This is a genomic window from Parabacteroides gordonii MS-1 = DSM 23371 (assembly GCF_000969825.1).
GTDB lineage: Bacteria > Bacteroidota > Bacteroidia > Bacteroidales > Tannerellaceae > Parabacteroides > Parabacteroides gordonii.
This window is the reverse complement of the sequence record NZ_KQ033919.1, coordinates 2,150,430-2,208,100: the sequence shown is the minus strand read 5'-3', so window position 1 is coordinate 2,208,100 and position 57,671 is coordinate 2,150,430. Positions and strand designations below refer to the sequence as shown.

General features: G+C 44.2%; 35 protein-coding genes (2 of these 35 cut by a window edge). 15 read left to right on the top strand and 20 right to left on the bottom strand.

Annotation, left to right across the window (positions count from 1 at the left end; genetic code table 11):
- The 6 genes from HMPREF1536_RS08680 to HMPREF1536_RS08655 all read left to right on the top strand — a co-directional run.
- On the top strand, positions 1-2,971 hold the 3' portion of the coding sequence (locus HMPREF1536_RS08680) for a TonB-dependent receptor (RefSeq protein ID WP_028730093.1). The gene continues 377 nt to the left of window position 1, outside the view; 2,971 of the gene's 3,348 nt are visible here — the last part of the coding sequence; the start codon falls outside the window, past its left edge; it ends in the stop codon at positions 2,969-2,971.
- 14 nt (positions 2,972-2,985) lie between these two features.
- Positions 2,986-4,608, top strand: coding sequence for a RagB/SusD family nutrient uptake outer membrane protein (locus HMPREF1536_RS08675; protein ID WP_044193553.1), 1,623 nt, complete (start codon positions 2,986-2,988; stop codon positions 4,606-4,608).
- A 33-nt stretch (positions 4,609-4,641) separates the two neighbouring features.
- Positions 4,642-5,769, top strand: coding sequence for a SusE domain-containing protein (locus HMPREF1536_RS08670; RefSeq protein WP_028730095.1), 1,128 nt, complete (start codon positions 4,642-4,644; stop codon positions 5,767-5,769).
- 12 nt (positions 5,770-5,781) lie between these two features.
- A complete protein-coding gene (locus HMPREF1536_RS08665) occupies positions 5,782-6,921 on the top strand; it encodes a SusE domain-containing protein (protein ID WP_028730096.1) in 1,140 nt (379 codons plus the stop codon).
- Positions 6,922-7,020: 99 nt separating this feature from the next.
- Positions 7,021-8,136, top strand: coding sequence for a glycoside hydrolase family 76 protein (locus HMPREF1536_RS08660; protein WP_028730097.1), 1,116 nt, complete (start codon positions 7,021-7,023; stop codon positions 8,134-8,136).
- Position 8,137: 1 nt separating this feature from the next.
- Positions 8,138-10,285, top strand: coding sequence for a GH92 family glycosyl hydrolase (locus HMPREF1536_RS08655; protein WP_028730098.1), 2,148 nt, complete (start codon positions 8,138-8,140; stop codon positions 10,283-10,285).
- A gap of 153 nt (positions 10,286-10,438) precedes the next feature.
- Here HMPREF1536_RS08655 and HMPREF1536_RS08650 read toward each other — a convergent pair whose 3' ends face one another.
- The 3 genes from HMPREF1536_RS08650 to HMPREF1536_RS08640 are packed head-to-tail and all read right to left on the bottom strand — an operon-like array spanning position 10,439 to position 13,073.
- Positions 10,439-11,128, bottom strand: a complete 690-nt coding sequence (locus HMPREF1536_RS08650) for an ATP-binding cassette domain-containing protein (RefSeq protein WP_028730099.1) — start codon at positions 11,126-11,128, stop codon at positions 10,439-10,441.
- Positions 11,112-12,062: a hypothetical protein gene (locus HMPREF1536_RS08645; protein ID WP_028730100.1), complete on the bottom strand. Its 951-nt coding sequence runs from the start codon at positions 12,060-12,062 to the stop codon at positions 11,112-11,114. Before HMPREF1536_RS08645 ends, HMPREF1536_RS08650 begins: the two co-directional genes overlap by 17 nt.
- A 54-nt stretch (positions 12,063-12,116) precedes the next feature.
- Positions 12,117-13,073 carry an outer membrane beta-barrel protein gene (locus HMPREF1536_RS08640; RefSeq protein ID WP_028730101.1) on the bottom strand — a complete coding sequence of 319 codons (957 nt, stop codon included), beginning with the start codon at positions 13,071-13,073 and terminating at the stop codon, positions 12,117-12,119.
- Positions 13,074-13,443: 370 nt separating this feature from the next.
- Between HMPREF1536_RS08640 and ruvB the strand changes: the two genes are divergently transcribed.
- Both ruvB and HMPREF1536_RS08630 read left to right on the top strand, forming a co-directional pair.
- On the top strand, positions 13,444-14,469 hold the full coding sequence (ruvB, locus tag HMPREF1536_RS08635) for a Holliday junction branch migration DNA helicase RuvB (protein WP_028730102.1): 1,026 nt from the start codon (positions 13,444-13,446) through the stop codon (positions 14,467-14,469).
- A gap of 7 nt (positions 14,470-14,476) precedes the next feature.
- Positions 14,477-15,982, top strand: a complete 1,506-nt coding sequence (locus HMPREF1536_RS08630) for a lipopolysaccharide biosynthesis protein (RefSeq protein WP_028730103.1) — start codon at positions 14,477-14,479, stop codon at positions 15,980-15,982.
- 2 nt (positions 15,983-15,984) lie between these two features.
- Here HMPREF1536_RS08630 and HMPREF1536_RS08625 read toward each other — a convergent pair whose 3' ends face one another.
- Complete coding sequence (locus tag HMPREF1536_RS08625; protein WP_028730104.1) at positions 15,985-18,054, bottom strand: sensor histidine kinase; 2,070 nt, start codon at positions 18,052-18,054, stop codon at positions 15,985-15,987.
- A 111-nt stretch (positions 18,055-18,165) separates the two neighbouring features.
- The gene (locus HMPREF1536_RS08620) at positions 18,166-19,977 is read right to left on the bottom strand and encodes a reverse transcriptase/maturase family protein (protein ID WP_046151773.1); all 1,812 of its coding nucleotides are present in this window, start codon (positions 19,975-19,977) and stop codon (positions 18,166-18,168) included.
- A 772-nt stretch (positions 19,978-20,749) separates the two neighbouring features.
- Here HMPREF1536_RS08620 and HMPREF1536_RS08615 point away from each other — a divergent pair.
- Positions 20,750-22,108 carry a TIGR00341 family protein gene (locus HMPREF1536_RS08615; protein WP_028728940.1) on the top strand — a complete coding sequence of 453 codons (1,359 nt, stop codon included), beginning with the start codon at positions 20,750-20,752 and terminating at the stop codon, positions 22,106-22,108.
- An 18-nt stretch (positions 22,109-22,126) separates the two neighbouring features.
- Positions 22,127-24,259: a dipeptidyl-peptidase Dpp7 gene (locus HMPREF1536_RS08610; protein ID WP_369800847.1), complete on the top strand. Its 2,133-nt coding sequence runs from the start codon at positions 22,127-22,129 to the stop codon at positions 24,257-24,259.
- 107 nt (positions 24,260-24,366) lie between these two features.
- On the opposite strand, the gene HMPREF1536_RS08605 is transcribed toward HMPREF1536_RS08610, so the two are convergent.
- From HMPREF1536_RS08605 to HMPREF1536_RS08530, 15 genes are all read right to left on the bottom strand, one after another.
- Positions 24,367-25,230 (bottom strand): Rpn family recombination-promoting nuclease/putative transposase, encoded by an 864-nt coding sequence (locus tag HMPREF1536_RS08605; RefSeq protein WP_028728942.1) that lies wholly within the window; start codon positions 25,228-25,230, stop codon positions 24,367-24,369.
- A gap of 644 nt (positions 25,231-25,874) precedes the next feature.
- Positions 25,875-28,718 carry a beta-galactosidase GalA gene (gene galA, locus HMPREF1536_RS08600; RefSeq protein WP_028728943.1) on the bottom strand — a complete coding sequence of 948 codons (2,844 nt, stop codon included), beginning with the start codon at positions 28,716-28,718 and terminating at the stop codon, positions 25,875-25,877.
- A gap of 17 nt (positions 28,719-28,735) precedes the next feature.
- Positions 28,736-29,683, bottom strand: a complete 948-nt coding sequence (locus tag HMPREF1536_RS08595; protein ID WP_028728944.1) for an alkaline phosphatase family protein — start codon at positions 29,681-29,683, stop codon at positions 28,736-28,738.
- A 111-nt stretch (positions 29,684-29,794) separates the two neighbouring features.
- A complete protein-coding gene (locus HMPREF1536_RS08590) occupies positions 29,795-32,212 on the bottom strand; it encodes a glycoside hydrolase family 95 protein (protein ID WP_028728945.1) in 2,418 nt (805 codons plus the stop codon).
- Positions 32,213-32,561: 349 nt separating this feature from the next.
- Positions 32,562-34,238, bottom strand: a complete 1,677-nt coding sequence (locus HMPREF1536_RS08580; protein ID WP_046151784.1) for an arylsulfatase — start codon at positions 34,236-34,238, stop codon at positions 32,562-32,564.
- A gap of 2 nt (positions 34,239-34,240) precedes the next feature.
- Complete coding sequence (locus tag HMPREF1536_RS08575) at positions 34,241-35,851, bottom strand: RagB/SusD family nutrient uptake outer membrane protein (RefSeq protein WP_028726628.1); 1,611 nt, start codon at positions 35,849-35,851, stop codon at positions 34,241-34,243.
- A 29-nt stretch (positions 35,852-35,880) separates the two neighbouring features.
- The gene (locus tag HMPREF1536_RS08570) at positions 35,881-39,234 is read right to left on the bottom strand and encodes a SusC/RagA family TonB-linked outer membrane protein (protein ID WP_157395705.1); all 3,354 of its coding nucleotides are present in this window, start codon (positions 39,232-39,234) and stop codon (positions 35,881-35,883) included.
- Between the two features lie 243 nt (positions 39,235-39,477).
- A complete protein-coding gene (locus HMPREF1536_RS08565; RefSeq protein WP_028726626.1) occupies positions 39,478-40,443 on the bottom strand; it encodes a FecR family protein in 966 nt (321 codons plus the stop codon).
- A gap of 145 nt (positions 40,444-40,588) precedes the next feature.
- Entirely contained in the window at positions 40,589-41,362 is a 774-nt protein-coding gene (locus HMPREF1536_RS08560; RefSeq protein WP_028726625.1) for a LytR/AlgR family response regulator transcription factor, read from the bottom strand.
- Complete coding sequence (locus HMPREF1536_RS08555) at positions 41,355-42,380, bottom strand: sensor histidine kinase (RefSeq protein ID WP_028726624.1); 1,026 nt, start codon at positions 42,378-42,380, stop codon at positions 41,355-41,357. The genes HMPREF1536_RS08560 and HMPREF1536_RS08555 overlap by 8 nt, the downstream gene beginning before the upstream one ends.
- Positions 42,381-42,422: 42 nt before the next feature.
- Positions 42,423-43,715 (bottom strand): TolC family protein, encoded by a 1,293-nt coding sequence (locus tag HMPREF1536_RS08550; RefSeq protein WP_028726623.1) that lies wholly within the window; start codon positions 43,713-43,715, stop codon positions 42,423-42,425.
- Positions 43,712-46,750, bottom strand: coding sequence for an efflux RND transporter permease subunit (locus HMPREF1536_RS08545; RefSeq protein WP_028726622.1), 3,039 nt, complete (start codon positions 46,748-46,750; stop codon positions 43,712-43,714). The genes HMPREF1536_RS08550 and HMPREF1536_RS08545 overlap by 4 nt, the downstream gene beginning before the upstream one ends.
- Positions 46,751-46,755: 5 nt before the next feature.
- Positions 46,756-47,805 carry an efflux RND transporter periplasmic adaptor subunit gene (locus HMPREF1536_RS08540; protein WP_028726621.1) on the bottom strand — a complete coding sequence of 350 codons (1,050 nt, stop codon included), beginning with the start codon at positions 47,803-47,805 and terminating at the stop codon, positions 46,756-46,758.
- Positions 47,806-47,944: 139 nt separating this feature from the next.
- The gene (locus tag HMPREF1536_RS08535; protein WP_028726620.1) at positions 47,945-48,508 is read right to left on the bottom strand and encodes an RNA polymerase sigma-70 factor; all 564 of its coding nucleotides are present in this window, start codon (positions 48,506-48,508) and stop codon (positions 47,945-47,947) included.
- Positions 48,505-49,113, bottom strand: coding sequence for an HU family DNA-binding protein (locus tag HMPREF1536_RS08530; RefSeq protein WP_028726619.1), 609 nt, complete (start codon positions 49,111-49,113; stop codon positions 48,505-48,507). Before HMPREF1536_RS08530 ends, HMPREF1536_RS08535 begins: the two co-directional genes overlap by 4 nt.
- A 295-nt stretch (positions 49,114-49,408) precedes the next feature.
- On the opposite strand from HMPREF1536_RS08530, the gene HMPREF1536_RS08525 reads away from it, so the two are divergent.
- From HMPREF1536_RS08525 to HMPREF1536_RS08505, 5 genes are all read left to right on the top strand, one after another.
- On the top strand, positions 49,409-49,960 hold the full coding sequence (locus tag HMPREF1536_RS08525; RefSeq protein ID WP_087880956.1) for an RNA polymerase sigma-70 factor: 552 nt from the start codon (positions 49,409-49,411) through the stop codon (positions 49,958-49,960).
- A 68-nt stretch (positions 49,961-50,028) separates the two neighbouring features.
- Positions 50,029-50,964, top strand: coding sequence for a FecR family protein (locus HMPREF1536_RS08520; protein WP_028726617.1), 936 nt, complete (start codon positions 50,029-50,031; stop codon positions 50,962-50,964).
- A gap of 210 nt (positions 50,965-51,174) precedes the next feature.
- Positions 51,175-54,675, top strand: coding sequence for a TonB-dependent receptor (locus tag HMPREF1536_RS08515; protein ID WP_081693263.1), 3,501 nt, complete (start codon positions 51,175-51,177; stop codon positions 54,673-54,675).
- A gap of 11 nt (positions 54,676-54,686) precedes the next feature.
- On the top strand, positions 54,687-56,507 hold the full coding sequence (locus tag HMPREF1536_RS08510; protein ID WP_028726615.1) for a RagB/SusD family nutrient uptake outer membrane protein: 1,821 nt from the start codon (positions 54,687-54,689) through the stop codon (positions 56,505-56,507).
- A gap of 73 nt (positions 56,508-56,580) precedes the next feature.
- Positions 56,581-57,671, top strand: partial view of a sulfatase family protein gene (locus tag HMPREF1536_RS08505; RefSeq protein WP_052349783.1) — the 5' portion only. The gene runs 358 nt beyond the window's last position; only the first 1,091 of its 1,449 coding nucleotides appear in the window; the start codon lies at positions 56,581-56,583; the stop codon falls past the right edge of the window.

The window sequence follows — 57,671 nt, the reverse complement described above, 5'->3', positions numbered from 1 at the left end:
TGTTATCGGTGCTAATGTAGTTGTTTCGGGAACTACAAGCGGAACCGTTACCGACTTTGACGGAAACTTCTCCTTGCAAGTTCCTGAAAACGGAATGCTGGAAATCTCTTATATCGGTTTCTTGACACAGCAAATCTCTTTAAAAGGAAAGAACGATTTCCGTATTACCCTGAAAGAAGATAGCCAGAAACTGGATGAAGTGGTGGTTGTCGGTTATGGAACCCGTTCACGTAAAAGTATCACCGGTTCGGTAGACCAGGTGAACAGCGAGATTTTCGAGAATCGTCCTGTAACCAATGCAACTCAGGCATTGCAGGGAGCTTCAGCCAACCTGGTTATCCAGAGCAAGAACATGAATCCGAATGACAACAGTATGAATATCAACATCCGTGGTGTCAGTACGATGGGTAACAACGATCCGCTGATCGTTATCGACGGTTTGATCTCCAGCTCTTCTACACTGAATAATCTGAACCCGAACGATATTGAGAATGTCTCTATCCTGAAAGATGCCGGTAGTGCAGCTATCTACGGTTCACGTTCAGCGAATGGTGTTATCCTTGTTACAACCAAGAAAGGATCTAAGGGAGGTAAACCTCAAGTTACATTTAACGGACAGGTCGGTATGCAGGACCCGCGTATTTTGTTCTCTCCGGTTGAAGGTTGGCAGAATGCCATGTTGAGAAACCAGGCAAATGTGAATGTAGGAAATGCCCCTCAATTTACCCCGACCGCTATTCGCGACTTATATGATCACCGCGACGAAGAAGAATGGCTGTACGATCAGATCATCCAGACAGGTCTTCAGCAGAACTACAACATTAATGTGTCGGGCGGTAGCGAGAATACAACTTATATGGTATCGGCCAGCTACTTTAATCAGGAAAGTAACTTTAAGGGTAATTTCGGCATGGAACGTTATAACTTCCGTACGAACTTAAGCACGGAATACGGACGCTTCAAACTGACTTCACTGATGGCCTACAACCGCCGTAAGGACCGTACCGTTGCCGGTGGTACAGGTAATGCGATTATCAACTCTTCCCGCGTACCTTCTTACTACTATTATAAATTCATGGAAGGCGACAAATATCTGGTAAACGATATTGTAGGTGATGACAACCCGCTGGCATTGCTGCAGGATGGAGGTTATGAAAAGAAAGACGAGGATAATTTCATCGGTAGTATGAATCTCGACTTCAAGATCATGGAAGGGTTAAAAGCCACTGGTTTGATCGGTTTGGATCTTACGCAACATCATCGTTATCGCCGTGATAAGAAAGTACCTTTATATTCTTCTGCCGATCTGACAAATCCGGTATTGTATATGCATTCTAATACAATGACGGAAGACTATAATGAAAAACGATATACACTCAGTTCCCAGTTCCTGTTGAATTATGACCGTACATTTAAAGAAGCTCACCATGTAACAGCCTTGTTCGGTGCTTCTAACGAATCGTATACAAAGCAAGCCAGTCGTATTGCCTGGGAATATACAGACGAAGATCTGGGTTTACCGACAACAGACAACTCCGTGCAGAATAAAGAAAATAAGAACTCGAATAATGATACAGACCAGACAAGTATCACATCCGTATTCGGCCGTGTAGGTTATAGCTATATGGATAAATACTACGGAGATGTCTCTTTCCGTTATGACGGTTCTTCCAAGTTCGCTAAAGATCAGCGTTGGGGTTTCTTCCCCTCATTCTCTGCCGGATGGCGTTTGTCGGAAGAAGCTTTTATGGATACTTATAAGAGCAATATCGGCGATTTGAAACTGCGTGCTTCTTATGGTGTATTGGGTAATCAGAATGTAGATAATTATTCCTACCAGACGGTTTATTTGATAGAGAACAACCAGTTCGTATTCAATAACACCTCTATTGCCGGTACGAAGATTACGGATGGAAACTCTTTGTTAACCTGGGAAAAGTCTGCCAACTTCAATATCGGTGTGGATGCTACTTTCCTGAATGGTAATTTGTATGTATCTGCCGATTATTTCAATAAAAAAACAACCAATATCCTGTTGACTCCCGAAGTATCCACCATTTATGGAGGAACTACTGCTAAGGAAAATGCGGGCGAAATGAAAAACCAAGGTTGGGAGTTGACAGTCAACTATAAGCTAAATCATGGTGATTTTCACCATAATTTTAACTTCAATATTTCAGACTCTAAGAATAAGGTCACTGATTTTGGCGGTCAGGAACGTATCGACGGACTTGATGAGTTATACAAGCTGATCCGTGAAGGCGAATCGTTGGGATCTTATTATGGCTATAAAACCGACGGTTTGTTCCAGAGCTATGAAGAAATTGCTAACAGTGCACTGCCTGTAGGTAGTGCCGTTCAACCGGGAGATGTGAAATATGTCGATCAGAATGGTGATAAGGTTATTAATGAGAAAGACCGTGTCGTACTGGGAAATGCATTTCCTCGTTACACATTCGGTTTTACTTACAGTTTAGCCTGGAAAGGATTTGACTTGAACCTGATGTTGCAGGGTGTTGGAAAACGTTCTCAGTTCCTCCGTGGAGAGTTAATGGAACCATTCCATAGTAACTATTCATATTGTATCTATGAACATCAATTGGACTTCTGGACACCGACTAATCCGGACGCCCGTTGGCCGCGCCTGACAGCTCCAGGCTCTGCATCTGCTACTAACAATTGGAGCCTGGCCGGTGATAATCATATATTAAATGCGGCTTATCTGCGTGTAAAGAATATTCAGGTCGGATATACTTTGCCCAAATCATTGACTCAGAAATTCGGAGTTCAGAAACTACGTGTCAGTGTGAATACGGAAAACCCGCTGACTTTCTGTAAAAACTCATTTATCGATCCGGAATCGTCTGAATTTGGTAGTGATATGGGAGGTATTAGTGGTATCGGCGGTAATAGTGGCCGTAACTATCCGACGCTTACTTATTATGGGTTCGGTTTAGATATAGAATTTTAATACATCTGTTTATTATGAAAATGAATTTCTTAAAATATAGTACAGGTATTGCTTGTTTGGTACTCGCAACCTTTACATCATGCAATGATCTGGATTTGGCTCCGACCAATAAATTTACAGACTTGAACTATTGGACTTCTGAAGCAAAAGCCTCTGCTGTACTGAGCAAGGCTTATGGACAAATGATGTCGTCTGAGTATTTCTTCAAAGATGAAAAGCTATCCGACAACTTATATGAAGGTCGTGGCAGCTCAGATGAAAAATTGATTACTTCGGGCCAGGCTAATGCTGCATTAGGTCGTTTTTCAGAAGATTGGAAAAAATGTTATGAAGGAATTAAAACCTGCCATACTTTCCTTGAAAATGTAGATCGCGTTCCGAATATGGATGAGACATTGAAGAACAGGATGAAATCGGAAGCCCGCTTTATCCGTGCTTACCTTTTCTTCCGTTTGACCAACCATTACGGTGATGTTCCTTTGTTCGATTATGGATTGTCAATTGAAGAGGCAAATACAATAGCCCGTTCACCGAGAAGTGAAGTGCTCGATTTTGTTCGTACGGAACTGAACGATATTGTAAAGATGTTGCCAACCAAACAGCAATATACGGCAGCTGATAATGGCCGTATAACCCAGGGAGCTGCCATGACATTACTGGCTCGTTCCTATTTGTATGAAAGCGACTGGGAGAATGTCTCTTCTGTTTGTGAGAAAATTATCAATGGAGAATACGGCGAATATACCTTGTTCCCCAGCTACGAGGGATTGTTCCTGCCGGAAAATGAATACAACAGTGAAGTGATCCTGGATATGGGATATTTGCTGAACCTGAGAACATGGGCTGAAATGTACGACGCAATCCCGCTTTCCGTAGGCGGACGTATCAATGCATTTGCACCTACCCAGGAACTGGTGGACGATTACCTGATGAAGAATGGTAAAGCGATCAATGAAGCCGGTTCAGGCTATAAGGAAGATGATCCTTATATAAACAGAGACCCTCGCTTTAAAGCTACGATCGTTTATCATGGATATCAGTGGACAGATGGTAAAGGCGTAACCTCTACTATCTACATTAAACCGGGTTCTTCTGCGGATGCCGGTGTCGCTAACCTGGATGAATATGCAGGCCCCGGGCAGAACTCGACAGGTACCGGATACTATATCCGCAAATATTTCGATCCGACTGCTCCGGAAGGACTTGCAGCAGGACTGAATATTATGCTGATGCGTTATGCAGATGTTTTATTGATGTATGCTGAGGCTAAAACAGAGTTAGGCCAGATGAACGAAGCTGTCTGGAACAAGACGATCAAACCTCTTCGTGAACGTGCCGGATTTACCGATGCATCCGCCCTGAATTATCCTGCTTCTGGTAATATGCAGTCGATCGTTCGCCGTGAACGTCGTTGCGAACTTGCCATCGAAGGCTTGCGGATATATGATATCCGTCGTTGGAAAACCATCGAAACCGTATTGAATGGTCGTCCTCACGGAGCTAAATTCGCAGCCGATAACACACAATATATTGAGTTGGATGCCCGTAAGTTCAGTAAAGACAGGGATTACTTGTTCGCTATTCCGCAGTCACAACGGGATATTAACAAGAACCTGACTCAGAATCCGGGATATTAATCAAATTATAAATCTAATTACTCAGAAAAAGATATGAAAGCAATATCTATAACATATGCGATGCTCTTTTCTTTCATCCTGACTTTTACTGCCTGTAGCAGTGACGGCGAAGTGAGAGATCTGGGCGTGACCGCAGTAAAAACATTATACGAACCGGATAACGGTAAGTCAGTCGTTCTGCAACCATCAGCATCCGCTTCTTTATATTTCGAATGGGAACCCTCTTTAGCCGAAGACGGCGGAGTAGTGTTGTATGAAGTAGTCTTCGATAAGGTAGACGGCGATTTCTCGGACCCTGTTTATATTTCTACGGCAGACAATAATGGTGGTAGTAATCATGCAACAATTACACATAAACAATTAAACCAGATCGCCGCTTTGGCCGGTATCGAGTCTGCTGCCCAGGGAACATTGAAGTGGACGGTATATGCCTCTAAAGGTATCGATCCCGTAAGGGCAGAAGAGGAACGTACGCTGACTCTTACCCGCCTGGCAGGATTCGCCGAAGTGCCGAGCCAGTTGTATATCACTGGTGAAGCTACGGAAGTGGGAGCCGATCTGGACAAAGCGATGGTTATGAAGAAGGTTGCCGACGGTGAATTCGAAGTATTCATTAAACTTACAGAAGGCAAATCATTCAAGTTCGTTAGTGCCAATACAGGAACTCCGACCGAATATTCATTGAACGGTGAGAAATTGGTTGAAGGCGGTAGCATTACAGCGGCTAAGACAGGTATCTATAAATATTACATCGATTTCAATGCCGGTTCGTTTACCTCTAAAGAAGTAACCAAAGTAAAATGGTTCCTGAACTGGTCGCAGAAAGAGATCGAACTCGATTACCAGGGACTTGGAGTCTGGGCATTGAACGGTTACACGGTTACTGGTTTGACGGACAGTGATAATACAGACGACCGGTATAAGTTCAGAATGGAAAGCTCCGATGGAGAAACCGAATGGAGAGCTGCCATCAATAACGACAGCAAGCCGACCGGAAACGATGAGTATTATTATATGATGGAAAAGGCGAATGTAGAACAGTGGACGAACAATGAAGTCTGGAAAACTCCGGCTACCGATGGTTGGAGCGATAAAACATATGATATTACATTCTCTTTGAATACGCAAGGTGAATATACTCATAATTTAGTAATCAAATAAAAAGGAAGAATTATGAAAGCGATATTAAAAAAACTGATGCTTGTCAGCTCTGTTGCGCTGGTATTCATGGGATGTAATGATAATATGGGAGACACTGACGGTCGTCTGGCAAGTGTGAATACATTGCTCGAACCTGCGGACGGCAAATCGGTTGTACTGGAAGCTTCCGCATCGGCAAGTGTCTATTTTGAATGGAAAGCAGCCAGTGTGGAAGAAGCCGGTACGGCTCTTTATCAGATTGCTTTTGATAAAGCGGACGGTGACTTTTCAAAACCTGTTTATGTGGTGTCTGCTAATAACAACGGGTACAACAATTTTGCAACCGTTACACATAAACTGTTGAACCAGATTGCCGGTAAAGTAGGTATTAAACCTGCCGATACAGGTACTTTCAAATGGACTGTATTTTCTACCAAAGGAATGCAAAGCATGAAATCGAGTGTGGAAAACAAGATCACAGTTACCCGCCTGGCTGGATTTGAAGATGTTCCTATCGATGTATATGTAACCGGTGAAGCTTCCGAAGGCGGTGCAGACCTGGCAAAAGCACATAAAATGAAAGCAGTAGCAGGTGGCGAATTTGAGGTCTATACGAAGCTGGCAGCCGGTAAATCATTCAATTTTACTGACGGCAAATCAGGGACGACAAGAGTGTTCTATACAGCCGATGGTGTCATTAAGGAAAATGGAACGACAACAGTTCCTAAGGATGGTATCTACCGGATTACATTAGATTTTAACACCGGTGCTTGTACTTATACATTGGTAAATAAGATCGGTTTCTATTTCTGTCCGAATGATGAAATCCTGTTTGAACTGCCTTACGTCGGTTATGGTGTATTCCAGACAAAGGCAACCGTGAACTTCAAGGAAGAAAGCTGGGGTAAAGACGAACGTTATAAGTTCAGAATGTTTATCCAGGAAAATAATGGTGCCGATGCAGAGAAAGAAGTCGACTGGGGAACATTGAACCAGACCGACTCACGTCCGACGGCATCCAGCCCAGAAACGTATTACTACCTGCAAATGTTTAATGAGACTTCTCAGTGGGAAAATAAGTGGAAGCTGATGGGAGACTTTGATGGGGTTCCGGCAACTTATACTATTTATCTGACAGCTGATCAGCCTTATACACATACGATAGTTAAATAATCCAGAGTGAAAGACAAGAAGAACCGGAAATTTCTGGTACAATAAAAGAGGTTTACCTCATTTCCGGTTCTTCTTTTTTACTTGAGTAAAGATAATAACATGAAGAATATTCTCCTTTTCTTATTTCTCCCCCTTTTATTGGGTGCATGTGGTGGTGACGACAATAATCCGGTGAGCCCGGATGAAGGTGAAGGTATCGACTGGTATGCCGCTGCTGATAGCAGTACCACAGCATTGGTCAACTCTTTCTGGAATACCGGAGGACAGTATTTTAATTATGACAGTAACGGGAATGAGACCTTCCATTACTGGCCTCAGGCCCACGCATTGGATGTGTTGGTAGATGCCAGCCTGCGTACCGGAGATACGAAGTACAAGACTTATTTCGATCAATGGTTTGAAGGTGTAAAGGTAAAGAACGGCAACACTTTCAGGAATGACTTTTATGATGACATGGAGTGGAATGCACTGGCTATCCTTCGTGCCTATCAGGTCACTAAAGACCAGAAGTACAAAGAAGCGGCCTTGCAGATCTGGGAGTATATCAAAGTCGGCTGGAACATGAATGCCGGTGGAGGTATTACTTGGGTAAAAGGGCAGGAGTACAGTAAAAATGCCTGTTCGAACGGCCCGGCCTGTATCTTGGCAGCCCGTCTGTTTCAGGAATTCGGAAACGAAGCCGATAAAGAATGGGCTCTTAAGATATATAACTGGGAGAAAAGTACCTTGTTCAACAGCAAAAACGGGATGGTGTATGATAATATAAACAGTAATACCGGAGAGATACAGAAAGATTGGATATTTACTTACAACGAAGGTACATTCATCGGTTCGGCAGTAGAATTGTATAAGATGTTGGGGGAAAAAAGCTATCTGAACGATGCCGTTTTAGCGGCTGATTATACAATCAGCACGTTAGTGAATAATTCTATCCTCAAAGACGAAGGATCAGGGGATGGAGGATTATTTAAAGGGATTTTTATTCGTTATTTTGTAGAACTGATCCAACAGGATCGTTTGGATGTTGGGGCTAAACGACGTTATACGCAATTTCTGAACGTAAATGCAGAAGCGCTTTGGATGCGGGGGACAAATAAATCGAATGTTTTATTCGGAACCAATTGGGGGACGGCCCCGGGAGCGTCTACCGGGTTGACCGAGCAGTTAAGCGGTTGTATGCTGATCGAAGCAGCAGCACTATTAAATAATAAATAACATGAAAAACTATTTTTTAGCGGGTTTCCTGTCATTAGCCTTTATGGTAAATTGCCAGCCCGATAAACGACTGACAAATTATGTGAATCCTTTCCTGGGGACGGCAACCCTTTGGGAAACGAAAGATTTAGGGTACGAACGTCACCTGAAAACGAGAACCTGGGGAGCGGAAGTTTTTCCCGGTTCTTCCGTCCCGAATGCGATGGTTCAGTTAAGCCCCGTAACCCAGTTCCGTAGCGGGGCCGGTTACCAGTATGAAGATACCGTTATCTATGGCTTCTCACATACCAACAAGGGGCATTGGAACCTGTTGCATCTTCCGATTCTGCCAGTGACGGGCGATGTCTCTTCCGACGATTATGCTTCAAAATACAGTCATACCAACGAATCGGCCCGCCCCGGATATTATCAGGTATTTTTGGAGAGATACGGAGTCAATGCAGAGCTGACCTCTACGCTTCGTTGCGCTTATCATAAATACACTTTCCGTCCGGAAGACGATAAGAAAGTATTGGTCGATATTACACGTACGAACAACGGAGTGAGAGACTGGAACATTCAGAAAGTGGACGATTATACCTTCTCTGGTAATCAGGATGCGGAAGGAAATATCCGTTTCTATGCCGTTTCTAACTATAAGATCGATAATATCGAACAGGTGAAGAACGGTGAATACGAGGTTTCGGTCGTCAACTTTGCCGATAGCAAAGGAAACAAGCCCCTGGAACTAAAGATCGGTTTCTCTTTCGTAAGCGTCGATAATGCAAAGATGAACCTGGAAAAGGAGATGATGGATAAAAGCTTTGCACAGGTTAGCGGAGAGGCTGATAAGACCTGGGAAAAGCTGTTGTCTAATATAGAAGTGACAGGCGGTACGGAACGTGAGAAGGGTATTTTTTATTCCTGCCTTTATCGTTCTTTCCTCTGGCCGGTGTTGCGTAGCGATGTGAACGGGGAATATACGGATGTGAAGGGCGATGTGGTAAATAATGGTTTCTGTTATTATACTGACCCGTCTTTCTGGGACGATTACCGCAATAAGTTGATCTTACTGGGAATGATCTCTCCGGATGTAACGGTAGACGTGATCAAATCGATTACCGATAAAGGGGAAAAGCGTGGTGGCTATATGCCGACCTTCTTTCATGGCGATCATGCCTCTGTTTTTGTTGCGGGTAATTATCTACGCGGTTTGAAAGACTTCGATCTGAACCGTGCCTATAAATTGTTGGTGAACAATGCGACTGTTCCGGGAAAAGGCGGCAGGCCGTATCTGGACGAATATATCGCACAAGGCTGGATTGCAGAAAAAGATACCACCAATGTCCCTACCTGGGATGAATACAAAGCGGCAGTAACAAAAACCGTTGAATATGCCTACGACGACTATGCAACCGCCCTGTTAGCAAAAGAACTAGGTGATGACAGTACATATAAGACTTTGATGGATCGTACCGATAACTATAAGAACCTGTTTGATCCGAGTACCGGTTTCTGGCGTGGAAAGATAGCCGATGGCAGTTGGATCAAAGATTTCGATCCGTATTATCCTTATTATGCCTATATGTATCGTGAAGCGAATGCTTGGCAGTCTTTGTTCTTCGCTCCCCATGATCCGGAAGGTATGATTGCCCTTTATCCCAGCAAAAAGGCCGTTGAACAGAAACTCGACTCGCTCTTTACCGAGCCTTGGAGAAACTATGAGGCCCACAATTTGACCGGTTTCATCGGTAATTATTGTCAGGGTAACCAGCCCGGACATAGTATTCCTTATACTTATTACTTTATCGATAAGCAGGAAAAGGCACAATGTATGCTGGATAGTATCATGAATCATTATTATGATATGGGTAAGGACAAACTGGCTTATTCGGGAATGGATGACGCCGGTGAGATGTCTTCCTGGTATGTCTTCAACGCAATCGGTTTATACACCTATTCGCCCGCAGATCCGGAATATATCATCACCGTACCTTTGTTTGACCAGGTGAAATTCACCTTGGGGGATCATTCCCAGTTCACGATCGTTAAAAACGGCAAAGGTCGTAAGATAACGAATATTACCTATGGCGGTCAGAAGATCAGCGGTTGGTTTATTTCTCACGATCTCTTGAAGCAGGGAAAACAATTGACTATCAGCACAGAATAATTTCTGCTATCCCTTTCCAAAAAAGCTGCCGACCTTTTCCCAAAAAGTCCGGCAGTTTTTTTGATTAAGAAGGTATGAAATATCATCGGTAGTGAAAGCTTTTCTTCATATTCCTTCAGAGTGATATGGACAAATCTTTGTATCGATCCTATATCAAATAAGTTCTTTTATCTGTTCGGAAGTCTGTTTTTCTATGGTAGAGAAGAGTAACTCTTTAAGCATTCCGAATTGCTCTTTGGAGTAACTCTGTTCTATCATTCCGTTATTGATATGGTGGATATAGTCGCAGCCGGAAGTCAATGTTTCGAAAACATGCGAAGTAACCAGTACTGTTTTCCCTTTCTCCCGGAGTTGTTGCAGGATAAGCGTGAGTATATGTGCACTTTCCAGATCTAATCCGTTGAAAGGCTCATCCAGGATCAGAATAGGCTTATCCGGTTTGAGAACACCTAATAGAGCCAGTTTCTTTTTCATTCCCGTTGAATAGTTTTCCGTGATATCATTCAGCGGGATATTGAACAGTTTCTGCCAGTTATCTACTTGAAAGCCGTTTTCCCCTGCAGGGAAAAGATCCAGGTATTCGTGGCCCGTCATATAAGGATAGAAATAGTTTTCGGCTTCCAGATAGGCAATATCACGTCTGTGCAAAGGATTGTCATTATACAGGATAGAACCTTCTACCGGACGGATAAATCCGTAAAGCGTATTCAGCAAGGTTGTTTTACCTGCACCGTTCAAACCGACAATACCGTGTATTTTACCCGATTCCATCGATAGGGTGATCCCTTTCAGTATCAGTGATTGCTTTTTATATTCTACTTGTAAGTTACGGATTGTAAGCATATAAATAAGTTTTTAAATTCCGGCAGGCCGCCAGATAATTTCTGATCAGGAAAAACAGGATAACGGGCAAAAGTACCGGCAGGAATATACTCAGCATGGCTATTGCAATAGGAATCTGCCCTGCTGTAATCTTGCTGTTTGGCCAGTAATAGGCATATTTCGTTGTTATGAATAACAGGATATTCAATGAGATTGCTACCAGAAAGGTGAGTATAAGCCACCAGTGTTCAGGATATATCAACACATATACCAGACAGACAGGTGATATTGCACACAAAAATAGTTTCAGATTCAATGCCAGTTTCCGGTGCAGAAAGCTTCTTGCGGGCCTCTCCATATAAAAGAGTATCTGTTGGGATTCCGAATAGCGGAACATTTCGGAGAAGAAAACCGTGAAAAACCAGAGTGAAGCTAATGAAGCAAAAGGCAATAACAAGCCGATCCAGGCACTGATATAAAGAACCATCAGCAAACCACCGTATTGTCGTATTCCCGAACGTATTTCAAAGGCTTCTGCAGGTATCCATCGGGGAGGAGCTACACCCTGTTTTGTACGGTGAAAAGGCTGTTTTAGGAAACTTATTCCCAGGCATCCGAACAGAATACCGAGAGCAATATACCAGTAAGCATGTAGTAGTATAATAATGAGGGCAGGGAAGGAGAGCAGGAGATAATCCATATAAAAGACCTTCCATGCCTTTTCTTCCGCAAGGAAAATAAAATGATAATCTTTCCGGTTCAGTTGCAGCAAAGATAAAAGAGCCAGTAACACGGTTCCGGCAATTAAACACGCTTTCAACTCTTTTGTGAGTTCGTGCAAAGCAATCCCGGCTATCAGTAAAATACCTGTCAGTATGATCAGATAGATAACAGGTATCTCACGGATAAACTTTCCGAACTGACGGAGCCGGAAACGAAGGAATGAACTGTTCATATACAGGTGTTTAATATGTCCGAAACAAATGTAGGGAATTTTTATTTATTACTTTTAAAAGTAAAAACGAATTCCTGCATCGATGGTAAAGCGGAAAATACCGGATCGTTCGTCATCTGAAGTATTGTAGTTCGTATCCTGTTTAGGCAGGGAACCTCCGACGTATCCTATATTGGCACCAATACCGATATGATTACTCAACAGATATTCCGCTCCAAACAAAAAGTTGTATCCGAGGCCGGATAATGAGGCGCTTTCTCCTTTATATGACTCCCGGTAGCCGAAGTAACCCAGTCCGACGCTTTCACGCAATTGCCATTTCTCACTAACCTTCTGTTTAAGTACGAACTGAGGAGCAATGTACGTAAGGCCTACATTGATCGTATTGCTCGATATATCGTATGATGATTTGTAGCCGGAATATAACAAGCCACAGCCGAAACCGCTTTTTGACACCCATTCATACCCGATCTGCCAGTCTAAACCGCTTTTAGGATTTCCGGAAGCTCCCGATGGTAAATAGAATTTACTTGTTATCCCGGCATATCCGATATTGGCATAGATGGTATTTGTTGTGGGACGCATTCTTCTTTCTTTCTCTGTTCGTATCTCCTTCGCTTCGATAAATGAGTTTGGTTGGTAACTATTGATTACCGTATCGCTTATATTGAGCATCATTCCTGCTATCTGATGACAACTGCTTCCCCAGATAGACGGTTCTTTATGGTCGGTAAGTGCCAGCGCATTTCCGCCATTTTTGGATGTTTCTTTCTTGGCCAGTGCCAGTACCTGGTCATAATTACATTTTGTAGAGGCACCATTATCTACTACGGATACTTTTCCGATTACCTCTGCCGTATTCGGTACTGTATCATTTACTTCATATAAGAGTACGTTTTCAGGAGGTGTCGTCACCGGATAAACTTTAACGATATCCGTTATAACTTTGGGTGCACAACTGGTTAAAACAAAAAGGGTAAACACGGATAACAGGTTTCTAATAGCTTTCATTTTCTTATAAGATTATTGTTTTCTAATATAAGTCTTTATTGTTTCTGTAAACGTTAAGTTCATTTTTTTGTTGTATCCAACGGATATTATCCCTATATTTCGGCTATGAAACCATACCTTTCATTATCAATGCTTATCCTATACATATCTATCAAACAAACGGAATATTTTAGTGGCCGATAATTATCAGCCGTATGGTTTATAATCATCAGCCATACGGTTGACAATTGTCGGCCAATCGGTTGAGGGTTATCAACCGTTGATTAGTCGCCGTAGTAATTCAAATTAGTACGTAGGGTAAATGCAAATACATAGGCAGGAAATTTGTATTCGATATATTTATTATCTTTGCCAGTCAATGAGCAAGAATATGGAAGACGATTTTGATATAAGGGATAGCCGTATGCCTGAAAGTGAGCGTGAGTATGAGAATGCACTTCGCCCGCTTTCATTTCATGATTTCAGCGGACAGGCCAAAGTGGTTGAGAATCTGAAGATATTTGTGATGGCGGCCCGTATGCGTAAAGAAGCATTGGATCATGTGTTGCTGCATGGCCCTCCCGGGTTAGGTAAAACTACTTTGTCGAATATTATAGCTAATGAACTGGGAGTCGGCTTTAAAGTTACTTCCGGGCCGGTGCTGGACAAACCCGGTGATTTGGCGGGGGTGCTGACTTCGCTGGAAAAGGATGATGTTCTTTTCATCGATGAGATTCATCGGTTGAGCCCGATTGTCGAGGAATATCTTTATTCGGCAATGGAGGATTACCGGATCGATATTATGATCGATAAAGGGCCGAGTGCCCGTTCCATCCAGATAGACCTGGCTCCTTTTACACTGGTTGGTGCAACGACCCGTAGCGGTTTGTTGACCAGCCCATTGCGTGCCCGCTTCGGGATCAATATGCACCTGGAATATTATGAGATGGAGACGTTGACGAAGATTGTGCTTCGTAGTGCCGATATCCTCAATGTGAAATGCGAGTTGAGTGCAGCCAAAGAGATTGCTTCCCGCAGCCGTGGAACGCCTCGTATTGCCAATGCATTACTTCGCCGCGTACGTGATTTTGCACAGGTGAAAGGTTCGGGCGAAATAGACAAGGCAATTTCTTGTTATGCTTTGGAAGCATTAAATATTGACCGTTATGGTCTGGATCAAATTGATAATAAATTACTGACAACAATAATTGATAAATTCAACGGTGGCCCGGTCGGCCTGACAACGATTGCGACAGCCTTAGGCGAAGATCCCGGTACACTGGAAGAAGTATACGAACCTTTCCTGATCAAAGAAGGGTTTATCAAACGAACACCACGGGGACGTGAGGTCACCGACCTTGCCTATACACATCTCGGACGGAAAAGGGGCGAAGAACAAGGATTTTTATTTGACTGAAAAAGTTATGGCTGGAGGAATGAAACGACTCGCAGGAGAGACTGCGATTTATGGCGTTAGTAGTATTGTCGGAAAGTTCCTGAACTGGATGCTGGTGCCGATGTATACGCGGGTGCTGGCAACAGAAAGTGATTTCGGGATCGTAACGAATCTATATGCCTGGACGGCACTACTGATGGTCATACTTACTTATGGGATGGAAACGGGTTTTTTCCGTTTTATGAACAAGAAAGAGATCACTCTTCCCATGCGGGTCTATGCAACGACATTGTTCAGCATTGCTTCAACCTCTATCCTGTTTTTAGTTATTGTTTTTAATGCACTGAACCCGATCAGCAGTTCGCTGGGATATGCTTCTAATCCGGAGTTTGTCGGGATGATGGCCGGAATTGTTGCGGTAGACGCCTTTTGTTGTATCCCGTTTGCTTTTTTGAGATATCAGGGGAAGGCGATTCGCTTTGCTTCCATCAAGTTGTTCAATATATTCCTGAATATAATATTAGTCCTTTTCTTTTTAATCGCCTGTCCGTGGCTGGCCGAGCATGCTCCGCTTTTGGTGGACTGGTTCTATATTCCGGATTATCAGGTGGGATATATCTTTATTGCTAATGTTATAACTTCTGCGGTCACATTCATCCTGCTTATTCCGGACATGGTTCCGGGCTTGCGTGAGAAAGCCAGTTTCGTACTACTCCGTCAGATGATCAGGTATTCTTTCCCTATATTAATCCTGGGAATCGCCGGTATTTTCAATCAAACGGCCGATAAGATTTTGTTCCCGTTTCTGTTTGAGGATAAAGAGCTGGCAAATACACAATTAGGAATATATGGTGCCTGCTTTAAGATTGCGGTTGTGTTGGTCATGTTTACCCAGGCTTTCCGCTATGCCTACGAGCCGTTTATCTTTGCGAAGAACAAAGACGACGACAGTAAAAAGTCTTATTCGGAAGCGATGAAATATTTCATTATCTTCGCATTGATCATTTTCCTGGGGGTAATGTTCTATATTGATATCCTGAAACATTTTGTAGCGGCGGCCTATTATCCGGGTTTGCGTGTCGTCCCCATTGTCATGCTGGGAGAACTGTTCTTCGGAATCTATTTTAACCTGTCGTTCTGGTATAAACTGATTGATCAGACCCAGTGGGGGGCCTATTTCTCTACGATAGGATGTGTTGCTACGATCCTGATAATTGTCTTGTTTGCTCCGACATACGGATATATGGCTTGTGCCTGGGCCTCTTTTGCAAGCAACCTTATTATGATGGCGCTTTCATATATTATCGGGCAGAAGAAATTCCCGATCCAATATGATATTAAATCGGCTGTGATCTATTCCGTTTTGGCAGCAGCATTCTATCTGGCCGGCATGCTACCCGCGATTGAATCGGAGATTTTGCGTCTGTGTTACCGTACTTTGCTGCTTTGTCTTTTCGTTGGTATTGTGATCAAACGGGATCTTCCGTTGCAGGAACTACCTTATGTAGGACGTTATTTCGCCAAAAAGAAATAGTTTTATTCCGGTTTGAGCGGGATCGTCAGAATGATACGCAGGCCGGTTGTATAATCCGGATCTACGTAAATGTTACCTTTCAAACGATGGGCGATCTGGCGGCATAGATATAGTCCCAGTCCTGAACCCGGAACGAAATCGTCTGCTTTGGTGAACCGTTCGAATATCCATTCGCGTTTATCCGGTGAAATGCCGCAGCCGGTGTCCGTGATGCTTACGACCATCCGGTTTTGCTCTTCATCCGGCTCGTAGGAGAGTGTGATATTTCCCTTCTCGGTAAATTTATTGGCATTGTTCAATAGATGCGACAGGATCAGGCTGAAATGGCTCTGGTTGGTGAAGGCCAGATCCTTTTCACGGTTACCTTCAAGTTTGTATTCAATGTCCGGTTTGCCGTAAAGCCTTTTAATTTGTTCCATTTCACAGGAGCAAAGCAGGTGTATATTGACTCCCGATAACGGAAGGTCGTCTTTGTTGCTATCCAACTGGGCGATCTCCAGTACGCTGTTCATCATGGAGGTGATATGATTACAGTTTTCAAAGATGATCTTACTGAACTCTTGTTTTTCCTCTAGGGTATTATCTTCGGTCGTGATCAGTTCTGCAAAGCCGTTGATTGCATTTAAAGGCGTACGGACTTCATGGCACATGTTCTTAATGAACGCATTTTTCATCTTCTCACTTTCCTGTGCTTTTTCACTGGCGAGAATAACCAGACGGTTCGATTCCTGCAACTTCTTATATAAGGAATTGATTTTCCATAAACGGAAAGCAACGAAAACTGCCGAACTGATAGCCAGGATAAATAAAGACAGGAACATGTAAAGCTGGTTGCGGCTCTTCTGCAAATCGATTTCCAGTGCTTTCTTCTCAATGACCAGTTCGTCTACCCGCTTCTGTATTTCGAGGTCTTCCAGTTTGTCATTGATATTCTTCAGCCGTGCAGAGTCTAACAGGGCTGCATATTCCTTGTGGGCATAGAAAGCCTCTTTATACAAATGAAGGCTGTCCAGCATATCTATTTTCTCTTTGAGCGTCGATACGACATGTTCCGACAGGTCGATCTTCAAACCGGAATTACGGAAATAATGGATAACCGAGTCGCAATATTTGATGGCTTTAGGATATTCGTCTATCAGCCGATAGAAATTCAGCGAGGTAAAATAACGCTCATATTCGGGGGAGAATGCAGCGGCTTCAGGATATTGATCGTTCAAAGCCATGAAATGCTGATAATAGGAAGTTGCTATATCTTTTCCCAGCGTTTTGGCGGAAAGGGCCAGTGAAGAGTAAGCATTCAACAAATGCCGTTTGGTGACATAAGGGCGCTTCTTCATTTCCTTTGTCTCTGCATATTCTTTTTGCATATCCAGGTAACGGACTGCATATTTTACCTTCTCCGAATCATCAGGTGAGTAAAGGGTCAGGATGCTGAATGAATTCAAACGGAACAGATATGAATATCGTAACGGCATATTTTCCGAGAGGGCGATCACTTCCCTGAACCGCTCGCTTACCATTTCTTGTAGTTCTTTTTCTTTACCCGGTTCGACCCGGTTACTATAAGCCATCCCCAGAACATAGTTGATCGACATTTTTTCAAGAGCTGAAAGTTTCTTATCTGTTTCCAGTTTGAGCCGGTATTGTTCTATCAATTTCTTTCTCTCTTCCCCTTCTGTATAAAAGACGATACGTACATCGACGATCGTTTGCATGTAAGTCACCAGGAAGTCACGCGCTTTTCCTTTCAACTCCTGTTTGGCTTCTTCCATGTACACATTGGTACTATCCTTAATATCGTTGTTGACATAAAAACGGAGTATCTCGGTAAGTGCTATCTCTTTATAGTAATCATCGTTATTGGCGAGTGCCTCTTTGTATAATTCTTTTGCGTATGCAACCTGTTCTTCCTGACGGGAAATATCCATCAGGTTGGTTAGTATTTCCAGCTTCTCTTCTGTTGAGGATGCGGACTTTAGGCTTGTGCTCAAAGAATCTTTTGTCGTAGCGTTGTTAGCTACAGCAAAGAGCATATTAACGAGCATGTACATCAGAATTAAGCAGCGTTTCATTTTTATGTAGGCTAAGCACCCAGCGCCTTGTCATATTTCTATGGTAGGTTTCCAAATGCTCGCCCCCGAACCGGACTTACACCTCTCAGCGTATCCGGCTCTCCACTAATTTTAGTCTATCTTTCCGTCATGTATCTTTTTGTGACAACTCCTGCACACGGCAATCGTTTTGCGTTTGCGGGCAATCATGTGTCGTTCCCAGCTTTCCTTACCCTGCAAGTTCTTTAGTTTCCTTACATGGTGCATAACAAGGTCGTCTGTCGCTCCACATAATTCACACTCATGGGCTTTCAGCCTTTCAACAAGACTTGTCCGCCCCGCAGTATAAATTGTTCGTGGCATGGTGTCACATTCCGATTTATAGGTGGGCTTCTTGCGTTTGAAGCCACCGTCGTAAAAGTATCTTTCCTTTACACCTGTTTTAGTCATGTGCTTTATGATAAACCTACCGTTCTTACGATATTTCTTGTTTACCTTGCGTGTGCGGCACTTATATTTGCCTGCAAACGTTTTGTACATGCTGTATTCCATGATGTACTTGAAATTATTCAAGGCATGGGCACAGTTGTTGGCTATGGAGTAGTAATTATAGAAACCCACGATTTCCCGATTATAGCTATCAAGGATTTCAAGGTCGTCATTGAATATCAGTCCCGATTTACATTTCGGTTTCCATATTTCCTTTCCGTTACGGTTTGTCATTTCCAAGACTCCCCAATCGAACAGTTTTTTACGGACAGTTTCCATACTGACATTCAAGCAGACCCTTTTACCATAGGTTCTTCTTAATCTACCCCGTTTATCACGTCTTTGGTCGTTGGACTTTCTTACAGTAATTTCATATCCGAGAAACTTGGCAGGTCTTTCGGTATGGGTGACAAGTGTCTTTTCATCAGACAGTTCCAATGCCAGTTTATCAGCAAGGAAGTTTTTAATATCTCCCTTTATCTGTTGCGCATCTTGCTTACTTCCGATAATTCCCACGAGAAAATCATCTGCATATCTCGCATATTTCATTCTCCTGTAATCGGCATCCATTTCTTCGCCATTGGGATATTTAGCCCGTCCTTGTTCTATTGCTTTCAGTTCAAGGATTAGCTTTACCCTTTGCCTTTCGTCTTTTACGGACTTCAATCTTCGCACAATACGTTTTCTTGCATTGCCGAAGTCCAAACTTTCTCTACTGAATTTTCGTTTCTTCCCTTTATCGAATTTGGCTATGTATTCCTTTATATACTTATCCAGCTTGTCAAGGTATATATTAGCCAATATCGGGCTGATGATACCCCCTTGCGGTGTGCCACTGTAAGTATTGTGGAATTGCCATTCTTCGATATATCCCGCTTTCAAAAACTTGCGTACTAAGCGTATGAAGCGTTCGTCCGCAATGCGCTCCTTGAGTATGTTTATTAATACATCATGGCTTATATTATCAAAGAAACCTTTTATATCTCCCTCTACAAACCACTTTGCACCGCTAAACTCCTTTTGGATGTGAGTTAATGCAGTATGGCAGCTTCGATTGGGTCGAAACCCATGCGAGGTGTATTCAAAATTTCCCTCGTATATGGCTTCCAATACCATTCTTACTACTTCTTGTATTAACTTGTCATTGAAAGTCGGTACGCCAAGAGGTCTTTTCTTACCGTTTTTCTTCGGTATGTACACCCTCTTTGACGGTTGGGGCTGGTACGTTTCATCTTTTAACGTATCAATCAACTTTTCAATTCGTTTCAGGCTCATGTTGTCAATGGTCTGACCGTCCGAACCTTTAGTCATGTTGCCCTCTTTGGCGTAGATGTGCTGATAGGCAACATAGAACATTTCCTCATTGAACAAAATTCTGTAAAGACGTTCAAACTTGTAGCTTACATCCTTACTGTGTTCTGATAGACTGTTTAATACTCTTTCTGGACTTCTCATAATGTCTCTCACATTTTCCGTTAATTGTATTAATAATTAGCTGCTTCCCTTCGCCATGTACAAGGCGTTACCTTGCTCGGACTACTATGGAAGCTCCGTTACCACTCCGAATTTTCATAGGTCAAACCTAATAGCCTTTCGGCACTTCGGGATAGGTAATCCCCGTTTATTACATCGTAACTGTTGGCATGATAGATTGTCGGATACGACTTCCGTCCTTCACTCGCTTACTGCGGTTGTGTCGTGATAAGTTCTTGCTACATTCATACCTATACACTGAAGTAGTATCACGATATGGCGATTGATAGTTACCTTACGCCATAGCCTAAAGGGGAACCACTCGGACTATCGTTTAATCAATTCGGACTTTATCCTCATATCTATCTTTTCATCTCGCCATTCAGTCGCAGTTTGGTAACTAACTGACTTATGACTTTTCCGACATGCTACACTCCCTGCTCGGTTAAGTTTTCCCGAAAACAGATAAGTCGGCTGATGATAGGTTATTTTCAAAGAACACTTTCCTAATCTCTTGCCAAAGAGATGTTTACGATGCAACCTTTACGGGCGCACATAAATATTTTAGGTAAGCTCCTTTTGGGAACCCATTTGTCGATCGTCTGCAAAGTTAATGAAAATCAACTACTGTTTTGAACTTATGGAACTTATTCTTGTTTGTTCTTCTTATTTTTTATTTCGGGATACAATTTCTATCTTTGCACGATTAAGGCGTAGCTATTAGTCGGAGTAATTATCAATACAAGTTATTGTGATGGAAAAAGGGGTGTTACACAAGCAAATGAGAGACTTCTTTGTTCGTAATTTTGATGTCCGTCAGGAGAAGGAAAATGAACTTGAAACCGTTGAATCTATAAAAAAGGGTATTGAGTTTAAAGGTACTAATCTTTGGGTTTTAATCTTTGCGACCTTTGTTGCTTCTTTGGGTCTGAATACAAATTCTACAGCGGTAATTATCGGTGCGATGTTGATCTCTCCGCTGATGGGGCCTATCATGGGGTTTGGTCTGGGGCTGGGGATCTATGATTTTGAACTGATCAAACGCTCTTTCCGCAATTTTGCCACAGCTACGGTCTTTAGTGTGATCACTTCGACCCTGTTTTTTCTTATCTCTCCGATCAGCGAAGCACAGAGTGAATTGTTGGCGCGTACGCAACCGACCGTGTATGATGTACTGATCGCTTTCTTCGGTGGATTGGCGGGTATTGTAGCCAGCTCCACCAAAAGTAAAGGGAATGTGATTCCGGGTGTGGCTATCGCTACGGCGTTGATGCCGCCACTTTGTACGGCCGGTTTCGGGCTGGCAAGCGGGAACCTTTATTATTTCTTCGGCGCTTTCTATCTTTACTTTATCAATACCGTGTTTATCAGTCTGGCAACCTTCCTGGTTGTTCGCCTGCTGAAGTATCCTAAAAAGGTATTCCTCGACAAGCAGCGGGAGAAGGTTGTGACACGTTATGTCGGTGTCATCGTCTTTTTTACGATCGTACCCAGCCTTTTTCTGAGTTATAACCTGATCCGCGCCAGTTATTTCAATGACCGGGTTGCCAATTTTGTATCAGAGGAACTGGCTTTTCCGAATACACAGATACTCAATAAAACAGTAACGGATACAAGTGAAAAGAAGGAGATAAAGGTCGTATTGATCGGCGAAAGTGTACCTGACCCGATGATTGAAATTGCCCGGAGCAGACTGCGTAAATATGGTTTGAAAGACGTTTCATTAGTCGTACAGCAAGGTTTCGGCCAGGAAGCGACAGATATTAATGAGTTGAAAAGTATGTTGATGCAGGATCTTTATAAGAATAGCGAAGAAGTGCTCCGCGTACAATCCATACAGATCGATTCGTTGAAGCGGACGGTAGACCGGTATAAAACCGCTTCACGTATTACTTCGGAGCTGATCCCTGAAATGAAAGTCCTGTTCCCGGCTGTCCTCGAGGCATCCTGTTCAAATACCTATATTGTGAGTACCGATAGCATGAAGCAAGACACAGTCATGTTGGTTTACCTGAAAAGCAAAGAACGTATCAATGAAAAAGAACAACAAAAGATCCGGGAGTGGCTCGGAGCACGTGTGAACGCGAAGAATATTAAATTACTAATAGAATAAAAGAAAAGAATGAATTTTATGAAGAAGGTGTGGGCAGTTTTACTGCTTCTTATTGCTGCAGGCCAGATGTATGCCGACGAGGGTATGTGGGTTCTGAAGGAATTAAACAAACAGAATCTGGCGAGAATGCAGGAACTGGGATTTGTCCCGTCCTACAAGCAGCTTTACAGTGAAACTGACCCGTGTGTGGCCAACGCTGTTGTTATTTTTGGTGGCGGATGTACCGGTATTACCGTATCGGAAGAAGGATTGGTCTTTACCAATCACCATTGTGGTTTCGGTTCGATCCAGCAGTTGAGTAGTGTTGAGCATGATTATCTGAAAGATGGTTTTGTCTCTCAGAGTAAAGGCGATGAACTGCCTGTTCCGGGATTAAGCGTACGTTACCTGCGCGAAACAGTCGATGTAAGTGATCGTATTAACGGTGAAATCGCTAATATTGAGGAAGAGTATCTTCGTCTGGCCGCTGCCGATTCGATCGGACAGGTTATTTGTGATTCTATTGGTAATACGGAATTCCAGGCAGCCGATGTAGTGCCTTTCTATAATAATAACAAGTATTTCCTGGTTGTTTACGACGTATTCAACGACGTCCGTATGGTATTTGCTCCGCCCAGCTCCGTAGGTAAGTTCGGTGGTGATACCGACAACTGGATGTGGCCGCGTCACACAGGCGATTTCTCTGTTTTCCGTGTATATGCCGATGCAAATAACAAGCCAGCTGAATATAACAAGGATAACAAACCTTATAGTCCGAAGTATGTTGCCGAAGTGTCTCTTCAGGGATATCAGGATAAGGATTATGCTATGACGATCGGTTTTCCGGGAAGTACCGACCGTTATCTGTCTTCATGGGGTGTGAAACAACGTATCGAGGACAGTAACAAACCCCGTATCGATGTTCGTGGTGCTAAACAGGCTATCTGGAAAGAAGCGATGCAGGCCAGCGATGAAGTGCGTATCAAATATGCCTCTAAATATGCCGGTAGCTCCAACTACTGGAAAAACTCTATCGGTATGAACCGTGGTTTGGCTAATCTGAATGTACTGGATCGTAAGAAGGAGGAAGAAGCCGCTTTTGCTAAGTGGGTAGACCAGACTCCGGAACGTAAAGCGAAATACGGCGAAGTGTTGAGCCTGCTGGAAAAAGGCTATACTTCGACTGACGAATATAAGAATGTTTCGACCTATTTGATGGAAGCGTTTGTCAGCGGTACTGAAATCGTACGTCTGGCACGTATGGTGCAGAGTGTGGACATTAGCGGTTCTACTCCGGAAGAAATAGACTTGATTCTGGAAGATAAGATCAAACCGTTCTTTAAAGATTATGATGCGGCGCTCGATCAGAAGGTGCTGGCTGCCATGATGAAGGTAGCGAAAGAACGTGTCCCGGCTCAGTATCTTCCGGACATCTATAAGAAAGTGGATAAGAAATACAAAGGCAACTACGCCAAGTATGCGGCCGATGTCTTTAAAAAGACTTCCCTTTTGTCGTATGACAATATAGAGAAGATGCTGAAGAATCCGAAACTATATGCCAAGCTGAAGAAAGATCCGGCAGCGGAACTGAGTCTGTCTACATTGATCTCTCTGTTTGAATTGCAGCAATTGATGGGAGATGCCCATTACGATATTGAAAAAGGCGAACGTTTGTATTTCGCAGGCTTGAAGGAAATGTATCCTGACAAGGCGCTTTCTTCCGATGCAAACTTTACCATGCGTCTGAGTTACGGTTCCATCGGTGGTTACCGTCCGTACGATGCTGCTTGGTATGACTATTATTCAACAGAGAAAGGTATTCTTGAAAAGGAAAATCCGGAAGATGACGAATTCTGGGTACAACCAGAAATCCTCGATCTGATCCGTAGCAAAGACTTTGGCCAGTATGCCAACGAAAAGGGTGAATTGCAGCTTTGCTTCCTGTCGAACAACGACATCACAGGCGGTAACTCCGGTAGCCCTGTTTTCGACAAAAACGCCCGTTTGATCGGCCTTGCTTTCGATGGAAACTGGGAAGCCATGAGCGGTGACATCGCTTTCGAACCGGATCTGCAACGTTGTATTGCTGTCGATATCCGTTATGTGCTGTATATGATCGACAAATGGGGTAAATGCCCGCGTCTGATCGAAGAACTGAAACTGGTTAGATAATCTTTCAATAAGATACACAAGAAAGGCCTGGCGGATTTGTTCCGTCAGGCCTTTAACTTTTTAACTGTCCGTGAAATCCGTGCGTACGGCTTTCCTGCAATGACTGCCTACAATTCGTATATTTCTTTTATAGAAAGACCGGTACATTGAGCGATTGTTTCAATATTGACTCCCTGCTTTTTTAATTTAGCAGCAATAAGACGTTGTTCTTCAACCTTACCTTCAAGTTTTCCTTCTGCTTCCCCTTTTTTCAAACCTTTCCCTTCAGCCTCCTCCACTGCGTATTCCAGCGTATTGCGCCAGTCGCGATAAATTTTCAGGTTCTCATCGTAGACAGCCCGTTCGTGAGAAGTCATTGCGTCCAGATTGGCCACATCGAGCAGGCGTTTGAAGGCATCATTTTTCTCCTTAAACGGAGACATATCAAATAAATTCATATTCTTCAATATATAAACTATATTTTCAAGAGGCGTTTGACATTCCTCTTTGCTTAAATTGAACAGGTCAAACGAAAGATAAATCTGTTTCAGTTTGACCTCACCGAAAGCTTTACCTGTTGCTTCATTAGCCAGCACCACGTCCGTACGCCAGCTCTGAAATTCAGGTAGACTAAAGTTCAGCAGATAGATGCCATATACAGGAAGCAAGCTAAACTTCCAGTCAGAACCTATCTCTCCCTGACGGGAGACCATCCGACAAATATAATAAAACCCACGATTAAAGAAGTAACGTTGGGGGCAATTCTGCATTTCAAGCACAAATTTAGTTCCGTCCACATCTTCACAAAGAAGATCGAAGATCACTGTGCGCTGTTCTATTACTTCCGGTTGGATTTCTTTATCAAGATAGGTCAGGTCTTTCACCTGGCGCTCGCCTTCGAGTGCGGCATTGATAAAGTCGATGGCTACTTGCTTTTTACCGAATACGGTTTTAAAAGCCCGATCTAACATAATGTTTACGTACTTTTCCATATGTCAATGGTTTTATTGGTTTATTACCTAATAACAGGCAACGGAACAAATGTAGGTAATATTTTATACATTTCAATGTCTGAAGGCGTTTTTATGATTCAAATCTGTCAGTAAGTGAAACATTCAACCTAGCCCAAACCTTCCTCTTGATATCTTCAATCTTTTGCATTCATCTTTCAAATACATTATAAACATTGATAAATAATACATACAGATGACACCTATTGCTTTCACCGATGCTATATAGTAAGCCGAAAAAAAGACCGGTCTTTTAAAATCAAAAGTCCCTTCTTTTGAAATCAGAACTAAGGTCTTAACATTTCAAAACACCTGACCTTTAAAAACGGGTGCCTTTCCGTTTGTCATCCGGTGCCTATTCCTTTACCGTTCGATACCTATCCGTTTCTTTATAGATAGTATCTTATGTAGTATGTTTGACTTTTTTTAAAAAGATTAAAGCAATATCCTGTCATCATAATCTGCTATCTATCAATCGACTGAAAGCGATGACAGATGAAATGTAAAGGCTAAAACACTCTGTAGGAGACTGTTTTAGCCGATTGAGTAAGTGCCAGCACTACTGTGTTGTTCGTTTGGAACAGTAATGCCGGCAAGTTGGTACTACTGTTCCAAACGAACATGTTCTAATCGGAAACTGATGCCGAACGTTTCGTACGAACTGTTACATTGCCTTTTAAGCCTACGGACTCATTAGCCGTACCATTCAGCAGGACGCGCAGGTCGCATCTATCCTTGATCGCCGGGAATTCAACGGTGAAGTCTTCTTCTTTGTCTGTCGTTTTAGAGCCGATCAGTTGGCCGTTCAGCCAGATTTCGGCTTTCCCTGTCAGTTGTTTGAAGAGGATGCTTCCGCCTTCTTGCCGGTGAGCCTGGTAAGGATTGAATGTAGCACGTAAAATAACGAAGTTGGCATTCTCCAATTTGATCAGGTCGCCGCCGGAGATAGGCTGCCAACTGTTCATGTCGTTATCTGCTATCTGACGGGTGGCATCGGGCTTTTCGGTGGAAAGGGGAGAAGCTACCCATTTATTCAGCAACATCGGCGGGTTTTCAGCCGGAATGGACGGGACAGGGGCTACCTGGTCGGCGTTGATTGTGATGGTAGCCGGTTTTAATCCCGGTGTTGAGGCTGTCAGGGTGATTGGCCCCGAACCTTCCTTGCTCTGGATGATAACCTGGGCAAGACCATAGAACAAGCTGCGTTTATTCCCTTTTTCCGGTTCATGGCAGTTCGGATTACCATTTCCCAGACCGATGATTTCGGCAGGGCCTGTAACGGTGAATTCGATCATGTTATCGGCTGTCGGGACATGACGGCCTTTGGAGTCGACAACCTCAACGGTCACCGGCATAGCGTCCCGGCCATCACCTGCCAGGCTGTTACGGTAGGGTGTCAGGCGAACCTGTACAGGCTCTTTGGTCGTTTCTACCTTGGTACGTGAAACGATCTTTCCATTCTTGTAGCCGATAGCTTCCAGCTTGCCTGGTTTATAGGGGACAGACCAGGTATTCATTTCGTACGGGTCTACCGTTTGCTCGGAGATCTCTTTACCGTTCAGTAATAGTTTTACTTTGTCGGCATTGCTTAATGCCATTACCTTGATCGGCTTTCCGATGGAATCGGCCGGCCAGTTCCAATGAGGCACCAGTTCCAGGACAGGTTTGTCTTTTACCCATTGTGCCTGATGCAGGTGATAAGCCATTTTGGGGAATCCGCACAAGTCCATAATGCCGAAGAAAGAACTGACTGTAGGCCAGCGATGCGGAGTGGGTTCGCCATGATAATCGAATCCGGTCCAGTAGAAGCAACCGGCCATCCAGGGACGTTCCGCCACGGCTTTCCAGGCCCTGCGGTGGGTAGCTCCCCAGTCGGCACATTGTGTATCGTATGAGTCCATCAGGTTTTTCGACCGGTCTGTGACATATTCGCCCCGGATCATGAAAGCGGAACCGTCTTCAGTACTGGTTAGAGGCAGGTCCGGATTTTCTTCATGGAAACGATCATAACTTTCGATCTGATAGTTGAATCCACCGACATCTACGGCTTGCGATACATTATATTCGGAGAAGAATCCACCATTCATGGCAGCAGTGATGGGGCGTGTCGGGTCCATCTTCTTCACGACGTCGTACATGCGGCGTACCATTTCAACTCCGTTTTCGGTACCTTGCATCGGCTCTTCGTTGAATACCGACCAAAGGATTACACTCGGGCAGTTACGATCGCGTCGAATCTGCCATTCCAACTGCCGAACATATTCGGGGGATGTATTGAATAATCTGTTTTCATCCAGTAGCATGATCCCCATGCTGTCGCAGGCCGCCATAAATTCTTTGGCTACCGGGTTATGGGCAACGCGATAAGCATTAACCCCCATTTCCTTTAATTTGCGGAGACGGAATTCCCATAAGGCATCCGGAACAGCTACGCCTACTCCGGCATGGTCTTGATGATTACATACGCCTTTTATCTTAATATTCTCCCCATTCAGCCAGAAGCCAGTCTTGTTGTCGAAGCGGATGGTTCGGAAACCGCAGTTGGTTTCTGCTTTATCCATTGTAGTACCATTCTGTTTGACAACGGTTTTCACCTTGTAAAGTGCAGGGCTGTCCGGTGACCAAAGTTGAGGGTTTTCAACTGTCATCGACAATTTGGCAATCTCTTCTCCCAATGCTCCGACGGAGAGTTTTTGGGTTTGTGTGGTGATCGATTGGCCATCAGGAGCAAACAGAGACACTTCAACTTCACTATTTGCCGGAAGTTTACCTGAATTATATAAGGAAACTTCTACAGGTATCTCCCACTGGCTTTCTGTTTTCTTTATAGGGTTGGCAAATACGCCATCAGTAATGATATGCAGCGGCGAACGTTTTACCAACCAGGTATGCCGGTAGATACCGGCTCCTTCGTACCACCAGCCTTCCTGGGCATCCGCATCCACACGTACGGCAATGGTATTTACATCATCGCCATAAGTAGCATAGGGAGTAATATCAATATACATGGAAGTATAGCCGCACCAGTTACGATGCAGTACGGTTCCGTTTACCCAGATTGTTGCATGGGTAGCGATACCGTCAAACTGTATTTCCAGATGTTTTCCTTTATCTTCGGGAGACAATTTGAATTTACGACGGTACCAACCGAAACCACGATTGTAGTATCCTTGCGAGAGGTTGGCTTCCGGATCCACCTTTCCTTCAATCGCCCAGTCGTGAGGAAGGTCTACGATGCGCCAGGAAGAATCGTCGTAGTTCGGGGAAGCGGCTCCGCTCACATATCCGGCCTTGGCGTTCCGGTAAGTAGCGTTATGCCCTTTGATAACAGGGTAGGGAATATCTCCCAAATGGAAGCTCCAGCCTTTATCCAAAGACAGGACTTCGCGGGTGGTTACTTTTTCCTGTGCATAAGCCTGCAAAGAGAAGCTGATGCACAAAAGAAGTAGAAAACTTTTGAGTGTTGTCATAGTTTTTTGTTATAGATTTATTTGAATATAGACTCTATTACCTCTCCTGTCCAGGATAAGGGTTGTTTCACCTTGAACAGATGCAGGATAGTAGCAGCTGTGTTTACGGTATTGTTGGCTTCTGTTATTTTGAATCCTTTTTTTATTCGCGGCCCGGTGATACCCCAGGGTACGATCATTTCATCCGTGCTCACTCCGCCATGTCCGTAATTGATACCGCCATGATCGGTAAGGAACATGAAATGGGTGTCATTATATAATCCTTCCTGCTTCATTTTGTCAATGAATCGCCCGATCTCAACATCCGCTTCCTCGATGGATTTTATATATTCTGGGGACATCCATTTATATTTGTGCCCGGCATGGTCGGTATGGACGGAATAAAGAAAGACCAATGTCGGATGTTTCCGGTTCTCCTTCAGAAAGGAAAGAGCCTTTTCATAATTAGGCACATAAGCATCTTCTTCCAGGTAGCTTACTTCGTCCAGATACTGTTTATTATAGGGATAGAACAGATTGATCCAGTTATAATAAAATGCTGTTTTTACCTGCGGAAGTGCCTCTTTCAGTACTTTAAATACCGAAGGGTAGTAACCTTCGCTGTCACTTTCTATTGCAGGCAATATGAATTTGGAGATTTCCCAGCTATTATCCACGACACCGTGCTGTTCGGGGCCGCTTCCGGTCAGGTGACTTGTCCAGTTTGGCAAAGTGACCGAGGGCATAACCACACGGGTATCGAGCGAGAGTGAACCTTCAGCCAGTAATGCGTCCAGGTTGGGGGTTTTTGCTTTCAGAAATCCGTCAACGCAGATGCCATCGAGTGATATTAAAACGATGCGTTTTGCTGCAGATGCGTTTACTTTTGCTGTAATTGCCGTTACGGGTTGGGTAATAGATGCAGTGCCTAATGCAACAGCTCCTGCCAAACCTTTTTTGAAGAAGTTTCTTCTTGAGTTTTTCATATTATGTCGTGAGTATAAGTAAGAAGATTTGCTATCAAAGGTAGTGGAATATATTGTTCATAACTTCACTTCCTTAATGAAAAATGTACGCAAACCTTTGCGCTTTTTTATCTATTGTTTATTCCATTTCCAAGTTTCTCCTTCTTTTAAATCATCTGCCTGCAAATAATTACCGTTGTACCAGATACGGAATTTATTCCCTTGTAACGATTTAACGGAAGCGTCTACAATTTGTCCGTTTTCCCATTTCACAGCCACTTCAAATCCACCACGGGCTTTTAAGCCGGAGAACTCTCCTTTTTTCCAATCGGCAGGAAGGGAGGGAAGTAATTGAATGATATAACCTCCCTGATCGTACACATGACTCTGCAACAGCATTTCGGCTATACCGGCTGTGGTTCCGAAGTTGGCATCGATCTGGAAAGGCGGGCATATCGTGAAGAGGTTCGGGTTGATGCATTTCCCGATGACATCATCCAGATTTTCTTTTGCTTTTTCGGCCTGATGCAAGCGGGCGTACTGGCTGATTGCCCAGGCGGAACTCCAACCGACATACCCTCTGCGATGCTGAATGCGGTAATCCAGCGATTGGTTGGCTACCTCGACCAAGTCGGGAGTTTGCAGCATATTGATCTGCGATCCCGGATGGATAGCGAACAGATGGGAGATATGACGGTGACCGGGTTCTACCTCCGGGAATTCATCCGTCCATTCCATGATACGTCCGTCGGAACCAATTTTCGTACCTGCCAAACGTTTTTGGGCATCTACGACCTGACGGGTAAAGTCGTCATCGATGGATAATTCGTTGGAGATCATCGCGAAGTCATCAAATAGCTGCCAGATGGTTTGCTGGTCGTGAGCAGGTCCCATGCTGATTTGGCTATGGCTGCCGTCGGGAGCGACAAAGGTATTTTCCGGAGAAACAGCGGGGCCGGAAACCAACTCTTTGGTTGTCGGGTGCTCGGTCAACCAGTCCATGTAAAACTCAACCGCCCCTTTTAAGACCGGATAGGTCTTACGTAAAAAGTCCTTATCGCCCGTAAACCGGTAATGCTCGCCGATATGTTGGCAAATCCATGCCGGAGCACCGGTATGCATGCCCCAGGAAGCTGCTTCGCCCGGCGAAGTATATCCCCATACATTCGTGATAGGGTGTACTACCCATCCTTTCTTATTGTATTGGATTTGTGCTGTTTTCGTTCCCGGTTCAACCAACGATGCAATCAGGTCGAACATTGGCAGATGCATTTCCGACAAGTTGGTTACTTCGGCAGGCCAGTAATTCATTTCGATATTGACATCGGTATGATAGTCGCCGTTCCAGGCCGTCTGCAGCTTGTTCGCCCAGATGCCTTGCAGGTTGGCGGGCATAGTTCCCGGTCGTGACGACGCAATCAAGAGATAACGGCCGTATTGGAACATCTGTTCGTACAAGTGAGGGTCTATCGTCCCTTTTCGGGCGTTCTGTACCTTTACGTCGGTCGGGATCGTGTCGGGGGCATCGGTCAGCAACAGGTCGGCTCTTTGAAAATAATCGGCATATTCTTTTACATGCGCTTTGTAAAGCTGGTCGTATGATTTGCCGACGGCATTATTCAGGGATGCTTCGGTAATACCACGGAAATCGCGCCCTTTGTAGGAAGGGTATTCCATTTTGTAATCCGTTGAGGCGGTCAGGAAAAGCAATACCTCGTCGGCACCTTTTACGGTCAGTGTCGAATCGGAATAGGTGGCGGTACCATTTACCGGCACAGCTTTTAACCGCGTCATGTATTGGAGTCCGTCGCCCTCTTTGCCGTCCGAAAGAGCCCCTGCCATGATCAATTGCTCGTTTTCCGCATAGGTGGAATAACGTTCCGGGCGGTTCAACCGGCAAGTGAAAGAGAGTTGTTGCTTCTTATCTGCCGATAACCGCATGACCATCGCTTGGTCCGGGTGGCTGATAAAGATTTCACGTTTGAAACGGACTTCTCCTTGCTTGTAAGAAACCCGAGCTGTCGCATCGTTCAGATTCAAATCCCTTCGGTAGTCGGTGTAGGGTGATTTATTATCGAAGTCGATCCATAGGTCGCCCATGGTTTGGTAACATCCGAAAGGGACGTTGCAGCCTTGTCCGTGTCCAGAACCTTTTCCGGTACAGACTTGCGTGCGGTTCGTCAACTCTGTGGCTTCTTTGTATTTGCCTTCGAATAATAGCTGCTTGATCTTCTCCACATGCTTGGCTGCTTCCGGGTTATCGCAGTTCTGCATGCTTCCCGACCAGAGAGTCTCTTCATTCAGTTGGATGCGTTCCTTGTGTACATCCCCGAATACCATGGCTCCCAACGAGCCGTTGCCCAGGGGTAAAGCCTTCAGCCATTCCGGATCGTCTTTGTATCCCGTATAAGGATTGTCGGAGGCGGTGGCGTCGGCGGGGGTGTTATACCATAATGTTAATGGTGCATCCTGGTGTTTTACCGAGCAGGCGGTAAAACAGAGAGAAAAAATACCTATGGCAGATGCTACGCTTCTAAATTGTTTCTTCATAACTTATTAATTTTCTTATGGATATAATCAGGGAAACCCACCATTGCCTTTAATATTACTTCTGTATGAAGATAGTAAAATAAGGACTGTGTAAAATTAAAGAACAGAATTTTGTTATAGTTGATAAAATGAGGTGGAAATTTTGCATAATTCGGTATTATCAGAGTAATAATAGGCCTTTTATGGAGATAATAAATGTTTCTACCGGATAATTCAAAATGCTTACTGGTAAAACAGTAAGGGAAGTATGTCTTTTCTGTGATTTTTAGAAACACAAACTGCACTTCGAAAGTTGTACAAACAAACGAAATGCAGTTCATTCAGAGGTTCAGGTTTTGTTACTTTATTCTTATTGCGGACGGGGAACAACCATATAGTCTTTTTCCCACTCCAGATACCGTGCTACCATATCTTTTACCTTATCCGGATACTGGTCAGCCAGATTATGCATTTCACTGCGGTCTTCGTTCAGGTTGTACAGTTCCCAGCTTTTCGTACTGTTCGGCCAGACGATCTTCCAGCCTGAAGCATCGATCAAGGCTTTCTCGTTGAAATGCTCGAAGCATAATTCGTCATGCCCTTTACGTGTACCGGTTTTAAATATAGGGTTCAAGCTCTCGCCTGCCAAGGGAATTATCTTATGGCCGTTATATTCGGTGGGATATTTTGTACCGGAGATATCCAGGCAAGTTGCCATGATATCCATCACATGCCCCATTTGCGTATTAACACTTCCTTTCGGCTGCTTGATCCCTTTCGGCCAGTGGGCGATCATCGGGGTACAAATTCCTCCTTCATACGATTTCGCTTTCCAGAAACGGAATGGGGTATTGGCGGCATTCGCCCATCTTGCTCCGACTGAAGCATAACTCGTTTCCGGGCCGGGCATTACCTCTTTCTCTTTCGGATAAACAATCTTACGGCCATCGCGTGTTTCTGCCGGACGGTCGTTTTCCCCTTCCGAATAATTCTGACAGTCCTCGTTACTACAACCGTTGTCCGACATAAAGAGGATCAGGGTATTATCCAGCTGACCGTTCTTGCGGAGCGTCTCTATCACACGGCCGATCTCCTGATCCATACGGTCAACCATCGCTGCATGGACTGCCATCGCACGGGCATCCCATTCTTTGGTCGGGTTTTCTTCCCAGGAGTCGGTAAACTGGCGGGGAGATAGGAAATTGTCGGCATCACCGAACAGTTTCATCTCTTTCATCCGCTGGTAACGGGCTTCGCGGATAGCCTGCCAGCCGTCTTTATAGGTATCCTTATATTTTTCTATATCTTCAGGCAATGCATGCAACGGCCAGTGCGGACAGTGGAAAGCCAGGTACATAAAGAAAGGCTTATCGGTTTCCGCATATTTATTCACGTAGGCAACTGCCGTATCGGCCAGTGCGATCGTACTGTAATAATCATCCGGAACAGAATTCACCGGCTTATCTCCACTGATCAGGCTGAACGGGTCGAAATAATCCACCACTCCGTAGATCGTACCGTAACAATCCTGGAAACCACGGTTGATCGGATAGTTATCTTTGGGTGCAAATTCATCGTGCTGCACCTGGTGTGCCAGCCACTGACGCTGATCGGGACGCAAAGGTGTTTCCGCAATATGCCATTTACCGACCCAGGCTGTCTGGTAACCGTTTTCCTTCAGAGCTTCGGCGATGGTAACTCCGTTGTGTGTCATCGTACCGCGATAACCCGGCTGATTATCGTCGAAGGTCATACGTCCGATACCTGCCTGATGCTGGTAAAGCCCTGTCAACAACGATGCACGGGTCGGACAGCTCCGGCTTGTATTATAAAAATGGGTGAAGCGAAGCCCTTCTGCTGCCAGCTTATCCAGGTTGGGGGTATGGATCTCTCCACCATAACACCCAAGGTCGGAGAATCCCATATCATCCGCCAGGATCACCAGGATATTGGGTTTACTTTCTTTGTTATTTTCCTGTGCATTGCACGCGCTGGCCGAAAAGGCGAACGCTGCAATGGGTAATGTTTTAAATACAACTGTTTTCATGATCAATTCCAGCCATTATTTTGGGTTAGATTATTATTTAATTGTCTTTCGTTGTATGGAACAGGCCACAGATAATCTCTGGATGTGAACTTCTTCTTATAGTCGGTGGTAACCGTTACAAGTTTTCCTGTTTCTTTATCTACATAACGCATACCTTCGATCTGATCCATATTGCATACATCTTCAGCAATTTTCCAGCGACGGATGTCAAAGAAACGGTGTCCTTCCAATGCAAGTTCAACTGTTCTTTCATGCCGTACGACTTCGCGTAGGGCAGCCTGCGAGGTGATACCTGATAATACCGGCATGTTTACATCCGGACGCTGGCGAACCTGGTTGATATATTGCAAGGCCAGATCCGTTTCTGTGTTCAGTTCGATACGGGCTTCAGCTGCAGTCAGCAGGATTTCCGCATAACGCATGATGATCAGGTTGATACCACAGTTGGTTCGGTTACTCTGGCCGATATCTTCCGCATTGATATATTTCTTCGGAAGTAATCCGGTCTTGGAAACCTGGTAACTGGCTCCGATCACATCGCCTGTAGTACTCCATCCCGGACGGGAATCGTATATCGTTCCGTTAGGCAGTTCGTCGCCCGGTACATACAGTGTGTAACTGAGGCGCGGGTCACGACCTTCGTAAGGATTCGTAGGATCGTAAGAACTGTCTTCCGTGATCTTCTTCCCGTTAGTCGTTTCATATTCATCGACAAGTACGGCAGTAGGCGACATCATTGAACCGTTGTTACCTAATGATACGGCTCCGAAATTATTCATAACCGAGTTGGAGTATACATCCTTCATGAATTGTTTGTCGAAAATAACCTCCTGATTGTTTTCATTCTCGTACGTAAATAATTCTTTATAAGTAGGCAGTAATGAATAAGTTCCGGAGGCGATTACTGCATCAGCGGCTTCTTTAGCCCGTTGATAGTATAATGTAGCCTGGTTGTCCGTACCCGTTACATTGCCTGCAGCAAACAACATGGTGCGTGCCAGTATACCGAGAGCCGCCCCTTTGGTTACACGGCCTGTTTCGCTGGCTTTTACCGGCAGATCATTGGCTGCTTCTGTCAGTTCCTTATAGATGAAATCGTATATTTCAGAGACAGGAGTCCGTGTCAGTTCTTTCGACTCACTGATGCCGATCGGTGTAGTAATCAGGGGAAGATCACCAAAATAAGCTACCAGACGGGAGTAGAAATAGCAACGTAGGGTACGAACTTCAGCCGTATAGGTATTTACTTTGGATTCGTTTTCAGGAGTTATCTTGTCGACGTTGGCCATATAGTCGTTACAACGGCGGATACCTTTGTACAGATCATTCCAGGTATTCTGGAAAAGGTTGGTTTGCGGGTCTGCGATACTGGCTTCTATCTTTGTTTCGTCTGAGGTTTCGAAAGTGGCACGTGCAATATCCGACATCTCGTCACGGCTCAGTAAAGTACCGTGGTCTTCCAGGAAACGATAGATGGCGTTAGATGCATATTCGGCATCCTTGTCGGTTTTCCAGAATATTTCAGAAGAAATACGGTCGGTCGGTATCGTATCGAGTACGTCGCATCCGAATACGATACATGGTAAGGCTAGATATATAAAAATCTTCTTCATAATGAATTATATTTCAATATTAATAGTATTTAGAATGTCAAGTTAACTCCGATTGTATATACCGAAGTCTGAGGATAATACAGAAAACGTCCTGATACGAATTCCGGGTCCAGTCCCCATTCCTTGAGCGGCGAGAACGTCAGCAGATTGCTTCCGGCCAGGTAAATACGTGCTTTGTCGAGGTAAGCTTTCTGGCTCAATGTCTTCGGGAGCGTATAGCCTAACTGTACATTTTTCAGACGGATGTAACCGGCATCTATTACCCAGAAGTCAGACATCATAGAGTTGTAATCCACACTCTTACGTGGACGGGGGAAACGAGCATTCGTATTCTCCGGTGTCCAGTAATCCTTGAATATATCGAGGGTGAAGCCTTCGAAGTTACCACCTTCAGCCAATGCTCCTGATACGCGGGTCTGGGCATCCATCACTCCCTGGAACATGAAGGAGAAGTCGAAACCTTTATAAGCAAAGTTGGCAGAGAAGGCGAACGGGTAGCGCGGGAACTCGTTACCGATCACGGTCATATCTTCTGCATCAATCTTGCCATCCTTGTTGCGGTCTACGTATTTAACATCACCCAATGTCATTCTACTATCGTAAACAGGATAATTACTATCGAGATCTTCCTGTGTCAGGAATCCGTCTGTCTGGTAACCCCAGTAAGAGTTGATCGGATAACCTTCCCGGACAGTTGTTATAACGTCGGCTGTTCCTCCGTCGAGGGTCGGATTTGCACCACCCAGGCTGATCACCTTGTTCCAGTTGTTGGATATGTTGAAGTTGACGCCATAATAGAAATCACCGATATTATCTTTCCAGTCGAGAGCCAACTCGAAACCTTTATTGTCGACAACGGCAGCATTTTGTACCGGAGCATCGAGGCCGATAGTTCCGGAGATCGGTAGTTTCACCAGGATACCGTCTGTTTTCTTATAATAATAGTCGGCTGTAAGCGTCAGGCGGTTGTTAAGGAAGCCAGCATCGATACCGACGTCGGTTTGTGTACTTGTTTCCCATTTCAGGTCTTTGTTGGCAAGTTCCTTCTGCATATAGCCTTGTACCAGGTTACCGCCAAAATTATAAGAGGTAGAGGTATAACTTTCGTAGAAGGCATATAGATCGGCAGTCTGGTTACCGGTTTTACCCCAGGAAGCTCTCAGTTTCAGGTCAGAAACGATATTACGCAATTCATCGCTCCAGAATGCTTCGTTGGAGATGCGCCAACCGGCGGAGAAGGAGGGGAATGTTCCGTATTGATTATCTCCGGTGAAACGGGATGTACCGTCATAACGCAGATTCGCTTCGAGCAGGTAACGGTTGTCGTAATTATAGTTCAGACGACCGAAATAAGAGCGCAGGGCGAACTCATTGTTGTATCCGTAGCTTTTCCAAGAGCTTTCGGAACCCATGTTGATGGAAGGAACATCGTTGTTATAGAAGTCCCAGCGTTGTGCCTGGTTGTGTGTCCATTCATTCTTTATCTGCGAGAAACCGGCCAGAGCCTGTAAGTTATGTTTACCTAGCTGCTTTTCGTAGTTCAACAACAGGTTGAGTGTATATTCGTTGGTATCTTCCCGTTTGTCGTCCATGCTGTTACGCGAAATATTTCTGGTACGCTGGCGGTTGCTGCTCGGATTATAAGGCTCGTCTTTTGCCGTAGCTGTCCAGTCCAGATATTGATGATCCACTACCGTATAGGCATTTTCGAATTTAACGGTCTTATTGAAGCCGTAACGTTGTGCATACTGGGCTGTAAACTTCAGGCCATCGATAATTTGTAATTCAGCCTTAATATTTCCGATGAATAAATTGTTCCATTGCTTGTCTGTTCCGCCCATTTCGGCCAGCATCAGCGGGTTGGCATTTTTGTTACCCAATCCGTAGCTGCCGTCAGGATATTGCGGAACAACGAACTGTGTGGCATGATACATGGAGTAGAAAATACCACCACCATTTTTATCGTATTCGTAGGCATCGATAGGTGCTTTGGAATAACTGCTTCTGAAATTGGCATCCGCCGATATCTTCAGTCGTTCGAAGGGTTTAAAGTCTGTGTTTACGCGGATTTCTTTGATGTCGGATTTATAGTTTGGAACAACACCGTCCTGATCGTAATAACGCAACGCCATCAAACCTCTTGCTTTTTCGTTACCACCGCTTACGGTAAGGCTGTAATTCTGTTGCAGGGCAGAACTGTAAACTGCATCCTGCCATTGGTTGGCTTTACGGTATGTGATAGGATCGCTTTTGTGATTAGCCTGCCATTCTTTGATAAAAGTGTCGGAATAACGAGGAGCTTGTCCGGCATTCTGGAAAGCATAATTCTGCTGCTGCATATAAGTGACTGTTTCCATGTGCTCCGGTTTGTTGGTCACACTTTGGATCCCCCAGTAAGTATTGAAATCCATTCTGATCTTACCTTCTTTTCCACGTTTGGTTGTTACGAGCACAACTCCGTTAGCTGCACGCGAACCGTAGATGGCTGTCGTAGAAGCATCTTTCAGGATAGAGATACTTTCAATATCGTCCGGGTTGATATCGGAGATACGCTGTTCAACACCGTCTACCAGCAATAAAGCCTCATTACGGTCAATATTTTTATCGTTGTTAATAGTAGTGATACCTCTGATACGAAGTGTAGTGCTGGCACGACCCGGTGATCCTCCTTTGTCCAGAATCGTTAAACCCGGTGATACACCCTGCATAGAAGCTGTGGTACTATTGGCCAGACGGTTGATGTTGTCGCTCTTGATATTACCGACAGCACCGGTTATACTGACTTTCTTTTGCTGACCGTAACCGACAACTACTACTTCTTCCAATGCCTGTGTATCTTCTTTCAGCAGGATGGAAAAGTCTGACTGATTACCTGTAGCGATCTCTTGTGGTAGATAACCGATATAAGAGATTGACAAAGTAGCATTTGCAGGTACTTCCAGAGTAAACTTTCCGTCTATATCGGTAATAGTACCATTGGTGGTTCCTTTCACCATGATATTAGCACCGATTACCGGATAGCCTGTGGGATCTTTTACGATACCGGTTACTTTCCTACCTTCTTGACTGACGGTTACATTCTTGACTTTACTCAGTGAAATATATCCTTCGTTGAAGTTATATTTGATTTCACTGTCGGCCAAAGCCTCCTCAAGCACTTTTGATACAGGCTTGTTCTTAGCGTTTACATGCACTTGTTGTTGCATGTCGATCTCCTTTTCACTATACATAAATAAATAGTCCGTCTGCTTCTCGATCTCCTGGATGAACTCTTTGAGCGGCAGATCACTCTTACTGATGTTTACTTTGGCATTTTGTGAATGCAAAGTGGTCGCACTTATTTGGAAGACTGCGATTAACGTGATAATTGTTGCGATTTTCATAATACGAATTATATGCTTTAATTCAAGATAAAAGGCACAATTGAATAATAGCAATAAGTTTTTTTTCATAACTTTGCTTGTACTTTTAAAGTTAATACTGTTTTTGATTTTTTGTGGATACATAAAAGAAAGGTATTGACTCCGGGGTAAGTGCTGGTAACACTTGCCCCATTTTTATACCATTCCTCCGGAAATGATCGTGTTTACTTCATAGGCATTCGCTTTTTTTAAATGAATATTATATTAGTATATTTTGATTTCTTCATTGTTCTCTATTTTATACCGGAAGTGATGCACCCCTTGTAATGCTTTCAGTATCCTTTCTATATCATCACTTTGCCTGAACTTTCCGGATACATACTTGTCTATTTGAGCAGAATCTTTCACTTCAAATTTGACCTTATACCATAAAGTGAGATAGTCTAGTACCTCTGAGAATTTCTTGTTGCTGAAATAGAATATTCCACTTTTCAGGTATTCTTCATTATTGAATGCAGCAATCGATTTTACAAGTACGCCATCCTTTAAAGACACCATTTCATTCGGTTTCAAGATCATATGCTCTTCCGGCTGCTTGTTGTTGATCACTTGTACACTACCCTCCACCAGATTTGTCTCAAAACGCTTGCTCTTTGTGTAGGCAAAAACATTGAACTTCGTTCCGAGAACTTTAATATTATATCCCTGTGTCTTTACAATAAAAGGCCGTTTCGCATCCTTCGTTACCGAGAAAAAACCTTCACCATCCAGCTCTACTGAACGTTCGTCTTTACTGAACTCGCTGGGTATCCTGATTATTGATCGCGGACTCAACCACGCTTCCGTTCCGTCCTGAAGTGTCATATATATACGTTGACCGGTCGGAACCTTTATTTGCGTGTAAAGCGGTACTTTCTTTTCCGGAATGAATTTGTCGGTAAGTAACCAGACATTTACCAACAGGATGGCAATGACAGCCGCATATTTTGCCAGATTGAGATAAAGGCGACGGGCTTGCTTGCGGTTGATCCGTGTTTCCAGCTCCTTCATCTTCTTACCGCTCCATTCGGCGTCTTCGCTTTGTCCGGCCAGTTTCGATACGGTGACGGTATTCTGCATCCGGATAAATTCAGCTTTACTATCCGGGTCAGACTCTATCCGGTCGAAAAGCAGAACCTTTTCCGCATCAGAAAGTTCTCCGAGGAAATATTTATCTAGTTGTTCGTTCATACTGCTTAATTACTCGTTCTATAAATATGACGAAATAATTTCAGCTAACTACTAGTCGGAAATGAAGAAAAAATATATTTTTTTTCAAAGAAGATTTTATTGGTTGGTGTCGATTTGTGAATCGATTAATAATCAGTACTGTCTACTAGAAGTTAAGCCATAGTTTAAAGGATGATATTTTTTCTTCGCTCACGGTAATCTTTGTTTTATGCGGTGGCTTAACCCGGATGACGATCTTGCCGTTGAAATAAGGTTCTACATGAATGATGGCGGTGATACTTAAGAGCACCTGCCGGTTTGCCCTGAAAAACTGGTCAGGGTTGAGTTGTTCTTCAAGTTTATTCAAAGGTAAATCTACGATATGCTCTTTTCCAGTGTGCGTAACGGCAAAGGTAATTTTGTTTTCAGAATAGAAATAAGCGATGTCGGAAACCTGTAATGTCCAGAACTTGTCGGCCCCATAGATCAGGAAGCGCGAACGGTAACGTTTCTCTTTACGCTGCAGGCTTTCGAGTATGGTGTCGAGATAATCCTCCGGCTGAGTATTCCCTTTATGGGTCAGCGTCTCATATTTGATGATTGCTTCGAGCAACCGTTTCTCGTCGACAGGCTTCAGGATATAATCGATGCTGTTCACACTGAATGCACGGATAGCATATTCATCGTACGCTGTCGTAAAGATGATGGTCGATGTTGGTTTTGCTTCAGAAATGAAGTGGAATGAGTCACCGTCCGATAATTGTATATCCAGAAATATGATATCCGGATGCGGATGTTCCCCGAACCATTTTACCGACTCTTCCACATTACCCGGCAACAATGTGATCTCCCAGCCGGGTCGCAAGGCTCTGATCATCGAGCTTAGCAAACGGGCCGCAGGCACTTCATCTTCTATAATAACAGCATTTATCTTATTCATATAATAAAGGAACTTTTACAGTAAATAATCCGTTCTCGTCGGATACATTGATTTCTTTGTTCAGTATCAGTTTGCATCTGTTCGAGAGATTCTTCAGGCCGATGCCGGAAGGCTCATTTCTTTTTTTAGGATTGATAGAGTTGCTCACTACCAGATAGTCGTTAACAATACTGATATTTATATTCATCGGCTTGTTTATGGTTATCGAGTTGTGCTTGATCACATTCTCCGTCAGGAGTTGTAATGTCAACGGGGGAAGCATGCTGTCCAGACGGTCTGCCGGGATATCCGAGTGACAGTGGATACAGTTTCCCAAACGTACCTCATGCAGGAAAAGGTAGGCTGTCATAAACTCCAGTTCCTCATCCAATGTAACTAAAGGCTTGTTCTGGCATTGAAGTACATAACGGTACACATTCGACAGGTTCTTTGTGAAACCGACTGCTTTCTGGGGATCATACTGGATTTCCGCGATCAGTGTATTCAGGCTGTTGAACAGGAAATGCGGATTCAACTGATTCTGTAATGCCGTATAGCGCGCCGTGTTGTTCTCTTTCAGTAACTCGGCAGCCTGCTGTTCCAGTTTCAGAGAATGTTGTATTGAATTGTTCGCAAGCAGTAATCCCAGTATTACAAGCTCTACCAGCCAGACAACAATCAGTATGCGCACACCACCGTTAGGGAAAGTATACGGGTATTCCGCCCCTACGAGTAATTTCGCGATAACCAGCAATCCGTAATTCAACAAGAACAGCATGAAAATTACCGCTGTATAAAGCAGGATGATCTTTCCCCGTTTCTTTATATTCAGCGAATACTGGTCATTGATCCATGAACTTAACCAAAGGGTGGAATACCCCAGGATATTAAAAGCGACAATAAAAAAGAGAAATGCTTTCATCGAAAATAATGCATCTGTTACTTCCGGTGAAAGATTAGTATAATTCACCAGAAGCAGATAAGAGAAGGTTCCTAATCCGGAGAACAGGAAGCCGTATAGCAATATCTTCAGTTTCATGCGCATAGAATGGACTTTATTCTGTCGCTAAGTTAGCGGTTTCTATTTATATTCGTACAGGTTCAGCGATTTTATCAGTTCGGAATAATACCCCTGGGCTGAGACTTTGGCCTGTACGTAGTTTACCTGTGCCGTCTGGCGATACGTCTGCGCATCTATCACTTCCAGGATAGAGACTTTTCCTTCGGCATATCTTTCTACTGCTTTCAGTTCGTTCTCCCGGGCTTTTTCGAGTGAGGAGCCGGCCAGGTCGATCCGTTGGATTGCCTGGAGAAGCGCCACCCGTGCTGTTTGCACTTCCAACCGGATATTATCGGTTACCTTGTTCAGATTGTCGGTAGCCATTTCAATACGGCGGGTCGAAGCTCTTTTCTGGCTTTTCCGTTTGCCCCATTCAAAGATAGGGATAGAGAGTTTGGCATAAACAGCGTAGTTTGGATCCAGATCCGAATGAAAGTTATATCCCGGGGATGAATAACTCCCGTCTATACCGATATACAGCTGAGGTTTATATTGTGAATCATTTAGTTTCAGGGAGCTTTCCTCTATTTTTATCTTGTCGTATGCGATCTTAAGTTCAGGACGGTTCGATTCTTCCAGATGTAATAAAGAGTCTTGTAAAGATACTACCGGGATACAGGAGTCGGTAGGAGTAGCCTGTTGTAAATCTTCTCCTATAATGGAGTTAAGAGCCATCCGCCCTGTTTCAAAATTACTCCGGGCCTGCAACAACTGATACTCTGCTTCGTTAAGCTTCACTTCGGCCATCAGCAAATCTTGCGGGTCGACCAGGCCGGCTTCCACCCGTTCTCGGATCGTGACAACCAAAGAAGAAACAGAGTTTTTGAAGTCGGATGCAATATCGACCATTTCTTTACGGGCTACCGTATTCCAGTATTGCATATCGGTCTGGAAACAAACGGCAGAACCGATCATCTCGGCCTGCGAGGAAGCCAGCGACTGTTGATGTTGTGCCATCCGGATAGACTCCAACAACCGTCCTCCGGTATAGACCGGCTGAAGCAGGGTGACCGAAGCACCGTATTTCAAGTTCTTTCCCTGAAACGAAACGGGATTGTCGAACCCCGGCATATCCAACGTAAGTTCCAGCGGATTACCGGTATAATTAAAGTTCGCTCCTCCGGTAAGGCTTGGCTTCATATCGGCACGAGCCATGTTCTCCAGTTCGATACTGGCGGATATGTTTCTTTCGGCAGCTTTCAGATCATGGTTGTAGCCGAGTGCCATAGAACGGTATTTTTCCAACAAGGCGCTTTGTTGTGCAGACGATGTAAATGAACTGTACAACAGGAATACTATAAATATCTTTTTCATTGCTGTTTCTCTTTTACTTTATAGAATATAGCATATAATGCGGGTGTAATAAATAAGGTAAGAAGCGTGGCGAACGTCAGCCCGAAAATAATGGTCGCAGCCATTCCACCGAAAGCGACATCAAACAGAAGGGGGATCATTCCGAAGATAGTCGTTGTCGCCGCCATCAGTACCGGACGTGTACGGGATACCGTAGCCTCTATGATCGCTGTATAAATAGCCACTCCACTCCTGTGTTGTATGTTGATCTCATCGATCAGCACAATGACATTCTTGATGATCATCCCCAGTAAGCCGAGCCATCCTGCAATCGGAAAGAAGCCGAAGTCGAACCCGGTCATAAGCATACCTATGGTAACACCGATCAGTGAGAGAGGAAGCACGCACAGGATAATCAACGGCTCACGGAAGTTTCCGAACAGATCCACCAGGATCACGATAAGCAACAGGAATGCCAGAGGGAAGAACTTGGCGAGCGCCTGCAGGCCTTCCCGCTGATCTTTGAACTGCGAGTCCCAGAAGAAGGTATATCCTTCGGGAAGTTTGATCTTTTCAATCTCTTTGCGTATCTCCCCGTGTACTTCCGCCATCGTATATCCGGGCTGAACACCACACATCGCCGCCATCGACAATTGACGGTTGTAAGTTCTCATCTGGGGATGTTCCCAGGTGGTCTCTATCCGCTCGGTTACCTGCGACAGGGGAGCCGATTTATTCCCGTTCCATACCGGGAAATTCTCTAATGAGGTCACATCCGATATATCCGGCGTTCCTGATTTTAACAATACCGGCACTTTCTTTTCATTATCCCGGTAGATCCCGACAGGAAGTCCGTTGCTGATCGACCTGACCGATTCCATCATAGCCGCTTTCGTTATTCCCAATGCACCGGCCTTGACCGGATCGTATACCGGGCGTATCATCAGGGTCATCGATCCCCATTCGTTGCGTGCGTCAGCTACTTTCGGATTCTGTCTCATGATTTCGATCGCCGTTTGTGTCAGCGAGTCCAGCACAGCGGGATCAGGCCCCAGGAAACGCGCTTCGATAAGTGCTTCGGACAACGGGCTGAGTTCAAACTTATTTACCTTGATCAGCGGCTCGGGATATTTGATACGTATCGAGTCTTGCAAAAGTGCATTTAACGCTTTTGCCTCTTTCGGCGAATGGCATTTCACCAGCAACTGGGCATAATTAGGTTGCGGGCCGAAGGCGATATTCGATAAATAATAGCGTGGCGGTGTACGGCCTATATAGCTGGATACCATTTCGGTCTGCTCCTGATTATGGATATATCTCGCTATTTCCAGAGAGAGTTCGTCTGTTTTCTCTATACGTGTTCCTTCGGGCAGCCACATGTCGATCGTAAAGTATTGTTTATCCAACGAAGGAACGAACACTTTAGGTATGAACTTAAAACTCCATGCCGACGCGATAAGCAAGAGGAGCAGACTGCCTGTTGCCACATACTTATGTTTGATGACATAACGCAAAGCAGCCCTGAAGCGGTCGTATATCTTGCCGCTGAAAAGCTCCCCCTGAAGTTCGTTCGGGCGTGGACGGCGTACGAACTCCTGGATAAAGAACGGGGTTTGCGTCAAGGAGAATACCCAGCTGAACATCAGTGAAACTCCGATAACGATAACCAGTGACGAAAGTAGCTCCCCCGTGATATGCGGTGAAAAGTAAATAGGCAGGAATGTAAGGATAGCGATGACGGTAGCCGCCAGCAACGGCAACGCTGTGGCAGAGCATGCCCTCAGGATCGCCACGCGTTTGCGCATCCCCCGCTGCATATTGACCAGTGCGGAGTCGGATACCACAATCGCGTTATCGACCAGCATCCCCATAGCAATGATAATCGCTGCCAGTGACATACGTTGAAGCGCTATCCCTCCGGCAAACATCACGATCAGCGTAGCGAAGATAGAGAATACCAGGCCGCTACCGATCAGGATGCCATTCTTGAACCCGATGAAAAAGAGGAGGATCGCCACCACTGTGATAACGGAAATGATCAGGTTCAGGATGAATCCTTTATTGGCTACATCCGATTCATATCCCTGGTCGTATATAGAATGTAACTGATATCCTTCCGGCATCGTGGAGGAAAACCACTCCACCCGCTCTTTGACCAGTGCCGCCATATCCACCACATTACCTGTCGGGACGGTAGAGATGGCAATGCCGATAGCCGGTTCGCCGTCGATCCGCATCATGTTGCTGACCGGCGTTTTATAACCTTCACTGATGGCCGCTATATCTCCTAGCCGGAAATGTTCCCCTGTGCGGGAAACGATCGTGAGATTGGCTATATCATCCAGTGAGTAGAAGTTCCCGGTCGACTCGATACGTATTCGGTTCTCTTCCGTTTCAATCCCTCCGGCGTCTACCACTTTGTTCTGGGCATCGAAAGCGCGGGCAATATCTGTTGTCGTGATCCCGCTCTGTGACATCGTCGAGGGGCTGACGGATACATCTATCGTAGGGACGGGTACACCGTAGATCTCGATTTTAGCTACATCTTTTACCTTCAGCAGGTCGTTCTTTATTAACTTGGCCTGCTCTTCCAGTTGCCTGTAGGTATAACCATTCCCGGTTAATCCGTAAAAGACACCCAGCACGTCGCCGAAATCATCGTTGACTACGGAAGGGTTCACCCCGGCGGGAAGTTTCTCCTGCGCATCGTTGACTTTTCTGCGTAATTTGTCCCAAAGCTGTTGCATCTCGTCGGCTCGTATCTCCTTTTTGACGTAGACCGTGATTTTTGATAATCCGGCGCGATTCTCCGTTTTCAGATAATAGAGTTCGCCGAGCGACTGGATGGCTTCTTCCAACACATCCGTTACCTGTGTCTGCACTTCCGAAGGGGAAGCACCCGGATAGGAGGTGAGCACCATCGCTTGCTTGATGGTGAACGGGGCATCTTCCAGTTTACCCATTTTGATATAAGAGAAGATACCTCCTATGAAAACCAGCAACAGGATCAGTACCGTCACCGGTTTATTCTTCAAGAAATATTTGACTAGTTTCATGGCTTCTATCTTCTGTCTTGTGAGAGTTCGACAACCATTCCGTCCGATAAGAAGCGGAGTCCGCTTACTGCGATCATTTCATCTTCCTGTACTCCGCTTATGATTGTTGCTTTTCCGTCTTTCTGTATTCCTCCGAGAGTCACTTTACGATGTGAAACAGTCCGGTCTGCCGGGTTAACGATCCATACATAATCGCCTTTGCCGGGACGATGGCAGAGGGCTGTTTGCGGAATTGAGACGGTGGGGGAGTTACCGGCATCCGTATGGAAGAATATCCGCCCCGACATGCCTGAAAGTAATTTTCCTTCTTTATTAGGAAGCATAGCTGTCAGCAGGTAGGAGAGGTTGTTGCGGGTAGTGCTTTTGGAAATCTCCATTACACGCGCTTCGTATGTTGTATCCGGAATCGCGTCGAAGCGGAGCTGTACCTGCTTTATATCCGGCGCACGAAAAGCAATCTCCTGCGTTACGTATGCTTCGATGCGGAGCTGGTCTATATCCACGAGTGAGATAACAGGTTGGGTTGCTTTCACATCCTGAAACTGTTCTATATAGACCTCACCCACATAGCCGTTGAAAGGAGCGACAAGCCGGGTGTCGTTCAGTTCGTTGGAAGCCGTTTCAAAGGCTGATTTGGCGGATGTATAATCGGCTTTCACCTTTTCGTAAGTACTTGCCGAGATATTATTCTTATGGAATAACGCCTCGATACGTTCATATTCGGACTTTGACTGGTTGTAAAGTGCCTCGGCACGCTCCTTGCGGATACGGAAGTCACGCGGGTCTATCTCTGCAATGACCTGTCCTTGCCGGTAGTGATTACCGGCATATACTTCAAACCGGTCGATCGGGCCGCCTACCCGAAACGATAATTCGGACGTGCGGTAGGGTTTGGCAATAAATGGGAACTCATTCTTTTCATCCGCATTCCCTTGTTCTGCCCGGGCTACGTGGACGATCATGTTTTGCTTTTTAGATTGATTTTCTCCCGAACTGCAGGAGATCCCTACGAATATAATGCTTAGGAACAGGAGTTGTCTGACTACTACTTTCATCGGTTCAAATTTTATCTGAGATTTAAATTTGAGGCCGAAAGTAAATGTAATACAACAGTCTGGCCGGTATACATTTACTGAAACCCGGAAATGGGGGACTCAATCCGGTTATAGCCGGGCTGAAAGAGGACTGAACTGTTTAAATGATAAACAGAAACAGGGGAAGATAGTCTTTTAACTCGACTTTCAGTTTGCGCAGGGCGGTTACGATATGGTTCTGGACGGTATTAACGGAGATATTCAGCTGCGTGGCTATCTCTTCGTGCTTCATTCCTTCCATCCGGCTGAGAATAAATACCTGACGGCATTTTTCCGGCAGATGGGCGATCGCTTTGTTGAGGAGCGCATCGATATCATCTACGGTGAACATATTCTCGTCGAACTGCTGTAAAGCCTCCATCTTCAGTTTAAGCTCTCTTTCCGACAGGGCGTCGAGCGACTCTTTCTTGCTTTCGGTACGTACTTTATGCCGGTAGAAGTCAATACACCGGTTTTTGGTCAGGGTAAACAGGAAGGCATTCGGATTGGTCAGCGATTCCAGCATATCGCGGTGTTCCCACAGATACATGAAGATATCCTGGACGATATTCTCCGCATCTTCGGTCGAGACTACATATTCCCGGGAGAAGCGCACGAGTTTAGGAAAATATATCCGGTATATTTTCGAAAATGCGGCATTCTCTGTTTGGGGGAAGTTAGTCATACTTGTTCTTTTTTATTTACAGGTACATATAGCACAGCTTTTCCATGTCCCAGCTTTTTTATTCTTCCGTCTTCCATCAGTTCATTCAGGTCGCGTATGGCAGTTGTCCGGTTACAACCATTAAGACGCATATATTCAGAAGCCGTGAAATATTCTTTATCATCCATCATGCGTAACATCCGGCCTTTACGTTGTTCGGGAGAATAAGAAGTTGCACCGGCATCCGAGTCCCGCTCCAGATCAATGGCCGTCAGTCTTTGTTTCAACTTTTTACTTCCTTTGAAATGGATATTATTAAAATGTACCGACCATGAACGAAGTTCCTTCTTGTCCATAACCGGACGGCATTTCAGGGAAATGGAGAACGAGCCGAGATCATCCAGTTCTACGGTATATCCTCTACGTAGATTTTTGGAGATCACTTTTGCCAGGGCATCCAGCATCCCTTTGGTAGTTGCAGTGGAATAACCGCAGCTATCGGCTATCTCTTCTGCAATTTCTGGCGTGTGGATAGTACCTTTAGGCACGATCCGGGCATGTAAAGGCTGTTTCTTTCCATCGCCCTTAGGATTCGGATTCTCATATAATGCGTATTTTGCTCCCATAATAATAGCCAATAAAAGGTTTGCATTGCTTCTCTATTGCATACCACAACTGCTTTTCTTTCATACCACAGTTGGATTCCGTTCATACCACAGTTGGGTTTCTTTCATACCACAGCTGTGGTATGAAAAGAGAATCGGTACAAATGTACAATATATCCCAGGAAATCCATACTGTCTGCCGGGTAATTTTATCTTGCAGGGAGGTAATTGGCGTTATCTCCCTGTTATATTTGATTGTGTTTGTATTGCAGTCTGGGATATTTTAGTAAGTTTGTATTATCTATATTATATGACAATGTCTGGGATCGATCGATTTAATAACATATATATAAAGCATTATGATAAGACATACCGCTTTGCCCGGTTGTATGTTCGTAATGACCAGGTGGCTGAAGATATAGCAACGGAATCTCTCATCAAATTATGGGAAACGATGAAAAAGGAGACAGTGGAGAAGCCCCTTGCCCTGTTATTGACTATACTTAAACACAAATCACTCGACTATCTCAAAAAACAGATTAGTATAGAAGAAGCCTTTGAAGCGATGGCAGCTTGGCAACAGCGGGAATTGTCCATCCGTATTTCAACGCTCGAAGCCTGTAATCCCAATGATGTTTTTTCAGAGGAGATCCAAAATATCCTGACCAGAACTTTAGAAGAACTGCCTTCCCAGACCCGGAAAGTTTTTATGATGAGTCGTTTTGAGCAGAAATCAGGTAAAGAAATTGCCGAAGAACTCGGTATTACGGTAAAGGGAGTTGATTATCATATAGCAAAAGCATTGAAAGTGTTGCGTGTTTCTTTAAAGGATTATCTGCCTTTGGCTTATTTTTTGTTTATACAGTAAAAAAAAGCGGATTTGTTACTAGTGAACTTTCTCCGGCTATCGTCTTATATGTGTAAAGCAATAAAAATATGAACGATAAACTATTACAATTATATTTTGAAGGTCGTGCAACGGAAGAACAGTCCCGCCTGATCACGGAATGGCTGGATGCTGATGCGGCAAATATGAAACATTATCAGCAGCTTTGCCGGTTGTATGAAATAGGATTCTGGCACGAAGAACCCGAAACAGCCGTAATTTCATTAAAAGGCAAGTTCAGGTGGCGGAGTCTTTTACGTGAAGCGGTGAAAATAGCTGCTGTTTTTATTCTGGGATTTACATTGAACTATTGGCTCAATCAGGGTGTAGAGGGAGATATTTCTATGCAGACTGTACATGTTCCGGCCGGACAGAATGCACAGTTGACACTGGCAGATGGTTCCAAAGTCTGGCTGAATGCAGGAAGTACACTGAATTTCCCGACTCGCTTCGTAAAGGAAAAGCGGCAAGTTACTCTGGAAGGCGAGGGTTTTTTTGAAGTAAAGGCCAATAAGGAAAAGCCGTTTATTGTTTCGACATCTACTTATGATATTAGGGCATTGGGTACTTCTTTTAATGTGAATGCCTATAAAAGTTCCGGTATATTTGAAACTTCTTTATTAACAGGAAAAGTTGAAATTACTGATTGTGCAAAAAAAGAGACTGTACTGTTGTTGCCAAATAACCGGGTGATTCTGGAGAGTGGTAAACTAAAAACGCTACCGATACAGGATGCCGAATATTTTCTTTGGCGTGAAGGAATTATTAGTTTCAATGAACCGCTGTCTAAGGTGCTGAAGAAGCTGGAGCTTTATTTTGATGTAAAGATTAAAGTGAACAACAAACGAGTGCTACAAGATGTACATCTTTGTGTGGGAAAATTCAGGTCGAGGGATGGATTGGAGCATATCTTGCGAGTCTTACAGTTAACCAATCGTTTTTCTTATGAAAAGGATGATGAAAAAAATATTGTTACCATAAATTAAACTATAATGTATAACCCTAAAATGTTAATGCCTATGAAGTAGATCTCAAATAAAATGATAACCGGCAAGCGCGCCAACGCTTACCGGTTGTGGGTTAGAACCCCGAGCTTGGAATTTTATCGAAGTACTAACAAAAAAACTATATACAAAATTATGAATTATATTTTGTACAGACAACCTATATCAAAAACTAAACATATATTTCGTATTATGAAGATCACAGTAGTAGCCTTATTTGCCTCTGTTTTTTCTATTTATGCTACGGAAGCCAGCTCCCAAAATGCGAAAGTGTCTATTCATGCCAACCAGTTATCAACAAAGGAGCTAATTGCAGAAATAGAGAAACAGACGGATTATCTATTTGTATATAATAGAAACGAAGTAGATGTAACAAGACTTGTTTCATTGAATGTTCGTAATGAATCTGTTTCTGATGTTTTGAATAAAATATTTGCGGAGACAAACATCTCTTATCAGTTGGTAGGTAAGAATATATCATTAATGATACGAAATGCCGCTCCTCAGGAAGTTTCTCAGCAAAAGAAGAAAATTATACAAGGGGTAGTGGTTGATCAGACAGGTTTACCTATAATTGGAGCGAATGTAGTTGAAAAGGGAACAACAAATGGTAGTATAACTGATATTGACGGGAAATTCAGTTTATCCATATCGGATAATGCAATCCTTCAGGTTAGTTATATCGGTTATAATATGCAGGAATTAGCAGTAGCCGGTAAAGATATTTTGAACATAAAACTCATTGAAGACACACAGGCATTGGACGAGGTCGTAGTTGTCGGTTTCGGTACGCAAAAGAAGGTAAATCTGACAGGAGCCGTGAGCACAGTGAAGATGGAGGAAGTGATGGGCGACCGTCCGGTTGTTTCTGTCGAACAGGCTTTGCAGGGAACTATGCCCGGATTGCAGATTACCACTACCAGTGGAAAACCGGGGCAGAGTATGGATATGAATATCCGTGGTATAAATCGTATTAACCTGGATGAATATGGAGAAGGTAAGCCATTGGTACTGGTCGATAACGTGCCGATGGATATCAATATGATTTCACCTTCGGATATTGAAACGGTAACGGTATTGAAAGATGCTGCTTCGGCTGCTATCTACGGCGCACGTGCGGCTTTCGGTGTGATCCTGATCACAACCAAGCAATCGGGCAAAGATCAGCAGATGCGTATCAATTATAACAATAACTTTGCTTTTACCACTCCCCAGGGATTGATTCAGAAAGCTAGTCCGATAGAAACTGTTCGTTTCTATAAAGATATGGGTTATAAGAGTGGACGTTATGCTATGGGAGGACAGGATATAGACTCCTGGCTAGGCTATCTGGATGATTATGCGGCTAATCCTTCGAAATATCCACTGGGATATTACATTGATGATGCAGGCCAACGTTATGACCTGAAAGAGGTAAATCACCTGGAAAGAATGATGGATAAATCTGGCTTTCAACAGAGCCACAATGCCTCAATCGATGGAGGTACGGCGAAAACGGCTTATCGTCTGTCATTCGGCTACCTGAATGAAGATGGTATTCTGGTGACAGATAAGGATAGCTATACACGTTATAATGTTTCCACTTTCGTGAATACTGAAGTTACCCCCTGGCTCTCGTTCCAAGCGGATGTAAAGTACGCCAACTCCAGAGCCGATGAGCCGAATATGACCTCTCTGAGAGCCTGGAACCCGTATCGTCTGGCCCAACTGTTGCCTTCGTATTATCCGGAAGGAGATGTTGAACTTGGTGGAGAAATACTTCCTATAGGTACTCCTAAATGGAATATAGAGAACTCTCCACTGAAAACAGAGAAGAAAGAGGATATCCGTTTCTTTGGTAAAGCCATTTTTAAACCATTGAAAGGCTTGATCATTAATGCGGAATATACTTTCAACCGTACGAATTCCGGGAAAGAGGAATATAATAAGAAAATGGCCTATGTAAATGCTGAAAAAGCATTCCAGAAAGGCTATACACATAACGGGAATACTTCTTATCGCCTCGATGAGATACATGTAAATTATAACGCCATCAATATATATGGAAACTACGAAAAGACATGGGGCGACCACAATGCGTCTGTGATGGGTGGTTTCAACCAGGAATACAGCTATCGTCAGGAATTATGGGGTAAAAAGCTGGATGTGATTAATCCGGAACATCCTTCTCTGGCAGGTTCCAGCGGAACTCAGACAACAGGGGATGTTTACGATGAATATGCTTTACGTGGTCTTTATTATAGACTGTCCTATAATTATAAAGGAAAATATCTGTTTGAAACAAACGGACGTTACGACGGATCATCCAAGTTCCCGAAAGATAACCGTTTCGGTTTCTTCCCTTCTTTCTCTTTAGGATGGAGAGTTTCTGAAGAAGCGTTTATGGATTGGTCGAAAGAATACCTGACTAACTTCAAATTGAGAGGTTCTTTCGGACAGGTTGGAAACCAGGCGATTGCAAACTATGCTTATCTGGGTACAATGAATACTGAAAACGGCTGGTTGTATGACGGTGATTGGTATATTTCCCGTACATCTCCGGCTTTGTTCAGCTCGGCATTTACCTGGGAGAAAGTGGAAACACTGGATATCGGCTTCGACGTAGGCTTGTTCAATAACCGCCTGGATATGGTGTTCGACTGGTATCGCAGAGATACGAAAGGCATGTTAGCTCCGGGGCAGGAATTACCTTCGGTATTGGGAGCTAATGCACCACTGGAAAACTCGGCCGACCTGCGTACGAAAGGTTGGGAGTTGGCTATCAATTGGCGTGACAATATCGGTAAAGACTGGCGCTACAACATCGGCTTCAATCTGTACGACTCACGTTCCAAAATCACAAAGTTCGACAATCCGACTGAAGCATTGACGACTAAAGATAAAAATGGTAAATCCGTTTCTACGTATCGGGTAGGACAGGAGATCGGGGAGATCTGGGGATTTGTGACGGATCGCTTCTATACAGAGGATGATTTCTCCTTCATTGATGAAGCAAAAGGTATTTATACATTAAAAGAAGGAGTACCGACCATCGATCCTTATGTTCGTGATCCTCGTCCGGGTGACATCCTGTTCAAAGACCTGAATGGTAACGGCAAGATCGATGCAAGTGGTGATGATACGGCTAAAAATCCGGGTGACCGTAAGATCATTGGTAATAACAGCCGTCGTTTTCCATATTCTATCACTGCCGGATTGGGTTGGAAAGGGTTCGACCTGTCACTGTTCTTCCAGGGAGTCGGTAAACGCGACCTGATTGTCGGAGGTTCTTCACCGGCGATGTTCCTGGCATGGCCGCATACCAATGTAGATAATCCGGATGCCGCTGCGATGGTATTGGCACATCATCTGGATTACTGGACACCTGAAAACCGTGATGCTTATTATCCGCGCTTGGGTAACCAGCAGGGAATCAATCAGGGTACCGACAGTTTCAACCGTCGTACGCAGACTAAGTATATGATGAACGGCGCTTATATTAAATTGAAAAATATAACTGTAAGCTACACGTTCCCTTCTGAATGGTTGGCAAAGACAAAAGTAATCCGCTCATTCAAAGTATTCTTCAGTGGTGAAGATTTATGGACAAAGCACCATCTGTATGAAGGTATGGATCCTGAACAGACGATGAGCATCAACGAGCTCTATCCATTCATGAAGAAATGTTCTTTTGGTATTAACATGACTTTATAATAATTGACTATATGAAAATGAAATATATATTGGCAGGCGGTCTGTTGTTTGGTTTTGGACTGGTATCCTGTCTGGACGATGCCTTTCTGGATCGCACTCCTATCGATAAAGAAGTTGAAAGCACGGTTTTCACCACTTATGATAATTTTAAAATGTATGGCTGGGGATTGTATAAAGATTACATTACCGGTTATAAGGACAGACCTCATATGGGGGATGAGTCGGATATGTTGTATTGGGCGCAGAGTCCGAACGGGATTAGTTTGGTAACCAACCGTCTGGATGCATCGAATGTCTCGTCCGATATGTGGAGTTTCTCGTTTATCCGTGATGTGAATATTATGCTGGATAATATTGATGGATCTTCCATGACGGATACGGAGAAAGAACACTGGAGAAGTGTCGGTTATTTCTTCCGTGCCTGGGCTTATTTCGATCTGATGAAAGATTTCGGCGAACTACCTTGGCTGGAGCATATCGTAACTACGGGCGATACGGAAATTTTGTACGGGAAGAAAGACTCCCGCGAATTGGTAGCCAACAATATCCTGACCAATCTGTTATATGCAGAGGAGCATATCAATCCAAATGGAGACGGGAAGAATACGATCAACCCGAATGTGGTCAGAGCATTGATCTCCCGCTTTGGTCTATTCGAAGGAACCTGGCGGAAATATCATGGTGCAGTAGACGGTGTGGATGGTACGAAATATCTGGAAGCGAGTGTGAAAGCTTCTCAAAATCTGATCGATCAGAATCTCGGACTGGTAGACGATTACGATGCCGTGTTCAATTCCCCTTCTCTGAAGAATGAAAGTAGTATTCTGCTTTACAAAGAGTATGTGGAATATGACAAGGAGAAATCGCACAACCTGACCAACGATGCCCGAGAATATCAGTTTCTGATGGAAGGTACGAAACGTCTGGTGGAACATTATCTGTGCTCCGACGGTAAACCGGTTTCCACTTCGGAAAAATATAAAGGTGATAACACCGTTTACGATGAATTTGAAAACCGTGATTATCGTTTATATTATACGATCTGTCCGCCTTATGAGGTAAAACTGTCATCCGACAGAACTTCGTGGGAGTACACAGATGATCCTGAAGATCGTAAATATATGGATATGATGAATGAAATCGTCGGCGGCTCCAAGGAGAAAAAGCACTTTCCGCTTTTCAACGGAGCAACCACCTATACCGGAAAAGTGCCGAATCTGGAAGCAGTAAAAGTCGGTGGACTTCCTACACGTGCCGGTTATTACTTCTATCGTTATTACAACAACTATCCGGGAGCGGAAAACCGTGAGAACCAGGGAACGGATGCTCCTGTTTTCCGTATGGGAGAGGTACTTGTCAATCATGCGGAAGCGATGTTCGAACTAGGACGCTTCGATCAGGCTGTAGCTGACAAGACAATCAACCAGTTGCGTGTTCGTGCTCATATCCCGGCCATGCAGGTGAATGAGATCGGAAGCGGTTTCGATACCTATCGGGATTCGGATGTCGATCCGGTATTGTGGGAGATCAGACGTGAAAGATGTGTGGAACTGATGGGATCCGGTTTCCGTTTTGATGATATCAAACGCTGGAAGAAAGGAGCTTATCTGAGTTTGCAACCGGTTGGCGTCAAGATCAATAATATAGAGGATTATAATAGTGAGGCTTTGGCACACAGTCTGTATAACGGTGCCGAACAACCCCGTTATAAGAATTGCGTTACTTATATCGAAAAGCCTAATCCGGGCTGGACAGATAAATGCTATCTTTATCCTATTCCTTTAAAACAAACGGTATTAAATACTAACCTGGAACAGAATCCTGGTTGGTAACAGGTTTTATCAGGGAGTGTATCAAAAGCTATACTATAAGGCTTTTGATGCACTCCTATTTTATTATGATATCATGAAACAAATGATTCTAACAACAGGTGGTATTTTTCTTTCCATGCTGGCTACCCAAGCTCAACAGGTAAGCAGACAACCTAATATAATTTTAATTATGGCCGATGATCTGGGCTGGGGGGATGTCGGTTTCAACGGAAATAAGATAATCAAAACGCCGGTTCTGGACGGACTGGCTTCCGAAGGAGTTAAGATGGAACGGTTCTATTCGGCAGGTCCCTTGTCATCACCAACCCGGGCAAGCGTGCTTACCGGGCGTAATCCTTTCAGGACAGGCGTTTTTTCAGCCAATGAAGGTATTTTGCGCCCCGAAGAGATCACATTGCCTGAGTTGTTAAAGACTGCCGGTTATCAGACTGGCCATTTTGGTAAATGGCATTTGGGCACACTGACCGCAACAGAGACGGATGCCAACAGGGGACGTCCGGAAAACAAACACTTATACAATCCGCCGGTGTTGCATGGTTATGATGTAGCCTTTGTGACCGAGTCGAAAGTCCCGACATTCGATCCGATGGTGAAACCCCGGGAAAATAACGGGCGATTCTGGGATTATATACAGGAGACGGAGACCACCTTGTCTTATGGTACCGCCTATTGGGATATAAACGGAAACAGGGAAACGGATGGACTGACAGGAGATGACAGCCGGATCATTATCGATCGTGTTCTGCCTTTTATCGATCGCTCGGTTACCGAGGAGAAGCCTTTCTTCAGTGTCGTATGGTTCCATACACCCCACCTGCCTTGTGTGGCGGGTCCAGAACATGCTGCCTTATACCGGAACTATCCGTTGGAAGAAAGAAATTATTATGGTTGTATTACCGCAATGGACGAGCAGATAGGCCGTCTGGTCTCTTTTCTGAAAAACAAGCAGGTGTATGAAAATACAATTATATTGTTTTGTAGCGACAACGGACCTGAACTGAATACGCCGGGTACGGCAGGAGATTATAAAGGGAAAAAACGCTCTCTGCACGAAGGTGGAATAAGAGTTCCTGCTTTTATGGTCTGGCCGGATCGGATAAAAACACCTCAGGTATTAAAGGAGCCTTGCTCCACATCCGACTATTTGCCATCTTTGCTGGATAT

Bases quoted from the DNA above. Each gene is read 5' to 3' on its own strand.
- HMPREF1536_RS08620 (WP_046151773.1), bottom strand. From the start codon at position 19,977: ATGAGAAGTCCAGAAAGAGTATTAAACAGTCTATCAGAACACAGTAAG.
- HMPREF1536_RS08575 (WP_028726628.1), bottom strand. From the start codon at position 35,851: ATGAAGAAGATTTTTATATATCTAGCCTTACCATGTATCGTATTCGGA.
- HMPREF1536_RS08560 (WP_028726625.1), bottom strand. From the start codon at position 41,362: ATGAATAAGATAAATGCTGTTATTATAGAAGATGAAGTGCCTGCGGCC.
- HMPREF1536_RS08570 (WP_157395705.1), bottom strand. From the start codon at position 39,234: ATGAAAATCGCAACAATTATCACGTTAATCGCAGTCTTCCAAATAAGT.
- HMPREF1536_RS08650 (WP_028730099.1), bottom strand. From the start codon at position 11,128: ATGCTTACAATCCGTAACTTACAAGTAGAATATAAAAAGCAATCACTG.
- HMPREF1536_RS08655 (WP_028730098.1), top strand. From the start codon at position 8,138: ATGAAAAACTATTTTTTAGCGGGTTTCCTGTCATTAGCCTTTATGGTA.
- HMPREF1536_RS08665 (WP_028730096.1), top strand. From the start codon at position 5,782: ATGAAAGCGATATTAAAAAAACTGATGCTTGTCAGCTCTGTTGCGCTG.
- HMPREF1536_RS08630 (WP_028730103.1), top strand. From the start codon at position 14,477: ATGGCTGGAGGAATGAAACGACTCGCAGGAGAGACTGCGATTTATGGC.
- HMPREF1536_RS08565 (WP_028726626.1), bottom strand. From the start codon at position 40,443: ATGAACGAACAACTAGATAAATATTTCCTCGGAGAACTTTCTGATGCG.
- HMPREF1536_RS08540 (WP_028726621.1), bottom strand. From the start codon at position 47,805: ATGAAAGTAGTAGTCAGACAACTCCTGTTCCTAAGCATTATATTCGTA.
- HMPREF1536_RS08520 (WP_028726617.1), top strand. From the start codon at position 50,029: ATGAACGATAAACTATTACAATTATATTTTGAAGGTCGTGCAACGGAA.
- HMPREF1536_RS08535 (WP_028726620.1), bottom strand. From the start codon at position 48,508: ATGACTAACTTCCCCCAAACAGAGAATGCCGCATTTTCGAAAATATAC.
- HMPREF1536_RS08615 (WP_028728940.1), top strand. From the start codon at position 20,750: ATGGAAAAAGGGGTGTTACACAAGCAAATGAGAGACTTCTTTGTTCGT.
- HMPREF1536_RS08670 (WP_028730095.1), top strand. From the start codon at position 4,642: ATGAAAGCAATATCTATAACATATGCGATGCTCTTTTCTTTCATCCTG.
- HMPREF1536_RS08660 (WP_028730097.1), top strand. From the start codon at position 7,021: ATGAAGAATATTCTCCTTTTCTTATTTCTCCCCCTTTTATTGGGTGCA.
- HMPREF1536_RS08580 (WP_046151784.1), bottom strand. From the start codon at position 34,238: ATGAAAACAGTTGTATTTAAAACATTACCCATTGCAGCGTTCGCCTTT.
- HMPREF1536_RS08625 (WP_028730104.1), bottom strand. From the start codon at position 18,054: ATGAAACGCTGCTTAATTCTGATGTACATGCTCGTTAATATGCTCTTT.
- HMPREF1536_RS08545 (WP_028726622.1), bottom strand. From the start codon at position 46,750: ATGAAACTAGTCAAATATTTCTTGAAGAATAAACCGGTGACGGTACTG.
- HMPREF1536_RS08515 (WP_081693263.1), top strand. From the start codon at position 51,175: ATGAAGATCACAGTAGTAGCCTTATTTGCCTCTGTTTTTTCTATTTAT.
- HMPREF1536_RS08645 (WP_028730100.1), bottom strand. From the start codon at position 12,062: ATGAACAGTTCATTCCTTCGTTTCCGGCTCCGTCAGTTCGGAAAGTTT.
- HMPREF1536_RS08510 (WP_028726615.1), top strand. From the start codon at position 54,687: ATGAAAATGAAATATATATTGGCAGGCGGTCTGTTGTTTGGTTTTGGA.
- HMPREF1536_RS08605 (WP_028728942.1), bottom strand. From the start codon at position 25,230: ATGGAAAAGTACGTAAACATTATGTTAGATCGGGCTTTTAAAACCGTA.
- HMPREF1536_RS08555 (WP_028726624.1), bottom strand. From the start codon at position 42,380: ATGAAACTGAAGATATTGCTATACGGCTTCCTGTTCTCCGGATTAGGA.
- HMPREF1536_RS08640 (WP_028730101.1), bottom strand. From the start codon at position 13,073: ATGAAAGCTATTAGAAACCTGTTATCCGTGTTTACCCTTTTTGTTTTA.
- ruvB (WP_028730102.1), top strand. From the start codon at position 13,444: ATGGAAGACGATTTTGATATAAGGGATAGCCGTATGCCTGAAAGTGAG.
- HMPREF1536_RS08595 (WP_028728944.1), bottom strand. From the start codon at position 29,683: ATGAAAAACTCAAGAAGAAACTTCTTCAAAAAAGGTTTGGCAGGAGCT.
- HMPREF1536_RS08530 (WP_028726619.1), bottom strand. From the start codon at position 49,113: ATGGGAGCAAAATACGCATTATATGAGAATCCGAATCCTAAGGGCGAT.
- HMPREF1536_RS08550 (WP_028726623.1), bottom strand. From the start codon at position 43,715: ATGAAAAAGATATTTATAGTATTCCTGTTGTACAGTTCATTTACATCG.
- HMPREF1536_RS08525 (WP_087880956.1), top strand. From the start codon at position 49,409: ATGTCTGGGATCGATCGATTTAATAACATATATATAAAGCATTATGAT.
- HMPREF1536_RS08675 (WP_044193553.1), top strand. From the start codon at position 2,986: ATGAAAATGAATTTCTTAAAATATAGTACAGGTATTGCTTGTTTGGTA.
- HMPREF1536_RS08610 (WP_369800847.1), top strand. From the start codon at position 22,127: ATGAAGAAGGTGTGGGCAGTTTTACTGCTTCTTATTGCTGCAGGCCAG.
- galA (WP_028728943.1), bottom strand. From the start codon at position 28,718: ATGACAACACTCAAAAGTTTTCTACTTCTTTTGTGCATCAGCTTCTCT.
- HMPREF1536_RS08590 (WP_028728945.1), bottom strand. From the start codon at position 32,212: ATGAAGAAACAATTTAGAAGCGTAGCATCTGCCATAGGTATTTTTTCT.